This is a genomic window from Amycolatopsis sp. NBC_00345, from assembly GCF_036116635.1.
Classification (GTDB): domain Bacteria; phylum Actinomycetota; class Actinomycetes; order Mycobacteriales; family Pseudonocardiaceae; genus Amycolatopsis.
Window position 1 is genome coordinate 10497347 of the sequence record NZ_CP107995.1, and the last position, 50230, is coordinate 10547576.

Sequence of the window (50230 nt, forward strand, 5' to 3'; positions counted from 1 at the left end):
CCTCGTCGGGCGGACTTCTCCCCCTAAGGGAGTGCTACCCCAGGGGGACGCAACCCTGACCTAAGGGGGGATGCGGACTCAGGGTCACCGCGGTGAGCAGGGCGGATCCGAGGATGAGAGCGTTGCCGCGTCGGCGAAGGGCAGCGCCGGGCGAGAACAGGGGTTGACGCGCACCACGGCCCACGATCACCCGTACGGGTAACCGGCGCCGCATTGCCCGCGAAGGTACCCGAAAGACCGGATCACGGGGAATTCCCCGTCACCACAGCGGATTCGGGATCAAACGGAGGCCGGCTCAGCCGAGTACCGCCTTGCGCACCGAGTCCAGATCGCTCAGATCGGCCAGCACCGTATGGGCGCCGGCGGCCCGCAGTTCCTCCGCGCTGTAACGCCCGGTCGCGACGGCGACCGAGACGGCGCCGTTGTCGAGCGCGGCCCCGACGTCGGCCGGGGTGTCCCCGATGACCACCACGGCGTCCGGGGCGAAGGTGGCGGCGTGCTTGGCAGCCGCGGCGGAAACGGCGTGCGGCACGAGGTCCGGACGGTGCGCCGAGAGCGAGCCGTAACCGCCGATCGCCAGGTCCAGGTGCTCGTCGAGGCCGAACGCCGCGAGCTTGTGCACGGAGATCTCCGGCAGGTTGCCGGTGACGAGCGTCTGCACCACGCCGCCGTGCCCCGCCATGGCCGCCAACGCGGCCGCGGCGCCGTCGAGGGCCCGGCCACGCTCGTGCAGCGTGGCGCTCTCACGCTCGGAGATGGCGATCAGCTCGGCCCACAGCCGCTGGATCGTCTCCTCGTCCGGCTCGATCCCGTGGCTGGTCAGGAGGTCGCCGCTGATCGCGCGCTCGGTGTTGCCGCCGAAGTCCGGGTGCGCGCTCAGCTCGGTGCCCGTGGCCGCGAGGAGCGCCGCCGTGTACCAGCGGAGGCCGACGCCGCTGTAGTCCACGAGGGTGTGGTCGATGTCCCAGAGCACCAGCCGGTGCGGGTGTGTACTCGTCACGGCCGCGAGGCTACCGCGAAGAGTTTTCAACGTCTGGTGACTTCAGCCCGCGAGCAGGCTGAACCGCACCCGCCGGACCGGGTTGTCCACGTTGGTGTCCACCAGGCAGATCGACTGCCAGGTGCCCAGCAGCAGGAGCCCGCCCAGCACCGGGATGGTCGCGTACGGCGGCACCAGCGCGGGCAGCACGTGGTCACGGCCGTGGCCCGCGCTGCCGTGCCGGTGTTGCCAGCGCCCGTCGCGGGGGAGCAGGTCGTCGAGGGCGGCGAGCAGGTCGTCGTCGCTCCCGGCGCCGGTCTCCAGCACCGCGAGCCCGGCGGTGGCGTGCGGCACCCACACGTGCAGCAGGCCGTCGGTGCAGTCGGCGTCGCGCAGGAACTTCTCGGCCTCGTGGGTGAGGTTGTGCACCACGGCGGTGTTGCCGGTGTGCACCTCGATTTCGGTGGAGTACATGCCCGCCAGCGTAGGTCGCGCTCAGGAGCCCAGGTACCGGAGCACGGCGAGGACCCGCCGGTTGTCGCCCTCGGACGGCGGCAGCCCGAGCTTGCCGAAGATGCTCGTCACGTACTTCTCCACCGAGCCCGCCGAGACGAACAGGGCGCCGGCGATCGCGGAGTTCGACCGGCCCTCGGCCATCAGGCCCAGCACCTGCCGCTCACGCGCGGTCAGCTCCGCCAGCGCGCCGGAGCGGCGGGTGACGCTGAAGAGCTGGCTCACCACCTCCGGGTCCAGCACGGTTTCCCCGGCGGCCACCCGGCGCAGCGCGTCGAGGAAGTCCGAGACCTCGGCGACGCGGTCCTTCAGCAGGTAGCCGACGCCGCCGGCGCGGTCGGCCAGCAGCTGCGCCGCGTACTTCGTCTCGACGTACTGCGAGAACAGCAGGATCGCCCGCCCCGGCTGCTCGCTGCGCAGCGCGATCGCCGCGCGCAAGCCTTCGTCGGTGTGCGTCGGCGGCATCCGGATGTCCACAATGGACACGTCGGGCTCGTGTTCGAGGACGGCGGCGCGTAACGCCACGGCGTCCTTCACGGCTGCGGCGACTTCGTGCCCGCGCAGCGTGAGCAGTTCGACGAGCCCGTGGCGCAGGATGGTCGAATCCTCCGCGATGACGATCCGCACGCGTCCCCCTTTTCGCCGCCCGCGCCCGACTCTAGCGAGGCAACGGCACCGCCGCGGTGACGGTGGTGGGCCCGCCGGGCGGGCTGGCGACGGACAGTTCGCCGTCGACCGTCCGCAGCCGGTCCGCGAGCCCGGCGAGGCCGCCGCCCGGTATCACCGCCGCGCCGCCCGTGCCGGTGTCGGCGACGACCAGCCGCAGCACGCCGTCGTTTTCGGTGAGCGCCAGCCGGACCCGGGAACGTGTGTGCTTCGCGGCGTTCGTGAGCAGCTCGGCCGCGCTGAAGTAGACGATCGTCTCGACCGAGGGCGGCGGACGGCGGGGCAGGTCGACCTCGACCCGCGCGTCGATCCCGGACGTCGCGACCAAAGTGGACAGTGCCACGTCCAGGCCCGCGTCGAGCGCGGCCGGGTGGATGCCGCGGGCGAGGTCGCGCAGCTCGGTCAGCGCCTGCTTGGCGTTGGCGTGCGCGGCGGTCACCAGGTCCCGGACCTGGCCGACGTCGACCTCCTCGCCGCCCAGCTCCTCCTTCGCCAGCCCGAGCCGCATGGCGAGCGCGACCAGCTGGGCCTGCGCGCCGTCGTGGAGGTCCCGCTCGATCCGGCGCAGCCGCAGCGCCGCGTCTTCGACGGCGGTCGCGCGGCTCTCTTCCAGGTCGCGCACCCGCTCGCTGAGCCGGCGCTGGCCCAGCACGCCGGCCACGAACACGCGGTCGACCGTGGTCAGCGTGTGGATCGTCCGGGGCAGCACGGCCAGCACGGCGATCCCGGACGCCGCCCAGAGCAGCGTGCCCGCCCAGGCGCCGCTGTGGATGTCGAACATCGGCATGACCGCGCCGTCGAGGGGAAACCACAGCACGAGGTAGCTGATCGAGGCACCGGCGTACAGCGCCATCAGGCCCACCAGGAAGAGGCTGACCAGCGTCCACGGCAGCCGCAGCAGCAGGTACGCCACGGCCCGCCAGGCGATCGGGTCGCCGATCCGTGTTTTCAGCCAGCGCCACAGCCCCGGCTCCAGCGCCACCGGGCGCGGGGCGGGCACCCGCACGCCGAGCAGTGTGCCGGCCAGCCGCCGGTGCGCGGCCCCGACGGCCCGGGCGCCGTCCAGCACCGCCGCGAGCACGGCCGGTCCGACGACCAGCGGGGAGAGCGCGACGCCGGCCACCACACCGGCCAGCACGCCGACCAGCGCGACCAGGGAGAACGCGCCGGCGAACACCAGCCACGCCGTCTCGCGCGCGGTGTGGCGCAGCGGCACCGGCCGCAGCAGCCGGCGCACCGCGTGGGGACTCCTGGTCACCCGGCCGAGTCTGCCGCGCGGGACGCCGCCCGCCCATCCGGTTTTCCCTACACTCCCGAGAAGTCCGTCAAGGCCTCCTTACCCGCGTGCGACGCGGGTAAGGAGGCCTTGACGGCGTTTGCGGCGGCGGCGTCGACGTCACCGCTCGGAGTCCGGCTCCGTGGCCCGCTGGAGACGCTCCTCGTCGGCCTGCGCCTTGCCGGCCGCCTCCCGCATCTCGATCAGGTCGGTCATCCAGTCGCCGGTCTCGCGCGCGATGTCGCGCACGGCGCCGGTGATGATCGTCGCGATGGCCCCGATGTGGGTGGCCGCCGATTCCGTGAGCTCCTGCACCGTGTCCTTGCCGCTTTCGAACTGACCCACCATGAGAGTTCCCTAAGCTGCTCGGAGTCGTTTGTCGTGGTTCAGGCTATCCGCAGGCGGGGTCGGCTGCCCGATCCTGTCCGGCAGCGCCAGTTTCACGATCTTCTTCGCCACCGACCACAGCTGCCGGTGCAGCGGGCCGGTGTGGTACGGCAGGCCGTAGCGCTCGCAGATGTCCCGCACCTCGCCGGCGATCTGCGGGTAGCGCCGCGCCGGGATGTCCGGGAACAGGTGGTGCTCGATCTGGTGCGAGAGGTTGCCGGACAGCAGGTGGAACAGCGGACTGCCGCTGATGTTCGCCGAGCCGAGGATCTGGCGCAGGTACCACTGGCCGCGCGACTCGTTCTCGGTCTCCTCCTCGGTGAAGCTCTCGACGTCGGCGGGGAAGTGGCCGCAGAAGATGATCGAGAACGCCCAGAGGTTGCGGACCAGGTTCGCGCTCGCGTTGCCCAGCAAGGTCAGCGGCGCGAGCGGGCCGGTCAGCGCGGGGAACAGCAGGTAGTCCTTGCCGACCTGCCGGGCCGCCTTGCGCACGATCTTGCGCAGCACCGGCACGTTCTCGGCCCAGCTCCGCTCGCCCTTGACGACCCGCTCGATCTCGAGGTCGTGGAACATCACGCCCCACTGGAAGAACATGGCGAGCAGCGTGGCGTACACCGGGTTGCCCAGGTAGTACGGGTGCCACTTCTGCGCGGTGTCCATCCGCAGCACGCCGTAGCCGACGTCCCGGTCCTTGTCGATGATGTTCGTGAACGTGTGGTGGATGTAGTTGTGGGAGTGCCGCCAGTTCTCGGCGGGCGCCACGGTGTCCCACTCGAAGCGCTGCGAGCTCAGCTCCGGGATGCGCGTCCAGTCGTACTGGCCGTGCATCACGTTGTGGCCGATCTCCATGTTGTCCAGGATCTTGGCCAGCGACAGCGCGGCGACGCCGGCCAGCCACGCGGGCGGCAGGAACCCGGCGAACAGCAGCCCGCGGCCGGTGACCTCGAGCGCGCGCTGGGTCTTGATGATGTTCCGGATGTACTCGACGTCGGTCTCGCCGAGGTCGTCGACGATCCGCTGGCGGAGCGCGTCGAGCTCGCGGCCGAACTCCTCGACCTGTTCCGGGGTCAGGCGGTCCTGAAGACCGGTCATGGGTTCCTCCTGTGGCTTGCGGGAAACCGGGGCGCGTGAGCGACGCCTCGCCCACGCCGTCCGGCTAGGCGTTGATCTCGACGTCCCCGACGGGGACGCTGATGCAGAGCTGGATTTCCTCGTTCTCTTCGCCGGAGACCTCGCCGGTGCGGGCGTTGCGCACGCGTCCGGCGGTCTTGACCTGGGTGCAGGAGAAGCAGATGCCCATCCGGCAGCCGTGCTCCGGCGACAGGCCCGCGTCCTCGGCCTGCTCCAGCAGCGGCTTGCCCGAGTTGTCGCACTCGCGCCCGCTGCGCGCGAAGCGCACCCGGCCCTCGGCGGCCGCCGCGTCGAAGGTCAACGGCGGCGCCGTGAACTCTTCGGTGTGCAGCCGTTCACTCAATCCTTCGGCGCCGAACTGCTCGCGGACCGAGTCCATCAGCGGCTTCGGGCCGCAGAGGTAGGTCTCGGCGTCGCGGTACCAGGGCGCGGCCGTGGCGAGGTGCTTCTTCGTGAAGAAGCCGTGCAGGTTCCCGCCGCGACGGCTGTGGGTGTGCGCGTGCACTACGCGCAGTCCCGGGTGCGCCGCCGCGAGCGCGTCCAGCTCCTCGCGGTAGAGCACGTCGGACGCGGTGTTGGAGTAGTGCAGGAAGACGATTTCGCCCCGGTGTCCCTCGGCGACGAGCGTGCGCACCATCGCGAGCACCGGCGTGACCCCGCTGCCGCCGCTGACCAGGAGGATCTTCTCCGGCCTCGGCGTCGGCAGGGTGAACTCTCCGTCCGGTTGGGACAGTCCGAAGACCGTGCCGACGCGGGTGGTCTCCTGCAGGTGCCGGGAGACCAGGCCCTGCGGGTCGGCCTTCACGGTGAACTCGAGGTCGCCGCCCTGCGGGCCGCACGGCGAGTAGCAACGGGTGCGCCGCACGCCGTCGATCTCCACGGTCAGCCGCACGTACTGGCCGGCGTTGAAGTCCTGCCACGCGCGGCTGGGCCGGACGCTGAACGTGACCGTGTCCGGCGTCTGGCGCCGGACGGCCGTGACCCGCCCGCGGATCTCGCGGCGGACCAGCATCGGGTCGACGAGTTCCAGGTAGCGGTCCACGCCGTGGGGGGTGAGCAGTGCCTCGGCGAGCGAGGCGAGGCTGCGTACCCGGCGGGGGAGCAGTGTGGCCATCACGCCTCCAGAGGTTCGAGTGACCAGAAGTTTGAGTGCACAGTTGTACACTCACTAGTGTGGGGGCACGGACGGGTGTGCTGTCAACGCGAGAGTGAGGTGATGTGACGTGTGCCATGACGAAGCCGTCAGTACGCTGCCGGACGTGGTGGGAGTCGAGGAGCCGGTGACCAGGCAGGAGCGCAAGCAGCGGACCCGTCAGGCGCTGCTCGACGCCGCGCTGGAGCTGCTGGCCGACCGCGGTTTCGCGAGCCTTTCCCTGCGTGAGGTCGCCAAGCGCGCGGGCATCGTGCCCACGGCGTTCTACCGGCATTTCGCGTCGATGGAGGAGCTGGGCGTCGCCCTCGTCGAGGAGGCGACGCGGACGCTGCGCGACATGATCCGCGCCGCCCGGACCGACCGGAACAGCTACCGGCGGATGATCCAGGCCTCGGTGCGCACGCTGTACGAACACGTCCGCGCCCAGGAGGACCACTTCCGGTTCCTCACGCGCGAGCGCTACAGCGGCACCGGCCCGGTGGCGCGGGCCATCGCCGTGGAGCTGAAGCTGTTTTCCAGCGAGCTGGCGATCGACCTCGCCCGGTTCGACCACCTGCGGGAATGGCCGTCCGAAGACCTGTACATCCTGGCCGACCTGATCGTCACGGCGATGCTCGCCACGGTCGTCGACCTCCTGGAAGCCCGCCCCGGCGACGCGGAGGCGGACGCGCGCACGATCGCCGTCGCGGAGAAGCGGCTGCGGCTGATCCTGCTCGGCGTGCCCCGCTGGCAGCCGTCCGCCTAGCGGGCGAACCGCTCACCCGTCTGCTGAGGCGAAATGCGTCTCAAGCGGCTAGGGACTCTCCTTCGCACGTGGTAGAAAACGCGGAGATCGATGATCCTCAAGGTCGAGGAGGTCGCGTGGCGGAGAGCGGAAACCGGCTGACGGTCGGGGTGGTCGCGGAGTCCCGGCCCGGGGAGCGCCGGGTGGCGATGGTGCCGAAGCTGGTCGCCCGGCTGGCGCAGCGTGGCCTCCGGGTGGTGGTCGAACCGCGGGCCGGAGCCGGCGCACAGCTGGCGGACGACGCGTACGTGCAGGCCGGCGCCGAACTCGGCGACGCCTGGGCGGCCGACGTCGTGCTGAAGGTCGCGCCACCGTCCGAAAGCGAGGTCGGCAAGCTGAAACCGGGCACCGTCCTGATCGGATTCCTCGATCCCCGCGGTGACCCCGGCGGCATAACCACGCTGGAGCGGGCCGGCGTGCGCGCGTTCGCGATGGAGGCCGTTCCCCGGATCTCCCGCGCGCAGGCGATGGACGCATTGTCTTCGCAGAGCAGCGTTTCCGGCTATCGCGCGGTGCTGCTCGCCGCGGAGAAGTTCACGCGGTTCTTCCCGATGCTGACCACCGCGGCCGGCACCGTTCCACCGGCGAAGGTGCTGGTGCTCGGCGCCGGCGTCGCGGGCCTGCAGGCGCTCGCCACGGCCAAGCGGCTCGGCGCGCAGACCACCGGGTACGATGTGCGGCCCGAGGTGGGGGAGCAGGTGCGCTCGATCGGCGCGAAGTTCCTCGACCTCGGCATCGAGGCCGTCGGCGAGGGCGGTTACGCGCGAGAGCTGACCGAGGAGGAGCGCGCCGAGCAACAGCGCCGGCTCACCGAGGCGATCACGAAGTTCGACGTGGTCATCACCACCGCGCTGGTGCCCGGGCGAAAGGCACCGACCCTCGTCACCGCCGACGCCGTGAAGGGCATGCCCGCCGGCGGCGTTGTGCTCGACCTGGCCGGCGAGAGCGGCGGCAACTGCGAGCTGAGCCGGCCCGGCGAGGACGTCGTCGAGTACGACGTCACGATCAGCGCCCCGCTCAACCTGCCGGCCGGGATGCCGGCGCACGCGAGCGAGCTGTACGCCCGGAACGTCACGGAGCTGCTCGAACTGCTGGTCACCACCGACGGCGAGCTGAAACTCGACTTCTCCGACGAGGTCGTCGCCGGGGCCAACGTGGCCGGGCGCGAAGGGAGCGCATCGTGACGCTGGTGGAGAACCTGGCCGTGCTGGTGCTCGCGGGCTTCGTGGGCTTCACGGTGATCTCGAAGGTGCCGAACACCCTGCACACCCCGCTGATGTCCGGCACCAACGCCATCCACGGCATCGTCCTGCTGGGCGGGCTGGTCGTGCTCGGGCTGGGCGTCGACGGGGTGCTCAACAAGATCCTGCTGGTGATCGCCATCGCGTTCGGCACGATCAACGTGGTCGGCGGCTTCCTCGTCACCGACCGGATGCTGGCGATGTTCAAGGCGAAGAAGCCGGAATCGGGCGAGGAAGAGGAGAACGGCAAGTGACCCAGCTCGTCGCGGTCCTCTACATCGTCGCGTTCGCCCTGTTCATCTACGGCCTGATGGGCCTCACCGGCCCGCGCACGGCGGTGCGCGGCAACTGGATCGCCGCCACCGGCATGGGCGTCGCGGTGGTCGCGACGCTGCTCACACCCGGAATGGGCAACTGGCTGCTGATCGTCCTCGGCGTCGCGATCGGCGCGCTGGTCGGCGTGCCGTCCGCGCGCAAGGTCAAGATGACCGCGATGCCGCAGATGGTGGCGCTGTTCAACGGCGTCGGCGGCGGCGCGGTGGCCCTGATCGCGTGGGTCGAGTTCCGCAGCACCGACGCGTACGCGCACGAGCCGCTGTACGTCGCGATCGCCTCGCTCTTCGCCGCGCTGATCGGCTCGATCTCCTTCTGGGGCTCGATCATCGCGTTCGGCAAGCTGCAGGAGGTCATCACCGGCCGCCCGGTCACGCTCGGGAAGCTCCAGCAGCCGGTGAACGCGCTGCTCCTGCTGATCGCGCTCGCCTGCGCCGTGATCATCCTGGTCGGGGGCGACGCGGAGCTGCTGGTGATCGGGCTGCTCGTGGCCGCCGCGATCCTGGGTGTCACGTCGGTGCTGCCTATCGGCGGCGCCGATATGCCGGTGGTGATCTCGCTGCTGAACGCGTGCACCGGCCTTTCCGCGGCCGCGATGGGCCTGGCGCTGTCCAACACGGCGCTGATCGTGGCGGGCATGATCGTCGGCGCGTCCGGCTCGATCCTGACGAACCTGATGGCGAAGGCGATGAACCGGTCGATCCCGGCGATCGTGGCCGGCGGGTTCGGCGGCGGCACGGCCGTCGCGTCCAGCGCGGGTTCGGGCGAGGCGCGGCCGGTGCGTTCGACCAGCGCGGCGGACACCGCGATCCAGATGGCCTACGCGAGCAAGGTGGTCGTGGTGCCGGGTTACGGCATGGCCGTGGCGCAGGCGCAGCACACCGTGCGCGAGATGGCGAAACTGCTGGAGTCCAAGGGAATCGAGGTCGCCTACGCGATCCACCCGGTGGCCGGCCGGATGCCGGGCCACATGAACGTGCTGCTCGCCGAGGCCGACGTGCCCTACGAGCAGCTCAAGGAAATGGACGAGATCAACTCCGAGTTCGCGCAGACCGACGTCGCCCTCGTGATCGGCGCGAACGACGTGATCAACCCGGCCGCCGAGACCGACCCCGGTTCGCCGATCTACGGCATGCCGATCCTGAAGGTCAGCGACAGCCGCTCGGTGATCGTCCTCAAGCGCTCGATGAGCTCGGGCTTCGCGGGCATCGACAACGACCTGTTCTACGATGCCAAGACCAGCATGCTCTTCGGGGACGCCAAGTCTTCGGTGGGCGAGATCGTGGAGGAGCTCAAAGCACTGTGAACGCGGGGTCGGACGTACGCGCGGAGTTCGCCGAGCCGACCGAGAACCTGGCGTTCGACGAGGCGTTGCTGCGAGTGGCGCCTTCGGCCCCGGTGCTGTGGCTGTGGCGCAACCCGGTCTGTGTTGTCGTCGGGCGTGGGCAGAAGGTGGCGCGGGAGGTGCGCGTCGCGGAGTGCGCGCGCGACGGCGTCCCGGTCCTGCGGCGAGCCAGCGGCGGCGGCACGGTGTTCCATGACCCGGGGAACCTGAACGTGACTTTGGTGCTGCCGGGCCCGCCGGACCGCCCGCTGGAAATGCTGGGCCTGGTCATGTCGGCGGCGGTGGAGAAGCTGGGCCTGACGCCGCGCCTGGGCGAACGAGGCTTGTTCGTGGGTACGCAGAAGCTTTGCGGCTTCGCGGTCTTCCGCACGAAGGGCGGGCTGCTGGCGCACTCGACGCTGCTGATCGACACGGACGCCTCGCGCGTCGGCGCGTACCTCACCGGCCCGCCGCCGGACCCGAAGCCACTGGACTCGCACCGCAGCCCCGTCGCGTCACTGTCCGGCCACGGCCTGTCGTTCTCCCCGGGCGAGGTGGAGTCCGTGGTACGCGCGGCGGCCGCTTCGCTGCTCGGCCCGCTCGAGCCGCGCCCACCGTCTCCAGCCGAACTGGACCGGCAACGCACACTGCTGCGTACCCGCTACCACTACGACGCCTGGCACACCGACGGACGGCAACGCCAACCCTGACACCGCCCGAAACAGCGAAGCCCCTCGCGGTGTGAAGGGCGGATTCTCGGGGTCCTCGCAACACCTGATGGTCTAGATGGCTGTCAGTAGATCACGCAGACGCTCGGCTGGGGTTTTCCAGCCGAGCGTTTTGCGTGGGCGGCGGTTGAGTTTCTGGGCGACGTGCTCGAGGTCTTCGGATCCGTAGACGCTCAGGTCGGTGCCCTTGGGGAAGTACTGCCGCAGCAGGCCGTTGGTGTTCTCGTTCGATCCGCGTTGCCAGGGCGAGTGCGGGTCGCAGAAGTAGACCGGTACTCCGGTGGCCACGGTGAACTGCTTGTGTGCGGCCATTTCGCAGCCTTGGTCCCAGGTCAGCGAGCCGCGTAGGTGTTCGGGCAGGGACCCGATCAACGGCACGAGCACATCGCGGACTTCCTCGGCGGTGTGTCCGCCGGGCAGGTGCCCGAGCAGGACGTAGCGGGTGGAGCGCTCGACCAGGGTCACGATCGCGCTGTCGCTGCGGGTGCCGACGATCAGGTCACCTTCCCAGTGGCCGGGCACGGCTCGGTCCTCGATCTCGGCGGGACGGTCGGAGATCATCACCATCTCGTCGACGAACCGCTGAGTGCGCTGATCAGGACGCCGGTGGGGCTTGCGCCTGGTGCGCCCAGTGCGCAGCGCCGTAGCGACCTCGCGCCGCAGCCCGCCACAGGCCTGGACATAGATCGCCTGGTAGATCGTCTCCGTACTCACCCGTATGCTCTCGTCGTCCGGGAACTCGGTCACCAGAGCGTGGCAGATCTGCTCAGGCGACCACTCCTCCCGCAGCTTGCTGGTGACGTAGTCCCGCAGCGGTCCGTCGTGAGCCAGCTTGGATGCCTTGTGCCGCACACGGCTCTTCGCCCACGCCCGCTGGGCCCGGTATGGCCGGTAGACGCCTCCCACGGCGTAAGCGTCGATCTCACGCTTGATCGTGGACGCAGGCCGGCCCAGTTCGCGCCCGATCGCCCGCAGCGAAGCGCCCTGACGGTGCAGGTCGGCGATCGTCTCGCGCTCGACCAGGGTCAGGAACCGGGGATGCAGCCCGGCCTCCAAGGACCTCACCGTGGGCGGCTGCGTCGCCGTGACCATCGTGGTCACGCCCGTCCGGTAGTCCACCTTGCGCCCGCCGGGATAGACGCGGGTCGGGCCAATTGATCGCACCCCGTGATCCCAGTCCTGCGCCGTGCGCACGTTGACCCCGACACGCCGGGCGGCCTCCTTACGGCTGACCCCTTCTCCGCGCAGCCGGTCGTACTCCCCACGACCGGGGTGACCACCCTGGCTGGTGCTCCCACGCCCTCGAAGGCCAGCCCGCCGGACCCACCCGAAGGCCGTGTTCAGGTTCACCCCGACCGCCCGCGACGCGACCGAGACGTTGCCGTCCTCCCGCTCCAGCGCCTCGAAGAACCTCTTCCGCAACTCCGGTGACAGCACGATCCCCGCAACTCCCTGAAATCCAGGGTGTTGCGGGGATCGCTAGAATCCGCCAAGTGCTGCGAGGGGCTTCTTGCTGTTTGCTGGTTCTGTTTCCGGTTTCAGGCGCGCTGTCTCCGGGTTTTCAGGCCCGGGTCACTCGCTCGCCGGGTCACTCGCTCGCAGAGAACGTGACCGCCGGAACCTTCGCCACCACGCGACGCGGCTTCGCGGCCGCCTTCACTTCGGGTGCCTTCGGGTCCGCGGTCTTCGGGGCCGCAGTCTTCGCGACGGTCGTCGCCGAAGCCGCCTTCGCGGGCGAAGCCTTTGCCTGAGCCGCCTTTGCCGGAGCCGCCTTCGCCGGAGCCGCCTTCGGCGCTGCGGCCTTCTTGATCGCGGCCCTCGGCGACGCGGCCTTCGGTGATGCCGCCTTGGCGGTGGTCTTCCCGGCCACCTTCGCCGCACCACCCTTCGCGGCTGCCTTCGGTGCCGCGGTTTTCGGTGCTGCAGCCTTTGCGGCTGCCTTCGGTGCGGCAGTCTTCGCAGTTGCCTTCGCCGCACCGCTCTTCGCCGCAGTCTTCGGCGCGGCCGCCGTCGCCGCAGCCGTCTTAGCCGCAGTGGTCCTGGTCGCAGCGCTCTTAGCCGCGGTGCTCTTGGTCGCGGTGCTCCTGGCTGCAGCGCCCTTGCTCGCGGCAGCCCTCGTCCCCGCAACCTTCTTCGCCCGGGTGGTCTTCGCGGGCGTGTCCGCCGTGCGGGACGCGGTCTTCCCCGCAGCCGCCTTACGCGAGGCGGGCTCCGCCTTGGCCGCCCGCTTACCCGCGACCGGCTTCGCCGCCGGCTTGGCCACCGATTTCGCCACCGATTTCGCCGCCGGTGCCTTCGCCACCGATTTCGCCGAAGCACCCGCCTTCGCCGCTCCCCGCGCCGGCTTCTTCGCGCCCGGCACGAAACGCGGCCGTTGCTTCCGCCCGCCGGTGCGACGGGCGGCGTCCGCGTACCGGCTCAGGAGCTTGCGCAGCGCGGCCGCGTTCGTGGAGGTGAGGTCGATGTCGTACTCGACGCCGTCGAGGCCGAAGCCGACGGTCTGGGCCGCCGGGCCGCCGGTCAGGTCGTCCAGAACGCGGACAGCAGTGTTCCTGGCCATGAAGCCTCCCGTGCTCGATCGTGATCATGCGTGCAACCGGCACGGCGACGCCCCGGCTCCCCCCGGTGCCGCCGGTTTCTTGCAGCTGTCTGACGAGAATAGCCGCTGGCTTGCGCGAAGCCGCGTGGTGGTGTGCGCTGAACCCATGTCAGGACAGACTTTCGACGTCGTGGTGATCGGGGCCGGACCGGTCGGCGAGGTGGCCGCCGAACGCGCCGCCAAGGACGGGCTCAAGGTGGCGCTCGTCGAGCACGAGCGGTTCGGCGGGGAGTGCTCCTACTGGGCCTGCATTCCGAGCAAGGCGTTGCTGCGCCCGGGAAACCTGCTCGCCGCGGCCAAGCGGATGCCCGGGGTGGTGGTCGGCGGCGCGCTCGACCCGGCCCAGGTGTTCGCCCGGCGGGACTGGTTCACCGGCAAGGGCGACGACAGCGGGCAGGTGGACTGGGCGCGCGGCGCGGGCATCGAGCCGGTGCGCGGCCACGGGCGGATCACCGGCGAGCGCGAGGTGACGGTGGGCGAGGACCAGGTGATCACCGCCCGTCACGCGGTGATCGTCTGCACCGGCAGCGTCCCCCGGTCGCCGTCGATCCCGGGGCTCGACACGATCCGGCCGTGGGGCTCGCGTGAGGCCACGTCGGCGTCCGCGGTGCCCGCGCGCCTCGGCGTGCTCGGCGGCGGGGTGGTCGGCGTCGAGATGGCGCAGGCGTGGGCCCGGCTCGGCGCCGAGGTGCACCTGGTGATCACGGGCGAGCGCCCGCTGCCGAAGCTGCCGGAGTTCGCGGGTGACCTGCTGCTCGGCGGTCTGCGCGAGGCCGGCGTCTTCGTGCACACCGTGTCCGGTATCCGGGAGGTGTCCCCTGTGGACGGGGGCGCGTCGCTCACGTTGGCCGACGGTGAGCAGCTGGTCGTCGACGAGCTGCTGGTCGCCACCGGCCGCGCCCCGGCGACCGGAGACGTCGGCCTCGACGTGCTCGGCCTGCCCACCGGCGCCCCGCTCGCGGTCGACGAGAGCGGCCGGGTGTCCGCCGTGGACGGTGGCTGGCTGTATGGGGCCGGCGACGTCACCGGCCGCGCGCTGCTGACGCACCAGGGCAAGTACGCCGCGCGCGTCGCCGGCGACAGCGTCGCGGCCCGCGCCCGGGGCGAGCAGATCTCGACGGAGCCGTGGAGCCGTTACAGCGCGACGGCCGACCACCACGCCGTGCCGCAGGTGGTGTTCACCGACCCGGAGGTGACGTCCGTCGGGCTCACCGAGGCGCGTGCGGGCTCGGCCGACCGCGTGGTGGACATCGACATCGCGGTGGCCGGCTCGTCACTGCACGCCGACGGGTACAAGGGCAAGGCGCGCATGGTCGTCGACACCGAGCGCGGGGTGGTGCTCGGGGTGACGTTCGTCGGCCCGGACGTGTCCGAGCTGCTGCACTCGGCGACCATCGCCGTGGTCGGCGAGGTGCCGCTGGAGCGGTTGTGGCACGCCGTGCCCGCGTTCCCGACGATCAGCGAGGTGTGGCTGCGCCTGCTGGAGGCGTACGGGCTCTGACGCTCAGCTCGGCAGCACCAGGTCGAGCGCGCCCTTCGCGGCGCGGGCGAGGCCGGGATCGTCCGGAGTGGACGGTCCCGGCAGCCAGACCGCCTGCACCAGCCGCACGCCGTTGCCCTCGATCTTGCTGGTGTAGGCGGCGCCGTCGAACTGCGGCGCCGGGCCCTGCCACTTGCCGGTCTCGGTGGCGACGTCGATGATGCCGCCGCTGCCCGGGGTATCGGCGACGTCCTTGAAGTGTGAGGCCTGCGCGGCGTCGGGGAACGCGACGACGGCCACGGTCACCGCGGCCGCGCGCCCGTTGACCTCGGCCGCGTAACTCGCGCGCTGGACGCCGACGCAGCTCGTCTGCTGCAGGCTCACCTGCACGTCCCCGAACGCGTGCGACGCGCACCGCTGGTCGCCGCTACTGGCGCGCGCGTTGAACGAAAGGCTCGGCGTCACCGGCGCGCTGGACGCCGGAGCACTGGACGCCGGCGGGTTCGAGGCCGCGGGCCGCGAACTCGAGGCCGGCGCCGCGGTCTGGCCACTGTCCCCGCCACCCCCGGTCGCCGCGATCACGACCGCGGTGACCAGCAGCACCACCAACAGCCCGATCGCGCCGAGCGGCAACCACCGCACCGTCCGCGATTGCTTACCGGAGCCACCGTTCGACGGCGGTGCCGCTCCCGTGCCCGCCGCCGCGCCCGTTGCCGCCGGACGCGGACCACTCTCGGGCGGCTGAGCCACCGGGTTGGGTCCAGGCTTAGGTCCAGGTTTGGCTACGGGCTGGGGCGCAGCCTTGACCGACCGCGGCGGCGGCGCCATGGCCTCGGTGACAGCGTCGCTGTCCACCGCCGTGCCCGCCGATCCTGCAGTGCCCGCCGCTGTGCCTGCCACGCTCGCGGTGCCTGCTGCGCTTGCCGCTGAGCCCGCGACGCCCGCCGTGCCTCCCGCGCGCGCTGCCGTGCCAGCGGTGCCAGCCGTTCTGCCGGTCGCACCGCCCGATGTGGACGGACCCGGCCGTCCCGGCGAGGCGACGGACTCGGTCGGCTCATCGGCGAGCCCTGCCGCGGTCCCGGCGGCCTGGGCGACCGTCGGAGCGCTCGCCGCGGGGGAAGACGCGGCTGAACGGCTGGGTTGACCCACCTCCGGTGCGGGCGAGGATGTCGGACTCGCGCCGGGGAAGACCGGACCAGCGGCGGCGGTACCTGGGGAAGCAGGACCAGCCGCAGCGGTGCCGGGGAAAGCCGAGCCCGGGGAAGTCGAGCCTGGGAAAGCGGCACCTGGGGAAGTCGAGCCGGGGAAAGCGGTACTTGGGGAAGCCGAGCCGGGGGAAGGCGGAACGGCGGGCGGGGCAATGTGCGGAACCGGCGCGATCGTCGGGAACACTGGCGGCGGAGGTGGCACCGAGGTGATCTTCGGGCGGGCTGCGGGCTTCGGCGGGCCGGATCTGTCCGGATGGGACATCGGGACAGTCGGCGGAGCCGCGGCCACGGCAGGCATCCCGGACGGCGCCCCCGCAGTCGCCGAGGCCGCCGCACCAGCGGACGCCCCCGAAGCCGCTGCAGCAGCCCCCGCCGAGGACGCCCTGGCAGCAGCCGCCGCGGACGCCTCGGCAGGATTCCCTGCCGAGGACTGTGCTGCCGAGGACTGTGCTGCCGAGGGCCGTGCCGCTGTCGAGGACTGTGCCGCCGAAGCCGCCGAAGCCGCCGCGCCCGAGCGCCCCGCAGCCGAAGCCACCGCAGAGGATGCCACCGGAGGCACACCAGCACCCGCAGCAGCAGGACCCGCCGCTCGACCACCAGTGGCCACAGAGGACACCCGGCTCTCCGGCGGCATCGGGGAATCGTCGGTGAAGCGGACGAAACCCTCGCCCAGCAGGACGTCGTCCGGGAGGGGCGGGGCGTCCGGGGCGAAGGCGGTGATCAGGGCGCGCGCCTGGTCCAGCGAGCGCGGACGGCGGGCCGTGGCGAGGGAGACCGTCGCCGCGAGCATGGTGGTGGGGGTCGGGTGCAGGACGCGGACCGGGCCGGCCAGGTCGGCCGGCGGCTGGTCGACGGTCTCGACGTACGGGCCCACCGCGATGATCGTGCCGACCGGGCCGGTGCCCGGCGCCAGCTCCGCCATCCGCCGTTCGCACTCCTGCGACAGGTCGAGCGCCTCCGTGGCCGGGTTGACGGCGTCGTCACCGTGGACCAGGGGCCAGCCGTCGGCCTTCCACGGGCCGCCGAGCGGGGCCTCGAGGCGCAGCGCCGGGTCGGGCAGGTCCACGCCGATCACGATGAGCACGCCCTTCGGCAGTACTACCACCGCTTCCACGGCCCGGTCACCGCCGACCGGGTGCGCGCCGACCAGGGCGACCCCGCCGATCACGGTGCTGCCGCGGCCGAGCGAAGCCAGCGCCGCCCGCACGTCTTCGGCGACGCGCGACGGCTGCTGCCCGAGGCGGACCAGTCGCACCGAAACCCTCCTCACCTCGACCGTTTCCGGGGCACCACGCTAGCGCGCCCGGCCCCGTACACGGCGCGACACGGGGAAGCGTCGGCGTGGCTCCCTCCTAAAGGGGGTTCCCGTGCGACTTGTGGTGTTCGTGTGGCCAAACGGCACGGTTGGGGTGCAGAATGTGCTACACAGTCCTGCAAGTCGGGAAGAGACACGGAAGCGCACAGAGCCCGTCGCTGGTCGAGAGGTCGTAGGGGAAGACGTCCCTCGTCGAGCAAGCGGAGGTCAGCAGTGAGCACCCGTGGCAACACCCGAGGCGTGGTGTACGTCCACTCGTCGCCGTCTGCGGTTTGCCCGCACGTCGAGTGGGCTATTTCGGGCACCCTGGGTGCCCGAGTCGAGCTGAAGTGGACGGCGCAGCCCGCCAGTCCCGGACAGCTCCGCGCCGAATGCGGCTGGCGCGCGCCCGCCGGCAGCGGCGGCAAGCTGGCCGCCGCGCTCAAGGCGTGGCCGATGCTGCGCTTCGAGGTCACCGAGGAACCCAGCGCCGGCGTCGACGGCGAACGGTTCTGTTTCGCGCCCGGCCTCGGCCTGTGGCACGGGCGGACCAGCGCCAACGGCGACATCGTGGTGGGCGAGGACCAGCTGCGCGCGCTCGTGAGCATGACGCGTGGCGGTGAATCCTTGGCACACAAGCTGGACGAGCTGCTGGCGGCGGGCTGGGACGAGGCGCTGGAGCCCTACCGGCACGCCGGCGACGGCGCCCCGGTCACGTGGCTGCACCAGGTCGGCTGACCCCGGACGGCGGGTGGGTACCCTCTCAGGGGTGACCGCCCAACCGCCCGCACACTCCCGCCAGCGGTGGCTGGTGCCCGTCCTGGTCGTGGTGCTGTCCCTCACCGTCGGTGGCGGCCTGCTCGCACGTGAGCTGTACCAGCGGCCGGAGCCGAAGCCCGCCGACGCCGCCGTGGTGGCCCCGTCCACGTCGGTGGAACCCGACGACCAGCCGGGGCCCGGCAAGGTCCAAGTCACCGACGACGTGGCGCACCATCCGCAGGACGAGGCGGTGCGCCCGGTCATCCAGGGGTACTTCGACTCGATCAACAACCGCAATTACGACGCCTGGAAGACGACGGTCAGCGTCCAGCGGGTGCAGCAGAAGCCGTCGGCCGAGGCCTGGGCGAAGGACTTCCGGTCCACGAAGGACGGCAGCATCCTCATCGAGCGGATCGAGCCCGCCCCGCACGGGTCGCTGCGCGTGCTGCTGGCGTTCAACAGCACGCAGTCGGTCGAAGACGCGCCGGCGAACTTCAAGAACGGGTGCATCCACTGGCGGCTCGTGCTGCCCATGGTCTTCCAGAACGGCGGCTTCAAGATCGACACCGTCGACAGCACCAGCCGCACGCCGGAGAGCGAAGCCTGCTGAGCCGCGGTTCCGGTAACCGGCGGCTTCACGTCCCAGGAAACAGAAAAGGGCCCTCCCCGCGTGGGGAAGGGCCCTTTTTCCGTAGTTCCGCCGGATCAGACGGCGGGGGTGAACAGCAGCGCGGTGTTGTGGCCGCCGAAGCCGAACGAGTTGCTGATCGCCGCGGTGATCTCCACCTTGCGGTTCTCGCCCGACACCACGTCGAGCTGGACCTTCGGGTCGAGCTCGCTGAGGTTCAGCGTCGCCGGCACCACACCCTCGTACATCGAGAGGATCGTGGCGATGCCCTCCACCGCGCCGGCGCCGCCGACGAGGTGGCCGAGGGCGCCCTTCGGCGCGGTGACCACCGGGTGGTCGCCGATGGCGGTCCGGATCGCGGCCGCTTCGCCGAGGTCACCGACCACAGTGGACGTGGCGTGGGCGTTCACGTGCCCGATGTCGGCCGGGGTCAGCCCGGCCAAGGCCATCGCCGCCCGCATGGCCGCGATCTGCCCGATGCCGTCCGGGTGGTTGCCGGTGATGTGGTAGCCGTCGGAAGTGATCCCGTAGCCGGCCAGCTTGGCGTAGACGCGCGCGCCGCGGGCCTTGGCGCGGTCGGCCCGCTCCAGCACCACGACGCCCGAGCCTTCACCGAGGACGAAGCCGTCACGGCTGACGTCGAACGGCCGTGAGGCGGCCGCCGGGTCGTCGTTGCGGGTCGACACCGTGCGCGCCTGGGCGAAGCCGGCCAGCGTGATCGGGTGGATGCACGCCTCGGCGCCGCCGGCGACCACGACGTCGGCCCGGCCGGACCGGATCATCTCGTAGCCGGTGGCGATGCCCTCGGCGCCGGAGGCGCACGCCGAGGCCGGGGAGTGCACGCCCGCGCGGGCCTTCAGGTCGATGCTCACGTGCGCGGCAGGCCCGTTGGGCATCAGCATCGGCACGGTGAGCGGGGAGACCTTGCGAATACCCTGCTGGTGCAACAGGTCGTTCTGGGTGAGCAGCGTCACCGGCCCGCCGACGCCGGTGCCGATCGAAACGCCGAGGCGCTCCGGTTCGACGTCGGTGTGCTCGTCGGTCTGCTCGGTGAAGCCGGCGTCGGCCCAGGCCTGCCGCGCGGCGATGATCGCCACCTGCTCGCACCGGTCCAGCCGCCGGGCCTGGACCCGCGGCAGCACCTCGGAGGGCTCGACGGCCAGCGTCGCCCCGATCTTCACGGGCAGGCCGAGTTCCTCGACCCAGTCCGCGGTCAGCGGGCGGATGCCGCTGCGACCGGCCAGCAGGCCGTCCCAAGTGGACGCGACGTCTCCGCCGAGCGGGGTGGTGGCCCCCATACCGGTGATCACGACGTCGATGTTGCTCATGCGCTTACCTCACTGGCGCTCGGTGTGGCCTGAGCCGGATGCGCAGTGCTCAATGGTTCACTCGCAAGCTCGCTCACAGGAGTCTCCCCAAGGTCCGGCTCCGGGCCGGGAAGCTTCCCGGTCCGGGTACGAAGAGGACTTAGTTCTGGTTGGCGGACACGTAGTTCACCGCGTCGCCAACGGTCTTCAGGTTGGCCAGCTCGTCGTCCGGGATCTTGACGCCGAACTTGTCCTCGGCCTGCACGGCGATCTCGACCATCGACAGCGAGTCGATGTCCAGGTCGTCCACGAACGACTTCTCGGCGGTGACGTCGTCCTGAGCCACACCGGCCACCTCTTCGACGATCTCGGCGAGGCCGGCGAGGATCTCAGCGTTGTCAGCCATGGGGGTTGTTCCCTTCTCGGTTCTTCTTTTGGTAGTCCACCCCGCGGGCACGGCGCCCGCGGGGAAAGTATCCACTCACGGGCAGAGGAAAGCCTGCCCGGCATACGAAAGCCCGGCGCCGAACCCGACCGCCAGCACGACGTCGCCGGACTTCGCGGTGCCCGCCTTGCGCATGTGGTCCAGCGCCAGCGGAATCGACGCCGACGAGGTGTTGCCGGAGTACTTGATGTCGTCGGCGACGACCATGTCCTCCCGGGCGCCCGCGGCCCGCAGCTTCTTGGCGATCGACTCGACGATGCGCAGGTTCGCCTGGTGCGGGATCAGCACGTCCACATCGGACGGCTGCAGGCCCGCGGCCTCCAGCGCGCGCAGGGCGATCGGCGCGATCTGCGTGGTCGCCCACCGGAAGACCGACTGGCCCTCCTGGTAGATGTACTTGCCGTCGCGCATGTAGATCAGGTCGACCAGGTCGCCCGCGCTGCCCCACACCACCGGGCCGATGCCCGGCTCGTCGGCACCGCCGACCACCGCGGCGCCCGCGCCGTCGGCGAAGATGATCGCGTTCGCGCGGTCGAGCGGGTCGACCGCGTCGGTGAGCTTCTCCGCGCCGATCACGAGGACCTTCTTCGCGGAGCCGGCCCGGATCAGGTCCGACGCCACGCCGAGGCCGTAGCAGAAGCCGGCGCACGCGGCGTTGAGGTCGAAGGCGCCGGGGCTCTGGATGCCGATCCGCGCGGCGACCTGGGCGGCCGCGTTCGGGATCTGCGTCGGCATCGTGCAGTTCGGCAGGATGACCGTGTCCACTTCGGACGGGTCGACGCCCGCGTCGGCCAGCGCGGCGGTGCCCGCGGCGACGGCGAAGTCGACCAGCAGCTCGTTCTTCTCCCCGAAGCGGCGCTCGATGATGCCGACGCGGTCGCGGATCCACTGGTCGTTGGTGTCCATGACCAGGGACAGGTCGTCGTTGGTGACGACCTTCTCCGGCTGGTGGCTCCCGGTGCCGAGGATCCGGGTGCTGCTCGGGCCGGCGGTCTGGCGCAGGCTGGGGCGGTCGGTCACTGGGCGTCCTCCTCGCGCAGCTTCGCCAGCTCGGCCGGCGTCTTCAGCGCGGTGGTAGTGGTGACGACACCCTTGAGCTGCCGCTTGACCAGGCCGGTCAGCGTGCCCGCGGGCGCGAGTTCGACTGTGCTGGTGACGCCGAGCGACACGAGGCCGTCCATGGTCAGGTCCCAGCGCACGGGGCGGGTGACCTGTGCGACGAGGCGGTCCAGGTACTCCGCGCCGCTGGTGATCACCTGACCGTCGGCATTGGACAGCAGCGGGCGGGCCGGGTCGGCCGGGGTGAGGCCGGCGGCGTGCTCGCGCAACGCTTCTTCCGCGGGCGCCATGTAAGACGTGTGGAAGGCGCCGGCCACCTTGAGCGCACGGATCTTCGTGCCCTTGAGCGGCTCCGCGACGATCCGTTCGATCGCCTCGGCCGAGCCGGACGCGACGATCTGGCCCGCGCCGTTCCGGTTGGCCGCGGCCAGGCCCTGCTCATCGAGCCACGCCACGACCTCCTCGGGGTCGCCGAGCATCACGGCGGCCATCGACGTGGGCTCCAGCGCGCAGGCCTTCGCCATCTCGGCGCCGCGCACGGCGGCCAGCGCCACGGCGTCGGCCGAGGTGAGCACCCCGGCGATCGCGGCCGCGGCCAGCTCGCCGACGGAGTGCCCGGCCACCGGCGCGTCGGCCGCCACCGGTGCGGCCTGCTGCAGGTGCTCGAACGAGAGCAGCGACAGCGCCACGATCAGCGGCTGCGCGACGGCGGTGTCCTGGATCTCCTCGGCCTCGGCCTCCGTGCCGAGGCGGAGCAGGTCGAGCCCGGCGCGGGCCGACCACTCGTCGACGCGCGCGCGGGCGCCGTCGAGCTCGAGCCACGGAGTGAGCATGCCGGGGGCCTGGGAGCCTTGACCCGGAGAGAGGACTGCGACTGTCACGTACCTATGACACCATGGGGACCCTCCCGGGCCGGATGCGGGCGGTCACCAAGTACGACCGGTGTAATTGGAGGAAACCTCCAAAGGCCCGCCGTGAATCTCCGCCCTTAACCCAGATGCCTTGTGGGATTCAACCATTGCTTGCCGTGAAGTCGGTCACGGGCGGTTCGGTCGCTGCCGCGGTGCGAACGGTCCCCTCGCGACACCGGGCCGCGGTATTTCCGGCCGGGTCACCAGAGACCGCGGGCCCGCGCCAGCCGGCCGACGGTCAGCGCGATCCGCAGGACCAGGGCGTCGCGGGGCTCGGTGGCGTTGCGGCCGGTCAGCTCGGCCGCCTTGCGCAGCCGGTAGCGCACCGTGTTGGGGTGGACGAACAGGGCCTGCGCACAGCGTTCCAGCACGCCGCCGGTCTCGAGGTAGGTCTCCACGGTGCGCTGCAACGCCGGGCCCGCCTCTTCGAGCGGGCGGGCGACGAGGTCCACCAGCAGCCGCTCGGCTTCCGGGTCGCCGGAGAGGGCGCGCTCGGGCAGCAGGTCCCCGGACCGGACCGGACGCGGGGCGCCCGGCCAGCCGACCACCGCGCGCAGCCCGGACAGCGCCTCGGCCGCGCTGTGGTGGGCCTCGGCCAGCGACGGGACGGTCGGGCCGGCCACCACCGGCCCCTCGGCGAACACCGCGGACATCCGGGAGAGCGTTTCGCGCTCCTTCGTCCCGCCGTCGGTGGGGCCGCCGATCACGATCACCAGCCGCGAGCCCTGCACCGAGAGCAGCACCGGCCGGCCGACGCGCGCGGCGCGGCTGCGGACCTCGAACACGACCGTCGGCGGGTCCTCCGAGGGCGGGTTGCCCACGAGCACTGTCGCGGCCGAGGCCGGGTCCCAGCCAAGCGCGGCGGCGCGGGAGAGCACGGCCTCCTCGGCGTCGCCGCGGACGATGCCGTCGACGACCAGCGCCTCCAGCCGCGCGTCCCACGCGCCGCGCGCTTCCGCTGCGGCGGCGTAGGAATTGGCCGCGGCGAAGGCGATTTCCCTGCCGTAGCGCAGGATTCCCTCGATCAGGGCCGCACGTTCGGCCTCGTTCGCGGCGAACTCCGGCAGCTGCTCCTCGAACACCTCGATCGCCAGCCGCACCATGCCGACGGCCTGGCGCAGGCTGACCCAGCGCGAAAGCTCGGCGGGCGCGTCGCGGAACGCCTCCGTGGTGAGCTTCAGCGCCTCCTTCGAGTCGCGCAGCCAGTCGACGAAGCCCGCCGCGCCGGCCTGCGTGATGAGCAGGACGCTCGCGCGCTGGTCCGCGGGCAGCCGCGCGAACCACACCAGCCGTTGCTCCATCACCGCGACGCTCGCGCTCGCGAGGCGCCCGGACGCGTGCTCCAACCCGCGCAGGGTCTTTGCGGACAGCCCGTGGTGCTTGGGCACCTGGCGCCCGGAACTCGTTTCAGCCATTTCGGGACCGATCCTACGGGGACGCCGCACCAGCAACTTTCGGCGGCGGACACGCAACCACGGGTGCTAGGAACAATCGACCGCCCTTCTCTACCATCACGGAAGGTGACAATCGTCACCGAAGACGAGGGCAAGGGGGGTCGGGGCCATGCCAGAGCCCGGACTGGAGATCGACTCGGTCTCCAAGCGCTACGGCACCGTGGTGGCGTTGGAAAAGATGACTTTCGAAGTACGACCTGGGGAACTCTTCGGTTTCGTCGGCAGCAACGGCGCCGGCAAGACCACCACCATGCGCATCGCCCTCGGCGTGCTTGCCGCCGACGCCGGCGAGGTGCGCTACGCCGGTGAGCCGGTGAACTACGAGACCCGCCGCCACATCGGGTACATGCCCGAAGAGCGAGGTCTGTACCCGAAGATGAAGGTCGGCGAGCAGCTGACGTATCTGGCCCGGCTGCACGGGATGTCGTTGTCCGACGCGAAGGCCTCCACCGAACGGTGGACCGAGCGGCTCGGCGTCGCCACGCGCCGTGACAGCGAGGTGCAGGCGCTGAGCCTCGGCAACCAGCAGCGGGTGCAGCTCGCCGCCGCGCTGGTGCACGAGCCGCGGATCCTCGTGCTGGACGAGCCGTTCTCCGGCCTCGACCCGGTCGCGGTGGACGTGATGAGCGCGGTGCTGCGGGAGAAGGCGGCCACGGGCGTGCCTGTCGTGTTCTCCAGCCACCAGCTCGATCTGGTGGAGCGCCTGTGCGACCGGATCGGGATCGTCCGAAGTGGACGGATGGTGGAGTCGGGATCCGTGGCGGAGCTGCGGTCCGGCGGCGCGGTCCGGCTGCTCGTCGACGCGCCGGAGGCCGCCGACGGCTGGGCCGCCGGGCTGCCCGGCGTGACCGTGCTCGGCCGCGAGGGCTCCGTGACCGAGGTGGAGCTGGGCGCCGGCGCGGACGACCAGGCCGTGCTGCGCGCGGCTCTGGCGACCGGGCCGGTGCGCGAGTTTTCGCGGAAGCTGCCCTCCCTGGCCGATCTCTTCCGCTCCGTCGTGAGCGAGCACAACACTCAGGAGGCGGCGGCATGAGCGAGCCCGATGTCCGGATGAGCACGCTTTCGGCGGTCGGCCTGGTGGCCTCGCGCGAGATCGGCACGCGGGTGAAGTCGAAGGCCTACCGGATCAGCACCTTGATCATGCTGATCCTCGTCGTCGCCGTGACGGTGGTGTTCAAGATCATCGGCAGCGGCAGCGGTACCGACGCCACCGTCGGCTTCGTGCCCGCGGCCGCCCCGCTCGCGGCACCGGTGACGGCCACGGCGAAGTCGATCGGCAAGAACGTCGCCACCCAGCAGGTGCCCGACCAGCAGGCCGGCGTCGCGAAGCTGAACGACGGCTCGATCGACGCGCTGCTGGTGCAGGACGCGCAGCGGGTGCACGTCCAGGTGAAGAAGGATCTCGACCCGACGCTGAAAAACGTGCTGAACGTGGTGGCCGGGCAGATCGCCCTCAGCGAGCAGATCCGCGGCCTCGGCGGCGATCCGGCGAAGATCGGGGCCGCCGTCGACAGCGCTTCGATCGACGAGCTGCCGCCGCTGCAGCAGCCGTACAACTACGACAGCCAGCAGCTCATTCTCGGCATCATCGCCGGGATCCTCATCTACATGTCGCTGATGTTGAACGGCCAGAGCGTGGCGCAGGGCGTGGTCGAGGAGAAGACGTCCCGCGTGGTCGAGCTGCTGCTGTCCACGATCAAGCCGTGGCAGCTGATGGCGGGCAAGGTGCTCGGCATCGGCACGGTGGGGCTGATCCAGATGCTGGCGATCGGCGTGGTCGGGCTGGCCGCGGGGCTGGGCCTGGGGGTGCTGACCATCTCGTTGTCGGCGGCCATCGGCACCGTGGTGTGGCTGATCGTCTGGTACCTGCTCGGCTTCTTCATGTACTCGATCGTCTTCGCCGCGCTCGGCGCGCTCGTCTCCCGTCAGGAGGACGTCGGCGGCGCGACGATGCCGGCGCTGATGCTGGTGATCGCCGGCTACGTGGTCGGCATCTCGGTGCTGCCCTCGGACCCGTCGAACTCGTTCGCCGAGGTCCTGTCGGTGATCCCGGTCTTCGCACCGACGCTGATGCCGATGCGGCTGGCGATGGGCGGGGTGCCGGTGTGGGAGGCCGTGTTGTCGGTGGGGCTCGTGGTGCTGCTGATCCCGGCGCTGATCTGGCTGGCCGCGCGGATCTACCGCAACGCCGTGATGCGCACCGGCGCGAAGGTGAAGCTGCGGGACGCGTTGAGCGCTGCCTGAGTGGTTTCGGTGGGGCACGGGTGGCCACGAGCGTCCGGGGGCGTGAGTGGCCACTCGTGTGTCCGGGTGGTTCGCGGGCGTGGGTGGCTGCGCGTGTGTCCCGGTGGTGCTGGTTCGGGCGATGGGGTGGCTACCTGCGTGCTCACCTGGTGACGGTGGGTGCGAGTGGCCACTAACCACTCGCACCTCACCTTCGCCGCCCGGGCTGCTCACCCCGCGTCAGCACGCCCCTTAAACCACTCCGGCCCACAGCGTCACCACGCGCACCGCCCACTCGCGCGAGCGCGCGGGTAACCCGTGCCGGCGCGGGTGAGCGGTCCGCGTGGCGTTGATGGGGCGCGGGGCGCTCGCGGCGGGCGAATGGTCGTGAGCGTGTTCGCGTGGTGACGGTTCGGCGCGAGTGGTCGGCAGCGCGCTTTGTGTGGTGCCTGTTAAATCGCGAGCGGCCGTGTGCGTGTCCACGCCGGGATGCGTGGTGATGATTGGGCCGAATGGCCGCGCGCTGGTCCGTCGGGCGGGAGCGGCCGCAACTATGCCGTTAACTGTGCCGCCTGGTCAGGGCCGCGAGCGCGAGTGACCACAAACGCGCCTGCCTGCTGATGGCGTAACCGTGGTGAACAAGCGCCGTCGGCCGGGGAAACCCGAAGCGTATTCGCAGCGCGACGGCGCGCGTACGCGCTGAATACCTCCGGGAAATGCTCGAGGCCGCCCGGCGCTTGCGGTTTTCGCTGCGCCGGACGGCCTCGTCTCCCCGGTCCCCACCGGTAGTACAAGTATGGCCGTCATTGATCTTCCCGCGCCAGTCTTCTCACTCGATCGTGGTGCACAGCACTCTCCTTCGCTGGGTACCTGGTCAACGAACCGGTGCAGAGCGGACGCAGCCGGATTCGAAGCCGACCACGGCGAAGGGAGCCCGCGTGGGTGAGCAATTGAAGGACGGACTCGGACAGGCCTGGAATCTGGTGGCCACGTTCGTCCCGAAACTCGTCGGATTTCTGATCATCCTGTTCATCGGCTGGCTGATCGCGAAAGCCGTGTCCAAAGCACTCGCACTGGTGCTCGGAAAGCTCGGATTCTCGCGGCTGATCGAGAAGACCGGGCTCACCGGAATGATGAAGCAGGCGAATGTGGACGCCACCGGCATCCTGGTCAAACTCGTCTACTACTTCATTCTGCTGATCGCCCTCCAGCTGGCGTTCGGCGTGTTCGGCCAGTCGAACCCGGTCAGCCAGCTGCTGAACGAGATCATCGCGTTCCTGCCGCGGATCCTGGTGGCGCTGGTGCTGATCGTGGTGGCCGCGGCCATCGCCAAGGTGGTGCGTGACGTGGTCACGTCCGCGATGTCGGCCCGTCCCGCGGGCCGTCTGCTCGGGACCGTCGCCTACTGGCTGATCATGGCGTTCGGCATCATCGCGGCGCTGGGCCAGGTGAACATCGCGACGGCGGTGACGGGCCCGGTGCTGATCGCCGTGCTCGCGACCATCGGCGGGGTTGTCGTGGTCGGCTTCGGCGGCGGCCTGATCAAGCCGGCCCAGGACCGCTGGGGTGGCTGGCTCGCCAACCTCCAGGGCCAGCTCGGCAACAGCGACGGCAACGGCACCCAGCCGCGCCAGGTCGGCGGCCAGGCCCAGACACAGCAGGCCCAGGCTCAGCAGGCCCAGACGCAGCAGGCCCAAGGCCAGCAGGCTCAGACGCGACAGACCCAAGGCCAGCAAACCCAGGCTCAGCCGACGCAAGCGCAGCCGACGCGAGCCCAGGCCCAGCCGACGCAGGCCCAGGCCGCCCACGCGGGCAACGGCCACCAGCCCGGCTCCGACACACCGACCCCGCCCGCCGGGTTCGGCCGCGTCGAGCGCTGAGCTTCCCCTCGGCGAGGGTCCGGTGCATCGGGTGGGCACCGGACCTTCGCCGTTCCCGGGCCAGGCACTCCTGCACGCCGAGCGTGCCCCCGGGCCCCGGCCATGCCTGCTCAACTGCTCTGCCCGGCGGCCTTGTCGTGCCGCCGCGCCCGGCTGCCCGGCTCTGCCGCCGCGCTCTGCCGCCGCGCACCGCCGCCCGGCTCAGCCGCCGCGCATGGCCGCGGGCCAAGCCGCTCGGTCCCACAGCCCGGCCCAGCGTCCCGCTCAGCCGCTTCGCGAAGCCGTGCCCACCCAGTCGCCTCACGCAGGGCGTCCCACGAGACGGGATGTCGCTCGCCTCACAACGGTGGGGGAATTGCCCCGCGGTGCTGCATGTTGGGAGCGGTAGACCGGAAGGGGTGGGGACGTGGACTTCCTGCTGCATCACGGCGTGACCGTGCTGGGCCAGTGGATCTCGATCGCGGAGCTGGCGGGCCAGGTGTTCGCGCTCGCTGTGGTGTTCCTCGCCGAGCGGCGGACGCTGTGGACGTGGCCGGTGCAGGTCGGCGCCACTGTGCTGCTGTTCTCCGTTTACCTCTCCGCGCACCTCGGCGGCCTGGCCAGCCGCCAGATCGCCATCCTCGTCATTTCGCTCTACGGCTGGTGGGCGTGGAACCGCCGCAGCGACCCGGTGTACGGCGTGGTCGTGCGTAAGGGCCGCTGGATCGAGCGGTCCGCGATGCTCGCCGGCTTCGTCGCCGGCACCGTGGTCATGGCGCTCGCACTGCAGGCGCTGAACGCCTCGTGGGCGCCGTGGCCGGACGCCGCGATCTTCGTCGGCACGCTGGTGGCCTTCGCCGCCCAGGGCGCCGGGCTGGTGGAGTTCTGGCTGGTCTGGCTGGTGGTCGACGCGATCGGCGTGCCGCTGCAGATCTCGTCCGGGCTGTACTTCTCCGCGGCCATCTACATCGTCTTCGCCGCGCTGGTCGTGCACGGCTGGTGGAGCTGGAACCGCACGGCCAAGAGCGTCCACCGGCAGCCGGTCACGGCAGCATCCAGCTGAGCACCGGGGTGCTCTGGCCGAACACGATCAGGCACATCACCAGCAGCAGGCCCACGCTCCACGGCAGCACCTTCCGCAGCAGCTTGCCCTCCTCGCCGGGCAGGTTCGCCGCCACGCAGGCGATGGTGAGGTTCTGCGGCGAGATCATCTTGCCCAGCACGCCGCCGGAGCTGTTCGCCGCCGCCAGCAGGTCGGCGGGCAGCCCGGTCTGGTGCGCGGCCGTCACCTGAAGGGCGCCGAACAGCGCGTTGGCCGACGTGTCCGAGCCGGAGACGGCGACCCCGAACCAGCCGAGCACCGGCGAAAGGAACGCCAGCCCGGCGCCCGCCGCCGCGATGAACGTGCCGATGGTGGTGGTCTGCCCGGACAGGTTCATCACGTACGCCAGCGCGAGCACCCCCGTCACCGTGAGGATCGCGAAGCGCAGCTCCTTCACTGTCGCCAGCCACTCCGCGCCGGCGCCGCTCGCCGTGACCTTCAGTGCGATCACCGTGATGACCCCGGCCAGCAGCACGAGCGTGCCGCCGGTGTTGAGGAACGGCAGCGAGAAACTGTTGCCGGACACGGCCTTCCCGTCGGGGCTGTGCACGTCGAGGCCGGCCCAGTGGAACTTCCAGGTGGCCCGGTCGAGCAGGCTCTTCACCGGCGGCACCTGCGCGAGCGAGAAGACCACGATGATCAGCGCGTACGGCAGGTAGGCGCGGACGACCTCGCCGCGCTCGTCCGGCCGGTCGAGCGTCTCGGTCCGGGTGCCGGTGAGCACCTGCGCTCGGACCTCTTCGGGCACCGCGCGCCGGGTCATCGGCAGCGCGACCAGCGCCGCGGCCCCGGCGAGCGCGGCGCCGATGTCGGCCAGCTGCGGCGAAACGAAGTTGGACGCGAGGAACTGCACCAGCCCGAACGCGATCCCGCAGACCAGCGCCGGCACCCACGTCTCACGCAGGCCGCGGCGGCCGTCGACGATGATCACCAGCAGCAGCGGCACGAACAGCGCGAGCAACGGCGTCTGCCGCCCGACGATCGACGACACCTGCTCCAGCGGCAGCCCGGTGACCTGCGCGAGCGTCACCACCGGGGTGCCCATCGCGCCGAACGCCACCGGCGCGGTGTTCGCCACCAGCGCGACCACCGCCGCCTTGGCCGGGCCGAAGCCCACGGCCACGAGCATCACCGCGCTGATCGCCACCGGCGCGCCGAACCCGGCCAGCGCCTCCATCAGCGCCCCGAAGCAGAACGCGATGATCAGCGCCTGGATCCGCGGATCGTCGGAGACTCGGCCGAACGAGCGGCGCAGCACGTCGAAGTGGCCCGTGCGCACGGTGACCCGGTAGACCCACAGCGCGTTGACCACGATCCACAGAATGGGGAACAGTCCGAAGGCGGCGCCCTGCAGCGCGCCGGAGATCGCCTGGCCCACGGGCATGCCGAACACCACGGTGGCCACGACCAGCGCGACCACCAGGCCGATCAGCGCGGCGTGGTGCGCCTTGGCCCGGACCACGCCGAGCAGCACCAGCACCACGGCCAGCGGGATGATCGCGACCAGCGCGGAGACGGCGAGGGAACCGGCCAGCGGGGTGGGCTCCTGCACGAACAAGCCGACCTCCGGGGGACCGATGCTTCCGCATCGCGGCCCACACATCTCAAAGAAGGGCATTTCACGAGGTGGCTGAGATACTGGTCACAACCCCACACTCCGGTCAACCCGTGTCGCACGACCGGCCCAGTCCGCCCGGAACGCCCCAATGTGGCGTTCGGTGCGTCCAACGCACCCAATGTGGCGTTCGGTGCGTTGAACGCAACCAACGCCACATTGGGGCGCTTCGAACAGGGGTCAGCGCAGGGTCGCGTGCGAGGGCCGGAGGTCTTCGATCCGCCGGACGCCCAGCAGCTGCATGGTCCGGACCATCTCGGTGCGCAGGATGTCGACGCACCGCTGCACCCCGCGCTCGCCGCCGGCCATCAGGCCGTACAGGAACGCGCGGCCGATCAGCACGGCGTCCGCGCCGCGGGCGAGCGCGGCCACGATGTCGCCGCCGGAGAGGATGCCGGTGTCGATCCACACCTCGGCGCTGCCCTGCAGCTCGTCGAGCACGGCGGGCAGCAGCTCGATCGGCGTCGGCGCGCGGTCGAGCTGGCGGCCGCCGTGGTTGGACAGCACCACGCCGTCGGCCCCGTGTTTCACCATGTCACGGGCGTCGTCGACGTTCTGGACGCCCTTGATCACCAGCTTGCCCGGCCAGGTGCGGCGCACCCAGTCGAGGTCGTCGAAGTCGAGCGTCGGGTCGAACAGCTTGTCCAGCAGCTCGGCCACGGTGCCGCCGAAATGGTTGAGAGAGGCGAAGGTCAGCGGTTCGGTGGTGAGCAGGTTGATCCACCACGCGGGGTGCATCGCGCCGTTGGCGAACGTCTTGAGTGTGAGCGCGGGCGGGATGGTCAGCCCGTTGCGGACGTCGCGCAGGCGGGCGCCGGCGACCGGGGTGTCGACGGTCAGCAGCAGGGTGTCGTAGCCGTTCTCCCACGCCCGATTCATCAGATCTTCGCCGGCGCCGTGGTCGTTCCAGACGTAGAGCTGGAACCACCGGCGCGCGCCCGGCGCGGCCTCGGCGAGGTCCTCGATCGAGGTGGTGCCCATCGTGGACAGGCCGATCGGGAGGCCGTTGCGCTCGGCCACCCGCCCCACCGCGCGCTCGCCCTCGTGCTGCATCATCCGGGTGAACCCGGTGGGCGCGAACGCGAACGGCAGCTCCGAGCGCCGGCCGAGGATCTCCTTGCTGGTGTCCACATCGGACACGCCCCGCAGCACGTTGGGGTGGAACTCCACGCGCCGGTAGGCCTGACGGGCGCGGCGGAGGCTGTCCTCCAGCTCCGCGGCGCCGTCGGTGTAGTCGAACGCGGCGCGCGGGGTGCGCTTGCGCGCGATCATCCGCAGGTCGGCGATCGTGTGCGCGCCGGCCAGCCGCCGGTCGGTCGGGTTGAGCACGACCGGCTTCGGCCGCAGGATCTGCTTCAGTTCGCTCGGCCGCGGCAGGCGACGCTGGGTCACGCTCGATCACCCTTCCTCAGACATCCGGAATACATCCGACCTCTACCCTAGACGGCCGGGTGGGAAGTCGGCACGCCCCTGCAGACGAAGAGACCCTCCGGGACATTGTGCGTCCGGGAGGGTCCCTTGCGACCAGGCGATGACTACGCGGTTACGCGCTGCCCGAGTCCGAGGTCTGCGGCCCCGCGGCGGACACGTCGTCGATGCGGTACTTGCGCGCCGCCTCGATCACCTTGTCCTGCGCGACCTCGCCGCGCTTGGCCAGCGCGGTCAGCGCGCCGACCACGATCGACTCGGCGTCGACCAGGAACTTGCGCCGCGCCGCCGGGCGGGTGTCGGAGAAGCCGAACCCGTCCGTGCCGAGCGTGAGCATGTCCGTGGGCACCCACGGGCGGATCAGGTCCGGCACCGCGCGCATCCAGTCCGACACCGCCACGATCGGGCCGCTCACACCCGAGAGCACCTCGGTCACGTACGGCACGCGCGGGGTGTCGCCCGGGTACAGCAGGTTGTCGTGGTCGATCGCCACGGCCTCGCGGCGCAGCTCGGTCCACGACGTCGCCGACCACACGGCCGCCCGCACGCCCCACTCGTCGGCCAGCATCTTCTGGGCCTTGAGCGCGTCCGGCATCGTGACGCCGGAGACCAGGATCTGCGCCTCCGGGCCGTCGCCGGCCGGGGCCTCGGAGTACTTGTAGAGGCCCCTGAGCAGGCCGTCCACGTCGAGGTTCTCCGGCTCGGCGGGCTGCTGGTACGGCTCGTTGTAGATCGTCATGTAGTAGAAGACGTTCTCGCCGTTGCCGTCCGGGCCCGTCTCGCCGTACATCCGGCGCAGGCCGTCCTTGACGATGTGCGCGATCTCGTACGAGTAAGCCGCGTCGTAGGCCACCACCGCCGGGTTGGTCGCCGCCAGCAGCAGCGAGTGCCCGTCGGCGTGCTGCAGGCCCTCACCGGTCAGCGTGGTGCGGCCCGCGGTGGCGCCGAGCACGAAGCCGCGGGCCATCTGGTCCGCCGCCGCGTACAGGCCGTCGCCGGTGCGCTGGAACCCGAACATCGAATAGAAGATGTAGATCGGGATCATCGGTTCGCCGTGCGTGGCGTACGAGGTGCCGACGGCAGTGAACGACGCGGTCGAGCCCGCCTCGTTGATGCCCTCGTGCAGGATGACGCCCTTCTCGGACTCCTTGTACGCCAGCATCAGGCTCGCGTCGACCGAGGTGTAGGTCTGGCCGTGCGGGTTGTAGATCTTGGCCGTCGGGAACATCGAGTCGAGGCCGAACGTGCGGGCCTCGTCCGGGATGATCGGCACGATCCGCTTGCCGATCTCGGAGTCCTTCGCCAGCTCGCGCACCAGCCGGACGAACGCCATCGTGGTGGCGACCTCCTGCTTGCCCGAGCCCTTGCGGACGCCTTCGTAGACCTTGTCGCCGGGCAGCACGAGCGCCTTCGCCGACTTCGGCCGGCGCTCCGGCAGGAACCCGCCGAGCGTCTTGCGGCGCCCGACCATGTACTCGATCTCCGGCGAGTTCGCGCCCGGGTGGTAGTACGGCGGCAGCTTCGGGTCGCGCTCCAGCTCCTCGTCGCTGATCGGGATCCGCTGGGAGTCGCGGAACAGCTTGAGGTCGTCGAGCGTGAGCTTCTTCATCTGGTGCGTGGCGTTGCGGCCCTCGAACGACGGGCCGAGGCCGTAGCCCTTGATGGTGTGGGCGAGGATCACCGTCGGCTGGCCGTTGTGCTCCATGGCCGCCTTGTACGCCGCGTACACCTTGCGGTAGTCGTGGCCGCCGCGCTTGAGATTCCAGACGTCGGCGTCGGACAGGTCGCTGACCAGCTCCTTCGTCCGCGGGTCGCGGCCGAAGAAGTGCTCGCGGACGAACGCGCCGTCGTTGGCCTTGTACGTCTGGAAGTCGCCGTCCGGCGTGGTGTTCATCAGGTTGACCAGCGCGCCGTCACGGTCGGCGTGCAGCAGCGAGTCCCACTCGCGGCCCCAGATGACCTTGATCACGTTCCAGCCCGCGCCGCGGAAGTACGACTCCAGCTCCTGGATGATCTTGCCGTTGCCGCGCACCGGGCCGTCGAGCCGCTGCAGGTTGCAGTTGATCACGAAGGTCAGGTTGTCCAGGCCCTCGCCCGCGGCCACGTGGATCAGTCCGCGCGACTCCGGCTCGTCCATCTCGCCGTCGCCGAGGAACGCCCAGACGTGCTGGTCGCTGGTGTCCTTGATGCCGCGGTCGCGCAGGTAGCGGTTGAACCGGGCCTGGTAGATGGCGTTCATCGGGCCGAGGCCCATGGACACCGTCGGGTTCTCCCAGAACTCCGGCATCAGCCGCGGGTGCGGGTACGACGGCAGGCCGCCGCCCTCACCGGCGTGCGAGTACTCCTGGCGGAAGCCGTCGAGCTGCTGCTCGGACAGGCGGCCCTCCAGGAACGCGCGGGCGTAGACACCCGGCGACGCGTGGCCCTGGATGTAGATCTGGTCGCCGCCGCCGGAGTGGTCCTTGCCGCGGAAGAAGTGGTTGAAGCCCACCTCGTACAGCGCCGCGGACGACGCGTAGGTGGAGATGTGCCCACCGACGCCGACCCCCGGCCGCTGCGCGCGGTGCACCATGATGGCCGCGTTCCACCGGATGTACGCACGGTAACGACGTTCGATCTCCTCGTCGCCGGGGAACCAGGGTTCGTTCTCCGTGGGGATCGTGTTGACGTAGTCCGTGGAGGTCAGGGCGGGCACGCCGACGTTGCGCTCCCGCGCGCGCTCCAGGAGGCGCAGCATCAGGTACCGGGCACGCTGCTGACCACCCCTGGCCAGCGCCTCGTCGAAGGAGTCCAGCCACTCGGCCGTCTCCTCCGTGTCGATGTCGGGCAGGTGCGCCGCCAGTCCGTCACGGATGACGCGTACGCGTGCCGGGGTCTCCTTGCCGGAGGCGCCGTCGTTCTGCGGGGCCAAGGGGTCTCCTTGTAGCTGGTTGTGCTCTTGGGCGGGAGTGTTCGCCTCTACCCATCGTCGCCCCCGGCTCGCCTCCCGTCACCACTACTGGGCGGTAACAAAGGTCGACCCGGACGCGCCACTCCCCGCGTGCGGTGTAACGCGCGCGCGTTTTTCTCCTCCAGCCTAGGGGAGAGGTTTCCGGGACCCACCGGAGCGGTCGTGGGACACTAGTCGCGGACACCCGTCCTGGAGTCGCGTTGCGGCCCCGGGGGCCCCTACGCTGCGACACGAGTTGTCAAAGATCCGGTGTGGACGGTTGCGCGCAGCGCCGCGCCAGTGTTCGCTATGACAACCGTGTACCCCGAGTGTGGCGGTCCGTCCCGGTCCGAAGGGCCGAAGGAACGCCACGCTCCGTCGTAGTTGGAGGAGTGGAAGCAGTGGTCGCCGCGGGAGACGCCGGCAGTGCCAGCGTCGCCGAGAGGCTTGGCATCAAGCCGGACATGGTGGTCCAGGAGATCGGCTGGGACGAGGACGTCGATGAAGACGTTCGCGCGGCGATCGAAGAGGAGATCGGTGGTGAGCTCCTGGACGAGGACGCCGACGACGTCGTCGAGGTCGTGCTGCTCTGGTGGCGCGAAGACGACGGCGACCTGGGCGACACCCTCATCGAGGTCAGGACCCCGCTGGACGAGAACGGCGTGATCTGGGTGCTGACCCCGAAGACGGGTCAGCCAGGGCACGTCGAACCGAGCGAGATCGCCGAAGCCGTGCCGCAGGTCGGCCTGGCGCAGACCGCCAACATCAGCGTGAGCGCCGACTGGGTCGGCACGAGGCTGGTGTCGCCGAAGTCCTCGAAGGCCAAACAGCGCTGAGCCCGGGCCTGCGCCGCTGACACGATAGGGTTGTCGGCGCAGGCACGTGTTCGCTCCGGAGAGGAATCGCCGCATGGCCGTCGAGGTCGGCTCACCAGCCCCTGACTTCACGCTCAATGACTACAACAAGCAGCCCGTCACCTTGTCGTCCTTCAAGGGCGAAAAGCCGGTGCTGCTGGTGTTCTTCCCGTTCGCTTTCAGCGGGGTCTGCACCGGGGAGCTCTGCCAGCTTCGTGACGAGTTCTCGGACTACGACACCAAGGGCGTGCAGGTCCTCGGCGTCTCGTGTGACGCGGTCTTCTCGCTGAAGGTCTGGGCCGAGCAGGAGAACTACCAGTTCCCGCTGCTCTCGGACTTCTGGCCGCACGGCGAGGTGGCGCAGTCCTACGGCGTCTTCAACGACAAGGCCGGCCTCGCGCTGCGTGGCACCTTCCTGATCGACACCGACGGTGTGGTGCGCTTCGCGGAGGTCAACCAGCCCGGCGAGGCCCGTGACCAGCAGGCCTGGAAGAAGGCCGTGGCCGAACTGGCCTGACGATCTTCCCGGCGACGCCCGCGGCCTGGTTCGTTACGGGCCGCGGGCGTCGTCACAGGGGCGCATAGCTCAGCGGAAGAGCACTCGGTTTACACCCGAGCGGTCGCAGGTTCGAACCCTGCTGCGCCCACCGAAAGACGAGATCCCACCGGAACGAGATGAAGGCCTCCAGCCCGACCGTCGTCGGGGTGGAGGCCTTCGTGCTGCTGACGCTTAGCTGTCCGGCGCCGGGTCTGCCCCCTCGACAGGCCCGGCCACCGCGCAGCGCGCCGCGGGTAGCACTGTTGAGGAGACCGGCCGAGGGCCGCGAGATACATCTTTAGCTTGGTCCGAACGGGTGATCTTCGGAGTGGAAAATTATTCGCCGCCGGAGCCCGTCCAGGCGTGCTCGGCCAGGCTCGGGTGCAGCGGGGCGGCCACGAGGCGGTTCGCGAACGTCGACATCGTGTAAGTGCCGATGCCGAGCACCACTTCCAGCGCCTGCTGCGGTGTGTAACCCGCCGCGAGGAACGCGTCCAGGTCCGCCGGCGGCACGTCGCCCGTCGTCTCGAGCACTCTCAGGACGAAGGCGCGGAGGGCTTCCAAGCCGGGCGACGGCAGTACGGACGACGAGCGCAACGCCGTCACGACGTCGGCCGGCGCGCCCAGTTTCACCAGCTTCGCGGTGTGCATCGCCACGCAGAAGTGACACTCGTTGCGGGTCGCGATGGTGAGGATCAGCGTCTCGCGCTCCAGCGGCGCCAGCGTGGTCGTCTCGAAGAGCGCGCTGAGCTTCAGGAATCCGTTCAGCAGCTCCGGCGACGTCGCCAGGCGGGCGACGGCGGCGGGCACGTCGCCGAATTGGGCGGCGGTCGCCGCGAGGGCGCGGCGCGCGGACGGCGGGGCGGTGTCGACGGTGTGGCCGGGGAAGTGCACGGGGGAGCTCCTTGCTCGTAAGATAGACAACGTGGTTGACCAAAACGTAAACCAGGTTGTCGAATCTGGCAAGCGGGATACTCCCGGCTTCGAGCTGCCCTTGCTGCTGTTCGGCGGATTTCGCACGATCGTCGACCGCCTGCACGCCGAGCTCGCGCGCCAGGGCCACCCCGGCGTCCGCCCCGCGCACGGCTTCGCCATGCAGGCGATCGGGCTGGACGGGGCCACGGCGTCGGAACTCGGACGGCGACTCGGCGTCTCCAAGCAGGCCGCGGGCAAGACCGTCGACCGCCTGGCCCAGCTCGGGTACGCCGAACGCGCCGACGATCCCGCCGACGCGCGGCGCAAGATCGTCCGCCTGACGCCACGGGGCCTCGACTCGCTTCGCCGCTCCGCCGCGATCTTCGACGAGCTGCGCGCGGAGTGGGTCCGCGCGCTCGGCGCCGAGCGCGTCCGCGCGATCGAAGCCGACCTGCGCGCCGTGGTGCCCGCCGACGGGTTCCGCGTCGACGTCGCGGGCTGGTTCGGCTGAGCTAGCGTGAGGCTTCAGGACGACGTGGAGGTGCGGGTGGACGCCGAGGACTTCGGACAGGTATTGGCCGCCGTGCGCGAGTTCGTGCGCAAGGAGGTCGTGCCCCGGGAGACCGAGATCGACGAGCGGGACGAGATCCCCGCCGAGATCCGGGAGAAGGCCGCCGGGCTCGGCCTGTTCGGCTGGGCGCTGCCGGAGGAGTACGGCGGGCTCGGGCTGGGCATGGCCGAGGACGTCCGGCTCGCGGTCGAGCTGGGCTACACGACCCCGGCGTTCCGCTCGTTGTTCGGCACCAACAACGGCATCGCGGGCCAGGCGATCGTCGCCTACGGCACGCCGGACCAGCGCACCCGCTGGCTGCCGCGGCTCGCCGCCGGGCAGACGATCGCGTCGTTCGCGCTGACCGAGGCCGAGGCGGGCTCGGACCCGAGCGGGCTGACCAGCCGCGCCGTGCGTGACGGCGAGGTCTTCCGGCTCAACGGCGCCAAGCGCTTCATCACCAACGCGCCGCTCGCTGAGCTGTTCGTGGTGTTCGCCCGCACCGAACCGGGCAGCACCGGCCGGCACGGGATCTCCGCACTGCTCGTGCCCGCCGGCTCGAAGGGCGTCACCGTCGGGCCGCACGACAAGAAGATGGGCCAGGCCGGCGCGTGGACCGCCGAGGTGTTCTTCGACGACGTCGAGGTGCCGGTGTCCGCGCTCGTCGGCGAGGAGGGCCAGGGCTACCGGATCGCGATGGCGTCACTGGCCCGCGGCCGGCTGCACATCGCCGCGCTGTGCGTCGGCATGGCGGAGCGGGCGCTGGGCGAGGCGGTCGACTACGCCCGCACCGCGCGTCAGGGCGGTCGGCCGATCGGCGAGTACCAGCTGGTGCAGGCCCTGCTGGCCGAGTCGCACGCCGAGCTCGCCGCCGGGCGCGCGATGGTGCACGAGGCCGCCGCGGCGTACGACTCGGGCGAGGACCGGAAGCTCGGCCCGTCCTCGGCGAAGCTGTTCTGCACGGAGATGCTCGGCCGCGTCGCCGACCGCGCCGTGCAGGTGCACGGCGGGGCCGGCTACCTGCGCGGCGTCACGGTCGAGCGGATCTACCGCGACGCGCGGCTGTTCCGGATCTACGAAGGCACGAGCGAGATCCAGAAGCTCGTCATCGCCCGTCAGCTGCTCCGGGAGTCCTGAGCCAGCCCGGTCACTTCGCGTACGAGCCGGTCGATCTCGTCCTCGTTGTTGTAGTAGTGCACCGACGCGCGGACCAGGTCGGGCAGGCCACGGGCGGTGAAGTCGTACTGCGCGGACGTCGCGTGGGTGACGCTGGTGTTGATCTTCGCCGCCGTCAGCCGGGCCTTGACCTGCTCGGCCGGCATCCCGGCGAGGCTGAACGTGACCAGCCCGCACCGGCGCGTCCCCACGTCGTGCACCCGCACTCCGGGGATCTCGCCGAAACGTGACCGCATCGTGGCGGCCAGTGCGGCGACGCGCTCTTCGATCGCCGGCAGGCCCCACTCCAGCGCGTAGTCGACGGCGGCGCCGAGGCCGAGCACGGCGGCGAAGTCGCGCTCCCAGACCTCGAACCGCTTCGCCGTCGGGTCCACCACGTACTCCGTCGGCGACTCCCAGCTGGCGGAGTGCAGGTCGAGCATCGCCGGCTCCAGCCGGTCGCGCAGCCGCGGGTGCACGTAGAGGAAGCCGGTGCCACGGGGCCCGCGCAGGTACTTGCGGCCGGTGGCGCTCAGCGCGTCGCACCGGATGCGGGTGACGTCGAGGTCGATCTGCCCGGCCGACTGGCACGCGTCGAGCAGGAACGGGACGCCCGCGGCCGACGTCACCGCGCCGATCTCCTCGGCCGGGTTCACCAGCCCGCCCTGCGTCGGCACGTGGCTGACGGCGACGAGCTTCACGTCGTCGTCGATCCGGGCGCGCAGGTCGTCGACGTCGAGCTGGCCGCCGGCGTCGTCGGCCACCACCTCCACGCGGGCGCCGGTGCGACGCGCGATCTGCAGGAAAGCGATCGCGTTGCTCGCGTACTCGGCGCGCGAGGTCAGGATCCGGTCGCCGGGCTTGAACGGCAGCGCGTAGAACACCGCCTGCCACGAACGGGTCGCGTTGTCCGTCAGCGCGATGTCGTCGACGTCCGCGTTGAGCAGCCGCGCGACCGACGCGTACACCGCGTCCGTGCGCTCGGCCGCCGCGGCGGCGGCCTCGTAACCGCCGACCAGCGCCTCGTGACGCAGGTAATCGACCATCGTGTCGGTGACTCGCGCTGGCGGGAGCGCGGAGCCGGCGTTGTTGAAGTGGGCGACGCCGGTGCAGCCGGGCGTCTCCGCTCGGGCGCGGGCGATGTCGTCGGGCTGGAAACTGACCATGTCCAACTGAATACAGTAACTTCTTTCTGTATGCAATACTGAGTGACATGACCAAGCGACTCCTGCGTGGTGACCTCATCGAGGAGATCACCACACAAGTGCTCGACGGCCGCCTGCTCGCCGACGCCCGGATCAACGAGGTGCACCTGGCGCGCGAACTCGGGGTCAGCCGGACCCCGTTGCGCGAGGCGCTGATCGGGCTGGCCGACCGCGGGCTGCTGGTCGCCGCGCCGGGCCGCGGGTTCCTCGTCGCGCCGTTCGACCCGGAGGAGGCCCGGCAGCTTTACCCGCTCGTGGCCGAGCTGGAGTCGCTCGCCCTGCGCTGGACCTCGCCGCTCGACCTGTCGTCGCTGCCGGACCGGCTCGACCTGCTGGCCGACGAGATGGCGGCACTGCCCGCCGGGTCCGATCTGTCCGCTGTGGACGATCGCTGGCACGCGCTGTTGTTGTCCCGCTGTGGAAACCCGCACCTGATGCGGCTGATCGACCAGACCAAACCACTGCTCAAACGGTACGAGTCCGTGTACTTCGGCGGCGCGGAACGTGCGGCCGAGAGCATCGTCGAGCACCGGCGGATCGCGGCCGCACTTCGCGACGGCGACCTGCCCGGCGCGTCGGCCCTGCTCATCCGTAACTGGGTCAAAGCATTGGCCTACATAGAAAGGGGCTGATCCACATCAAGGTCTTCGCGCACCTGTCCGACATCCACCTCGACGGCGGCGAGCGTGCCGACGCCCGCGCGGCAGCGGTGCTGGACTACCTGGGGAACCTCGCCCGGCCGGTGGAGGCTGTGCTCGTCACCGGCGACATCGCCGACCACGGCTTGCCCGAGGAGTACCGCCGGGCCGCCGAACTGCTCAAGAACCCCGCGCCGGTGCTCGTCTGCCCCGGCAACCACGACGTCCGCGCGCCGTTCCGCGAGATCCTGCTGGAGCTGCCGCCGGGCGACGCGCCGGTGAACGTGGCGGCGGACATCGGGGGCGTCCTGGTCGCGATGTGCGACTCGTCCATCCCGGGCCGGGGCGCCGGCTACCTCGCCGACGAGACGCTGGCCTGGCTCGACGAGGTGCTCACCGGTCACGACGGGCCGTCGCTCGTCGCGTTCCACCACCCGCCGGTCGAGGTCGGCGTCCCGCTCGTGGACGCCATCCGCCAGACCGGCGAGGAGCGGCTGGCCGAGGTCGTCCGCCGGCACCCGGGCATCGCCGGGCTGCTCTGCGGCCACGTCCACACCGGGGCGGGCACGACGTTCGCGGGAGTGCCCGTGCGCGTCGCGCCCGGTGTCGTGTCCGGCTCGCTGCTGCCGGTCGAGCCCGGCGCCGACCGCGGCTGGGACGAGGGCGGCCCGCTCGACTTCGAGCGGCCGCCGTCGCTGCTGCTGCACGTGCTGCACGACGACGGCCGGCTCACCAGTCACCAGCGGGTGGTGCCGTTCACGGGGTGAAGACGGGCAGCGTGATCCGCGACGGGTGCGCCGCGTCGTGGAACACCTCGAACCGGTTCGGCTTGCCGTCGACGGCGGCGGCCACCGGTTCGCCGGTGCCGTGGTTGCGGGCGAAGCGCGGGAACGCGCCGCCCGCGACCTGCACGCGCAGCCGGTGCCCGCGGCGGAAGCGGTAGGCCGTCGGGTCCAGCGGGACCTCCGCCGTCGCCACGCCGTCGGCGTCGGCATCCGGGTGGCCGGGGCGCAGCCGCAGGATGCCTTCGGTGACGTTGCGGGAGAGGCCGCCCGCGTCGACGTCGCAGACGCGCACGTACACGTCCGCGTGGCCGAGTTCGGTGCGCACGAACACGGTGGCGCTCACGTCGCCGATCACGTCGAGGTCGTTCACCAGCGGCTCGCCGGTGAACACCAGCACGTCGTCGCGCGCCTCGATGTCCTTGTTGTCCTGCTGCTTGTTGTCGCCGGAGAGCAGCGGGCCGCCGACGGCGGGCGTCGGGTCCGCCGGGTCGTAGGTGAACGGCGTCGGCCGGGATTCGGAGTCGAAGGCCTCGCCCAGGCCGCCGACCGGGCGCAGGTGCGAGGGCGTGGCCGTCGACGCGGGCGGCCACTGCTCGAAGTCGAGCCAGGTCGAGGCCTGCTGCAGGAAGATCCGCACGGGGGAGCGCTGCAGCTGCGTGCGGTCGCCGGCCAGGTGCGCGCGCAGGAAGCCCAGCTGGTCCTGGATCATCACGCGCAGGCTGGCCGGCTCGCCGTGCGACCACGGGCCGATGGTGATCCGCGGCGCGCGCCCGGCCTCCTGCAGCGTGACGAAGTCCCGCAGCTGGCCGCGGATGAACAGGTCGTACCAGCCGGTCACCATGCTCACCGGCACGGTCAGGCCCGCCACCTCGGCGCTGTGGTCGGACATGGCCCAGTAGTCGTCGCCGGGCTCCGCGTGCTCGGTGACGTCCTTGAGGAACCGCACCGGCTTGCCGACGGCGGCGACGTCGGCCCCGCTCACCGGCAGGTGCGCCATGGCCGTGCGGGTCTTGCGGGTCTGGAACGGGTTCGGCAGCGCGGCCAGCCGCTCCTCCTGCCGTCCGATCAACGCCGACCACGACACCATGTCGTCCGCCGCGAGCACCCCGCCCGGGTAGAACGCGCTGATGAACTCCGACGACGTGATGCCGAGGCACATCGCCTCCAGCGGCGGGTCGAGGTACGGCCCGACCGCCCACTGCGTGTGCCCGAGGTAGCTTGCGCCCGCCATGGCCAGGTGCCCGTCGCACCACGGCTGCGCGCGCAGCCACTCGGCGGTCGCGACGCCGTCCTCGCGTTCGAGGTGGAACGGCCGGAAGTCACCCTCCGAGCCGAAGCTGCCGCGGGTGCTCTGGATGACCGTCTGCAGCCCGTGGCGTGCGAACGTGTCGCCGAACAGCTTCGACAGCAGACCGGTGCGGCCGTACGGCGTGCGGATCAGCACCACCGGCGCGGAGTGCGCGCCGACCGGCGCGTAGCGGTCGGCCAGCAGGTGGATGCCGTCGGGCATCGGGACCCGCAGGTTCCTGGTGACCACCGGCGCCGGGCCCTCGGCCTTCGGCAGGCCCAGCAGCCGGTCGACGAGACGGTTCAGCACAGAGGTCCCCTTTCACACGGCGTGGCTGTGTCGTTCGTTGCCGATCCGACGGCCATCCTCGGCGGAAACGGGTCCCTACCGGCAGGTCGGCTGCAGCCCGTGTCCGCCTGCTTTCGGTCGGATCGGCAACTCTCCCCGAAGCTACCCGGTTCCGCGCGATCCGGAGCGGCCGTTCACTTCCGGGGGAATCAGGCCGTGCGCAGGTGCTCGGCCAGCGGGCCGGTCACCCGCAGGACGTCGCTGGTGAACGGTTTCAGCAGCTCCGCGTCCACCCCGCACAGCGCGAGCGCGGCGGCGAGCACGGGCGGCCGGGCGCGGTCGCCGCCGTCGGCGATCTTCAGCGCCACGGCCGTGCCGTCCGGCAGCGCGGCCAGCTGCACCGCCTCGAACCCGTCCTTCGCGATCAGCCCCGGCACGGCGCGCATCAGCGCCGTGACGTCGCGACGGGAACCGCCCACGAGTTCGGGGTGCTGCCGGATTCCTTGGGCGACAAGGGATTCCGGCGTTCCCGGGGTGGTGGTCGCGATCCGCGAAGCAGCCTTCGCGAGACCGCGCAGCGAGAGGGCGAACAGCGGGGCTCCGCAGCCGTCGACGGCCACGCGCGTCACCGGCTGCCCGGTCAGCTCCTCGACCGTCGCGCGGATCGCCTGCTGCAGCGGGTGGCCCGGGTCGAGGTAGCCGTCGGCGGGCCAGCCGTTCTCCCGGCAGGTGGCCAGCATCGCGGCGTGCTTGCCGGAGCAGTTGTGCGCCAGCCGGCTCGGCTTGCGGCCGTCGGCGACCCAGGCGTCGCGCTCGACCGGGTCGAACGGGTAGTCCTCGGGGTTGCGCAGGTCGTCCGGCGAGATGCCGTGCCCGGCCAGTACGGCGGCCGCGGCCTGCAGGTGCCGGGCCTCACCGGAGTGGCTGGCCGAGGCGATCGCGAAGCCGGCCGCGTCCAGCCTCAGCCCGAGCCGCGCCATCGCGACGGCCTGCAGCGGCTTCGCCGTGGAGCGCGGGTACATCGGGGCATCCGGGTCGCCCGCCTCGAACAGCGTCGAGCCGTCCGGCGCGAGGGCCACCACGGAGCCGTGGTGGACGCCCTCGACCATGCCGTCGCGCAGCAGGTGGACGAGCGGCACGTGCGCGGGCGTCACGACTCGGCCTTTTCGAACGCGCTCATGTCGATCCGCTTGCGCACGCAGAACCAGCCGACGACCAGCGCCACGGCGATCACCGGCAGCGCCAGCAGCGTGATCCGCCCGGTGCTGTCGAAGCCCATCAGCACCACCACGACCACCAGGAACAGCAGCGTCGCGATCTCGGTGTACGGCGAGAACGGCAGCCGGTACGACGGCCGCGTCACCTCGCCGCGCTTCGACTTCCGCACGAACAGCAGGTGGCTGAGCACGATGATGGCCCAGGTGCCGAGGATGCCGATCGCGGCGAAGTTCAGCACGATCTCGAACGCGTCCTTCGGCACCAGGTAGTTCAGCGCCACGCCGAGCACGCAGACCGACGCGGTGAGCAGGATGCCGCCGTAGGGCACCTGGTTGCGGTTCATCACGCCGGTGAACTTCGGCGCCGAGCCGGCCATCGACATCGAGCGCAGGATGCGGCCGGTCGAGTAGAGCCCGGAGTTCAGGCTCGACATCGCCGCGGTCAGCACCACCAGGTTCATCACGCTGTCCGCCACCGGCACGCCGAGGTGCGAGAGCACCGTGACGAACGGGGCTCTGGTCGGCGGAGTAGGAGCTCCACGGCATCAGCATCGCCAGCAGCACCACCGAGCCGACGTAGAACACCAGGATCCGCCACATGATCGAGTTGATCGCCTTCGGCATGACCTTCTTCGGGTTCTCCGTCTCACCCGCCGCGACGCCGACCAGCTCGACCGCGGCGTACGCGAACACCACGCCCTGCACGATCAGGACCATCGGCAGCACGCCGGCCGGGAAGATCCCGCCGTGGGCGGCGATCAGCTGGGGGCCGGGCGCGAGGCCGTCCACCGGGTGCTGGGTCACCAGCAGCACGATGCCGATGATCATGAAGAGCACCAGCGCGGCGACCTTGATGATGGCGAACCAGAACTCCATCTCGCCGAACAGCTTGACCGACACCAGGTTCAGCGTCAGCACCACGGCGAGCGCGATCAACGCCAGCACCCATTGCGGCACCGGAGTGAAGAACGACCAGAAGTGTGCGTAGAGCGCGATCGCGGTGATGTCCGCGATGCCCGTGGTCGACCAGTTCAGGAAGTGCATCCAGCCGGCGACGTACGCGCCCTTCTCGCCCATGAACTCCCGCGCGTACGAGACGAACGCGCCCGAAGAGGGCCGGTGCAGGATCAGCTCGCCGAGCGCACGCACCACGAAGAACGCGAACAGCCCGCACACGGCGTAGACGATGGCCAGCGCCGGGCCCGCCTGCGCGAGCCGTCCGCCCGCGCCGAGGAACAGCCCGGTCCCGATCGCGCCGCCGATGGCGATCATGTTGATGTGCCGGGACTTCAGGGACTTGCGGTAACCCGCGTCGCCGGCGTCCGCGTGCCCTCCGCTTCCGCCGGGGTCTTCGGTGGGCCGCAGGGTCTGTTCGCTCACGGTGTCAGTCGTTCCCGTTCTGCTCCGGCGCGCGGACCGGCCGCACGATGGTGGTCAGTGTCTTTTCGACGTGCTCGAGGTGCGTGGTCATCGCGGCCACGGCCGCCGCTTCGGAGCCCTCGGTGATCGCCGCGACGATCCGCCGGTGCTCCACGTTGGACTCGGCCCGCCGGTCGCCGAGCTGGTTCAGGAACGCGGACTGGCGGGCCAGCGCGTCGCGGATCTCCTCGATCACCTTGGCGAAAACGGGGTTGTCCGAGGCCTGCGCGATGCTGATGTGGAACAGCGAGTCGAGCGCGACCCAGGCCGTGTTGTCGGTCTCGGCGTCCATGCGCTCGACCAGGTGACCGAGCAGGTCGAGGTGGTCGGGGGTGCGTCGCAGGGCGGCGTACCCGGCGACGGGGATCTCGACGTGGCGGCGCACCTCGAACAGGTCGCGCGCGGAGTAGCTGCCGAAGATCGGGTTCTCGGCCGGCCCGCTGGCGGTGACGAACGTGCCCTTGCCGGTGCGGGAGACGGTCAGCCCGAGCGCCTGCAGCCCGCGCAGCGCCTCGCGGATCACCGAGCGGCTGACCTCGAACTCCCGGCTGAGCGCGGCCTCGGACGGCAGCTTGTCGCCGACCGCGTAGTCCCCGCGCTCGATCGCGCGGCGCAGGTAGGCCAGCACGGCCTCCATGGCACTGACGCGACGAGGGCCTTGTCCGGCTGTCTGGTTGTCGGACAGGTTCATGGAACGAGATCGTGAAGATCGGCTGAACTGATGTCAAGTGATGGGGGATGCCCACCGGGGTGGCGGCTCGCGGACCCCAGGTGAACTGGGGAAATCACCGGCCGTTGTGGCCGGTTTCACGCTCCGGAGCTGCCACCCGCGTTGGGCACTGCGAAGATCGCCGCCGAGCCTCACTGAGCCGGGCGGGCTAGGCTGAAGAACCAGGGCCGCGCCGCCGCCGGAACCGGGAAGCCGTCTGCTTCAGGGGAGGTTTTTCGCTGGTGTCAAACGATTCCATCGCCAATCCGCCCGTCCGCACTGAGCGCGCGGCCCTCGTCGCCGAGCCCCACGGCCTCCCCGGAATCACTGCCGGCGCCTGATGCCCGACTACGAGCCCGATCCGAAACGCTGGCGCGCCCTCGCTGTCACGCTGACGGCCGGGTTCATGAGCCTGCTCGACGTCAGCATCGTCAACACGGCGCTGCCGTCGATCGAGCGCGACCTGCACACCGGCAGCGGCGTGGTCCAGTGGGTGGTCTCGGGTTACGCGCTGTCGTTCGGCCTGGTGCTGGTGGCCGGCGGGCGGCTCGGCGACGCGCTGGGCCGCCGGCGGATGTTCCTCATCGCGCTGGCCGCGTTCGTCGCCACCAGCGCGCTGGCCGGCGCGGCCACTGACCCGACCACGCTGGTGATCGCGCGGCTCGCGCAGGGCGTCGCGGCCGGCATGCTGACGCCGCAGAACAGCGGGCTGATCCAGGACCTGTTCCGCGGCGCCGAGCGCGGCCGCGCGTTCGGTATGTTCGGCGCGGTGGTCGGCATTTCGACGGCGGTGGGCCCGGTGCTGGGCGGCATCATCCTGGCCGTGTTCGGCGACCCGAACGGCTGGCGGTGGGTGTTCTACGTGAACGTGCCCATCGGCGTCGTCGCGTTTGTGCTCGCCCTGCGGCTGGTGCCGAAGTCGGAACGCCGGAAGGTGCGGCTGCGCACGGAGATCGACTTCGTCGGCATGGTGCTGCTCGCGGTCGCCGTGCTCGGGGTGCTGCTTCCCCTCGTCGAGTCGGAGCAGGGCGGGCTCGAGAAGCTGTGGTGGCTGTTCCCGATCGCGGTCGTGTTCGGCCTGCTGTTCGTCCGCTGGGAGCACCGTCGGGCGCGCAACGGCCGGTCGCCGCTGCTCGACACCCGCCTGTTCACCACGACCCCCGGCTACGCGAGCGGCGCCGCCGTCGGGGCGCTGTACTTCTGCGGGTTCGCCGGGATCTGGCTGGTCTTCGCGCTGTTCTTCCAGCAGGGGCTGGGATACACGCCGCTGCAGTCCGGGCTTTCGGTCACGCCGTTCGCGCTCGGCTCGGCGGTGGCCGCGGCGGTCGCGGGCCGGCTCGTGCCGCGCTGGGGCCGGCGGCTCACCGTCACCGGGCTCAGCCTGGTCGCGTTCGGGCTGTTGACGGTCGCGCTGGTGGTGGAGCTGGTGCCACCGTCCGCGGCCGGCTTCGCCGTGGCGCTGCCGCTGCTGGTCGGCGGGGTGGGCGGGGGCATGGTGATCTCGCCGAACACCACGCTGACCTTGGAATGCGTGCCCACGACGATGGCCGGCGTCGCCGGGGGAGCGCTGCAGACGGGCCAGCGGATCGGGACCGCGATCGGCACGGCGGTGCTCGCGTCGGTGTTCCAGTCGGTGGTGGTGGCGTCGGGCGGGCACTACCCGGTGGCGCTGTCCGTCGCGATGTGCTGCGCGGCGGCGCTCACCTGCGTCGCGCTGGTGGTCGCGATCCTCGAACTGCGCGCCCGGCGGGTCCGCTCCGGGCTCACCGAGGCGCAACGCGCGGCCCAGGCAGCGGCCGACGTGCAACGTAGCTGATCCAACGCCCGGCGGTTGCCGTGCTTCGCGAGTGACCCGGCGCTCGGCGGTTGACGTGCTTCGTAAGTGATCCAGCCCCCTGTCGCTGACATGCTTCGCGACTGACCCGGCTCCGGTGGTTGCCGTGCTTCGCGGGTGATCCGGTTCGCGGTGGCTGACGTGCTTCGTGGCTGACCGAGCGCCCGGTGGTTGCCGTGCTTCGTGGGTGGTCCAGCCACCGCTCGTTGACCTGCTTCCCGAGCGCCCCGGTGCTGGTCACACCCGTCGTACGCCGCCGGTGAACCGGTCACGCTCACGCACCACGACCGGTGAACTACCGTCCGCAGGTCCTTGCTGCTCCATCCGAGTGACTCGCCACTTCCGACCCTGGTGCTACTCAGAGCAACCGGGTAGACCTTATGGAGCCTTCAGCTCGCCACTTTGGCTACCTACAGTGGCATTTCGTTCGGTCGACCGGGGATGGGTCGACCGGCCGGGCGGCCGGGAGTTCCGCCGTTCCTGCGGAACGGACACTCCTGGTCACCTCCCAGGCAAGGATCGTCGGCGTCCGCGGGGGACCGTACGGCGACCGCCGGGAGCACTGCCCTGGGTGGTCACGAGTGCGATGAAGGCGTCTGGGCGGGCCCGGGTGAGGGGGAACCGGGCCCGCCCGTCTCCGCTTTTCGGTGAGTGGGTTTTCGGTGAATCTCACCCGGTTGGGGGCGTCGCGCTCGCCTGTCTCCTCTGATCATGCTGGGATGACGGCGTTGCGTGCAGGTGAGTGCGGGGAGCGTTGATGACCCAGGAATCGTTGCCGGGCAACCGGATCCGGGTGTGGCACCGGCCGATGCGGCCGCGGGACAGCGCGGAGCACCACCGCGTGGCGACCCCGCTCGAACTGCTCTTCGACCTGTGTTTCGTGGTCGCCGTCGGCCAGGCCGCGTCGAATCTGCACCATCAGCTGGCCGAAGGGCACGTCGGCCACGGCGTGGCCGGCTTCGCGCTGGTCTTCTTCGCGGTCTGGTGGGGCTGGCTGAACTTCAGCTGGTTCGCCTCGGCCTTCGACACCGACGACGTGCCGTACCGCCTCGCCACCCTGGTGCAGATCGCCGGCGGCCTGACCGTCGCCGCGGGCGTGGGCAAGGCGTTCGACGGGGACTTTCGCGTCATGGTGATCGGCTACGTGCTGATGCGCATGGCGATGGTCACGCAGTGGCTGCGCGCCGCGCGGTCCGTGCCCGAATGCCGGTCGACGGCGCTGCGGTACGCGGCGGGCATCACGCTCTGCCAGGTCCTGTGGATCGCGTGGCTCGCGCTGTCCGGGCCGGCGGAGTACGTGGTCTTCGGGGTGCTGGCGGTCTGCGAGCTGGCCGTCCCGCTCGTGGCCGAGCGCCGGGTCGGGACCCCGTGGCACCCGCACCACATCGCCGAGCGGTACGGCCTGTTCACCCTGATCGTCCTCGGCGAGACAGTGCTGAGCGCGACGACCGCGGTGCAGGAGGGCGTGACCGAGGGCGAGCACACCGGCGAGCTGGTGGGCCTCGCCGCGGCCGGGCTGGTGCTGGTGTTCGCCATGTGGTGGCTGTACTTCGACCAGCCGGGCCACGCGCGGCTGGTGCGCCGCCCGTCCCTGCTCACCACGATGAGCTGGGGCTACGGGCACTACCTGATCTTCGCCTCGGCCGCGGCGGTCGGCGCCGGCCTCGAGCTGGCGGTCGACTTCGACACGCACCACACGGAGCTGAGCGGGACGGTCACGGCCCTGTTCGTGACGGTCCCCGTCGCGCTGTTCCTGCTGAGCGTCTGGCTGCTGCACATCGGGCCGACCAACGAGTGCCGCCCGATCGCCATCGGCTTCCCGGTCGCGGCGGTGCTCGTGCTCGCCGCGTCGTTCGGCCCCGCGCCCATCCACGTGACGGCGGTGCTCGCCGCGGCGCTCGTGGCCGTCACGGTGATCGCGACGCACGGCGAGCCCCGCCCGGCTTGAGCCGAGCTATCGACGCAGGTCAGCGGCTTGACGCGATCAAAGGGGACCCCCCTGTTCAGGGCCTGATCGGGG

43 protein-coding genes, 1 tRNA gene and 1 pseudogene are annotated in these 50230 nt (G+C 71.1%); 21 read left to right on the forward strand and 24 right to left on the reverse strand.

Annotated features, from left to right (window positions below; translation table 11 throughout):
* Positions 1 to 295: 295 nt before the first annotated feature.
* The 7 genes from OG943_RS48040 to OG943_RS48070 form a co-directional block, all read right to left on the reverse strand.
* Positions 296 to 1000 (reverse strand): HAD family hydrolase, encoded by a 705-nt coding sequence (locus OG943_RS48040; protein ID WP_328607533.1) that lies wholly within the window; start codon positions 998 to 1000, stop codon positions 296 to 298.
* A 42-nt stretch (positions 1001 to 1042) separates the two neighbouring features.
* Entirely contained in the window at positions 1043 to 1453 is a 411-nt protein-coding gene (locus OG943_RS48045; protein ID WP_328607534.1) for a secondary thiamine-phosphate synthase enzyme YjbQ, read from the reverse strand.
* 21 nt (positions 1454 to 1474) lie between these two features.
* The gene (locus tag OG943_RS48050) at positions 1475 to 2119 is read right to left on the reverse strand and encodes a response regulator transcription factor (protein ID WP_328607535.1); all 645 of its coding nucleotides are present in this window, start codon (positions 2117 to 2119) and stop codon (positions 1475 to 1477) included.
* Between the two features lie 31 nt (positions 2120 to 2150).
* A complete protein-coding gene (locus tag OG943_RS48055) occupies positions 2151 to 3416 on the reverse strand; it encodes a sensor histidine kinase (RefSeq protein WP_328607536.1) in 1266 nt (421 codons plus the stop codon).
* 138 nt (positions 3417 to 3554) lie between these two features.
* Positions 3555 to 3782: a hypothetical protein gene (locus OG943_RS48060; RefSeq protein WP_328607537.1), complete on the reverse strand. Its 228-nt coding sequence runs from the start codon at positions 3780 to 3782 to the stop codon at positions 3555 to 3557.
* 9 nt (positions 3783 to 3791) lie between these two features.
* A complete protein-coding gene (locus OG943_RS48065) occupies positions 3792 to 4913 on the reverse strand; it encodes a fatty acid desaturase family protein (protein WP_328607538.1) in 1122 nt (373 codons plus the stop codon).
* Positions 4914 to 4977: 64 nt separating this feature from the next.
* The gene (locus tag OG943_RS48070; protein ID WP_328607539.1) at positions 4978 to 6066 is read right to left on the reverse strand and encodes a ferredoxin reductase; all 1089 of its coding nucleotides are present in this window, start codon (positions 6064 to 6066) and stop codon (positions 4978 to 4980) included.
* Between the two features lie 145 nt (positions 6067 to 6211).
* On the opposite strand from OG943_RS48070, the gene OG943_RS48075 reads away from it, so the two are divergent.
* The 5 genes from OG943_RS48075 to OG943_RS48095 all read left to right on the forward strand — a co-directional run bounded on the left by OG943_RS48075 (position 6212) and on the right by OG943_RS48095 (position 10497).
* Positions 6212 to 6850, forward strand: coding sequence for a TetR family transcriptional regulator (locus tag OG943_RS48075; protein ID WP_328607540.1), 639 nt, complete (start codon positions 6212 to 6214; stop codon positions 6848 to 6850).
* Positions 6851 to 6966: 116 nt separating this feature from the next.
* Positions 6967 to 8073, forward strand: coding sequence for a Re/Si-specific NAD(P)(+) transhydrogenase subunit alpha (locus OG943_RS48080; RefSeq protein WP_328607541.1), 1107 nt, complete (start codon positions 6967 to 6969; stop codon positions 8071 to 8073).
* Between the two features lie 2 nt (positions 8074 to 8075).
* A complete protein-coding gene (locus OG943_RS48085) occupies positions 8076 to 8384 on the forward strand; it encodes an NAD(P) transhydrogenase subunit alpha (protein ID WP_328612366.1) in 309 nt (102 codons plus the stop codon).
* A complete protein-coding gene (locus OG943_RS48090) occupies positions 8381 to 9769 on the forward strand; it encodes an NAD(P)(+) transhydrogenase (Re/Si-specific) subunit beta (RefSeq protein WP_328607542.1) in 1389 nt (462 codons plus the stop codon). The genes OG943_RS48085 and OG943_RS48090 overlap by 4 nt, the downstream gene beginning before the upstream one ends.
* Positions 9766 to 10497, forward strand: a complete 732-nt coding sequence (locus OG943_RS48095) for a lipoate--protein ligase family protein (RefSeq protein ID WP_328607543.1) — start codon at positions 9766 to 9768, stop codon at positions 10495 to 10497. The genes OG943_RS48090 and OG943_RS48095 overlap by 4 nt, the downstream gene beginning before the upstream one ends.
* A gap of 72 nt (positions 10498 to 10569) precedes the next feature.
* On the opposite strand, the gene OG943_RS48100 is transcribed toward OG943_RS48095, so the two are convergent.
* Together OG943_RS48100 and OG943_RS48105 are read right to left on the reverse strand one after the other, a co-directional pair.
* Entirely contained in the window at positions 10570 to 11763 is a 1194-nt protein-coding gene (locus OG943_RS48100) for an IS30 family transposase (RefSeq protein WP_442874769.1), read from the reverse strand.
* 340 nt (positions 11764 to 12103) lie between these two features.
* On the reverse strand, positions 12104 to 13075 hold the full coding sequence (locus OG943_RS48105; protein WP_328607544.1) for an Lsr2 dimerization domain-containing protein: 972 nt from the start codon (positions 13073 to 13075) through the stop codon (positions 12104 to 12106).
* A gap of 145 nt (positions 13076 to 13220) precedes the next feature.
* On the opposite strand from OG943_RS48105, the gene OG943_RS48110 reads away from it, so the two are divergent.
* On the forward strand, positions 13221 to 14615 hold the full coding sequence (locus tag OG943_RS48110; RefSeq protein WP_328607545.1) for a dihydrolipoyl dehydrogenase family protein: 1395 nt from the start codon (positions 13221 to 13223) through the stop codon (positions 14613 to 14615).
* Between the two features lie 3 nt (positions 14616 to 14618).
* On the opposite strand, the gene OG943_RS48115 is transcribed toward OG943_RS48110, so the two are convergent.
* A complete protein-coding gene (locus OG943_RS48115) occupies positions 14619 to 17057 on the reverse strand; it encodes a hypothetical protein (RefSeq protein WP_328607546.1) in 2439 nt (812 codons plus the stop codon).
* Between the two features lie 273 nt (positions 17058 to 17330).
* On the opposite strand from OG943_RS48115, the gene OG943_RS48120 reads away from it, so the two are divergent.
* The gene (locus tag OG943_RS48120) at positions 17331 to 17834 is read left to right on the forward strand and encodes a DUF3145 domain-containing protein (RefSeq protein WP_328607547.1); all 504 of its coding nucleotides are present in this window, start codon (positions 17331 to 17333) and stop codon (positions 17832 to 17834) included.
* Between the two features lie 31 nt (positions 17835 to 17865).
* Complete coding sequence (locus OG943_RS48125) at positions 17866 to 18465, forward strand: hypothetical protein (RefSeq protein WP_328607548.1); 600 nt, start codon at positions 17866 to 17868, stop codon at positions 18463 to 18465.
* A 95-nt stretch (positions 18466 to 18560) separates the two neighbouring features.
* On the opposite strand, the gene OG943_RS48130 is transcribed toward OG943_RS48125, so the two are convergent.
* The 5 genes from OG943_RS48130 to OG943_RS48150 form a co-directional block, all read right to left on the reverse strand.
* Complete coding sequence (locus tag OG943_RS48130; RefSeq protein WP_328607549.1) at positions 18561 to 19811, reverse strand: beta-ketoacyl-[acyl-carrier-protein] synthase family protein; 1251 nt, start codon at positions 19809 to 19811, stop codon at positions 18561 to 18563.
* 139 nt (positions 19812 to 19950) lie between these two features.
* The gene (locus OG943_RS48135; protein WP_091628111.1) at positions 19951 to 20196 is read right to left on the reverse strand and encodes an acyl carrier protein; all 246 of its coding nucleotides are present in this window, start codon (positions 20194 to 20196) and stop codon (positions 19951 to 19953) included.
* A 75-nt stretch (positions 20197 to 20271) separates the two neighbouring features.
* Positions 20272 to 21255: a beta-ketoacyl-ACP synthase 3 gene (locus OG943_RS48140; RefSeq protein ID WP_328607550.1), complete on the reverse strand. Its 984-nt coding sequence runs from the start codon at positions 21253 to 21255 to the stop codon at positions 20272 to 20274.
* The gene (locus OG943_RS48145; protein WP_328607551.1) at positions 21252 to 22175 is read right to left on the reverse strand and encodes an ACP S-malonyltransferase; all 924 of its coding nucleotides are present in this window, start codon (positions 22173 to 22175) and stop codon (positions 21252 to 21254) included. The genes OG943_RS48140 and OG943_RS48145 overlap by 4 nt, the downstream gene beginning before the upstream one ends.
* Before the next feature lie 230 nt (positions 22176 to 22405).
* Positions 22406 to 23620 carry a PucR family transcriptional regulator gene (locus OG943_RS48150; protein ID WP_328607552.1) on the reverse strand — a complete coding sequence of 405 codons (1215 nt, stop codon included), beginning with the start codon at positions 23618 to 23620 and terminating at the stop codon, positions 22406 to 22408.
* A gap of 148 nt (positions 23621 to 23768) precedes the next feature.
* On the opposite strand from OG943_RS48150, the gene OG943_RS48155 reads away from it, so the two are divergent.
* The 4 genes from OG943_RS48155 (at position 23769) to OG943_RS48170 (ending at position 28804) form a co-directional block, all read left to right on the forward strand.
* Entirely contained in the window at positions 23769 to 24692 is a 924-nt protein-coding gene (locus OG943_RS48155) for an ABC transporter ATP-binding protein (RefSeq protein ID WP_328607553.1), read from the forward strand.
* On the forward strand, positions 24689 to 25903 hold the full coding sequence (locus tag OG943_RS48160) for an ABC transporter permease (RefSeq protein WP_328607554.1): 1215 nt from the start codon (positions 24689 to 24691) through the stop codon (positions 25901 to 25903). Before OG943_RS48155 ends, OG943_RS48160 begins: the two co-directional genes overlap by 4 nt.
* A 917-nt stretch (positions 25904 to 26820) precedes the next feature.
* Positions 26821 to 27762 carry a mechanosensitive ion channel family protein gene (locus tag OG943_RS48165; protein ID WP_328607555.1) on the forward strand — a complete coding sequence of 314 codons (942 nt, stop codon included), beginning with the start codon at positions 26821 to 26823 and terminating at the stop codon, positions 27760 to 27762.
* A 406-nt stretch (positions 27763 to 28168) separates the two neighbouring features.
* On the forward strand, positions 28169 to 28804 hold the full coding sequence (locus tag OG943_RS48170; protein WP_328607556.1) for a nicotinamide mononucleotide transporter family protein: 636 nt from the start codon (positions 28169 to 28171) through the stop codon (positions 28802 to 28804).
* Here the strand turns inward: OG943_RS48170 and OG943_RS48175 are convergent.
* From OG943_RS48175 to aceE, 3 genes are all read right to left on the reverse strand, one after another.
* A complete protein-coding gene (locus OG943_RS48175; protein WP_328607557.1) occupies positions 28785 to 30401 on the reverse strand; it encodes an L-lactate permease in 1617 nt (538 codons plus the stop codon). The genes OG943_RS48170 and OG943_RS48175 overlap by 20 nt on opposite strands.
* Before the next feature lie 237 nt (positions 30402 to 30638).
* Positions 30639 to 31850 carry an alpha-hydroxy acid oxidase gene (locus OG943_RS48180; protein WP_328607558.1) on the reverse strand — a complete coding sequence of 404 codons (1212 nt, stop codon included), beginning with the start codon at positions 31848 to 31850 and terminating at the stop codon, positions 30639 to 30641.
* A gap of 151 nt (positions 31851 to 32001) precedes the next feature.
* Positions 32002 to 34797 carry a pyruvate dehydrogenase (acetyl-transferring), homodimeric type gene (gene aceE / locus OG943_RS48185; protein WP_328607559.1) on the reverse strand — a complete coding sequence of 932 codons (2796 nt, stop codon included), beginning with the start codon at positions 34795 to 34797 and terminating at the stop codon, positions 32002 to 32004.
* 419 nt (positions 34798 to 35216) lie between these two features.
* Between aceE and OG943_RS48190 the strand changes: the two genes are divergently transcribed.
* The 3 genes from OG943_RS48190 to OG943_RS48200 all read left to right on the forward strand — a co-directional run bounded on the left by OG943_RS48190 (position 35217) and on the right by OG943_RS48200 (position 36316).
* On the forward strand, positions 35217 to 35651 hold the full coding sequence (locus OG943_RS48190; RefSeq protein ID WP_091628099.1) for a DUF3052 domain-containing protein: 435 nt from the start codon (positions 35217 to 35219) through the stop codon (positions 35649 to 35651).
* 73 nt (positions 35652 to 35724) lie between these two features.
* Entirely contained in the window at positions 35725 to 36186 is a 462-nt protein-coding gene (locus tag OG943_RS48195; RefSeq protein WP_328607560.1) for a peroxiredoxin, read from the forward strand.
* 58 nt (positions 36187 to 36244) lie between these two features.
* Positions 36245 to 36316, forward strand: a tRNA-Val gene (locus OG943_RS48200).
* 227 nt (positions 36317 to 36543) lie between these two features.
* On the opposite strand, the gene OG943_RS48205 is transcribed toward OG943_RS48200, so the two are convergent.
* Entirely contained in the window at positions 36544 to 37101 is a 558-nt protein-coding gene (locus tag OG943_RS48205) for a carboxymuconolactone decarboxylase family protein (RefSeq protein WP_328607561.1), read from the reverse strand.
* A gap of 22 nt (positions 37102 to 37123) precedes the next feature.
* Between OG943_RS48205 and OG943_RS48210 the strand changes: the two genes are divergently transcribed.
* Positions 37124 to 37633 (forward strand): MarR family winged helix-turn-helix transcriptional regulator, encoded by a 510-nt coding sequence (locus OG943_RS48210; RefSeq protein WP_328612367.1) that lies wholly within the window; start codon positions 37124 to 37126, stop codon positions 37631 to 37633.
* 36 nt (positions 37634 to 37669) lie between these two features.
* Positions 37670 to 38809: an acyl-CoA dehydrogenase family protein gene (locus OG943_RS48215; protein WP_328612368.1), complete on the forward strand. Its 1140-nt coding sequence runs from the start codon at positions 37670 to 37672 to the stop codon at positions 38807 to 38809.
* Here OG943_RS48215 and OG943_RS48220 read toward each other — a convergent pair.
* A complete protein-coding gene (locus OG943_RS48220; protein WP_328607562.1) occupies positions 38788 to 39993 on the reverse strand; it encodes an aminotransferase class V-fold PLP-dependent enzyme in 1206 nt (401 codons plus the stop codon). The genes OG943_RS48215 and OG943_RS48220 overlap by 22 nt on opposite strands.
* A 47-nt stretch (positions 39994 to 40040) precedes the next feature.
* Between OG943_RS48220 and OG943_RS48225 the strand changes: the two genes are divergently transcribed.
* Positions 40041 to 40664: a GntR family transcriptional regulator gene (locus OG943_RS48225; protein ID WP_328607563.1), complete on the forward strand. Its 624-nt coding sequence runs from the start codon at positions 40041 to 40043 to the stop codon at positions 40662 to 40664.
* A gap of 5 nt (positions 40665 to 40669) precedes the next feature.
* A complete protein-coding gene (locus OG943_RS48230; RefSeq protein WP_328612369.1) occupies positions 40670 to 41437 on the forward strand; it encodes a metallophosphoesterase in 768 nt (255 codons plus the stop codon).
* Here OG943_RS48230 and OG943_RS48235 read toward each other — a convergent pair.
* The 4 genes and pseudogenes from OG943_RS48235 to OG943_RS48250 all read right to left on the reverse strand — a co-directional run bounded on the left by OG943_RS48235 (position 41427) and on the right by OG943_RS48250 (position 46304).
* Entirely contained in the window at positions 41427 to 43052 is a 1626-nt protein-coding gene (locus OG943_RS48235; RefSeq protein WP_328607564.1) for a CocE/NonD family hydrolase, read from the reverse strand. The genes OG943_RS48230 and OG943_RS48235 overlap by 11 nt on opposite strands.
* A 188-nt stretch (positions 43053 to 43240) precedes the next feature.
* Positions 43241 to 44185 carry an asparaginase gene (locus OG943_RS48240; RefSeq protein WP_328607565.1) on the reverse strand — a complete coding sequence of 315 codons (945 nt, stop codon included), beginning with the start codon at positions 44183 to 44185 and terminating at the stop codon, positions 43241 to 43243.
* Positions 44182 to 45628, reverse strand: a pseudogene (locus tag OG943_RS48245) (amino acid permease). The gene OG943_RS48240 and the pseudogene OG943_RS48245 overlap by 4 nt, the downstream one beginning before the upstream one ends.
* Positions 45629 to 45632: 4 nt before the next feature.
* A complete protein-coding gene (locus tag OG943_RS48250; protein WP_328607566.1) occupies positions 45633 to 46304 on the reverse strand; it encodes a FadR/GntR family transcriptional regulator in 672 nt (223 codons plus the stop codon).
* Between the two features lie 412 nt (positions 46305 to 46716).
* Between OG943_RS48250 and OG943_RS48255 the strand changes: the two genes are divergently transcribed.
* Together OG943_RS48255 and OG943_RS48260 are read left to right on the forward strand one after the other, a co-directional pair.
* Positions 46717 to 48192, forward strand: coding sequence for an MFS transporter (locus OG943_RS48255; protein ID WP_328607567.1), 1476 nt, complete (start codon positions 46717 to 46719; stop codon positions 48190 to 48192).
* 775 nt (positions 48193 to 48967) lie between these two features.
* Positions 48968 to 50158, forward strand: a complete 1191-nt coding sequence (locus OG943_RS48260) for a low temperature requirement protein A (RefSeq protein ID WP_328607568.1) — start codon at positions 48968 to 48970, stop codon at positions 50156 to 50158.
* Positions 50159 to 50230 lie beyond the last annotated feature (72 nt).

Coding starts and splice junctions, on each gene's coding strand:
- OG943_RS48150 (WP_328607552.1), bottom strand. CDS start 23,620: ATGGCTGAAACGAGTTCCGGGCGCCAGGTGCCCAAGCACCACGGGCTG.
- OG943_RS48195 (WP_328607560.1), top strand. CDS start 35,725: ATGGCCGTCGAGGTCGGCTCACCAGCCCCTGACTTCACGCTCAATGAC.
- OG943_RS48160 (WP_328607554.1), top strand. CDS start 24,689: ATGAGCGAGCCCGATGTCCGGATGAGCACGCTTTCGGCGGTCGGCCTG.
- OG943_RS48155 (WP_328607553.1), top strand. CDS start 23,769: ATGCCAGAGCCCGGACTGGAGATCGACTCGGTCTCCAAGCGCTACGGC.
- OG943_RS48250 (WP_328607566.1), bottom strand. CDS start 46,304: ATGGAGGCCGTGCTGGCCTACCTGCGCCGCGCGATCGAGCGCGGGGAC.
- OG943_RS48110 (WP_328607545.1), top strand. CDS start 13,221: ATGTCAGGACAGACTTTCGACGTCGTGGTGATCGGGGCCGGACCGGTC.
- OG943_RS48065 (WP_328607538.1), bottom strand. CDS start 4,913: ATGACCGGTCTTCAGGACCGCCTGACCCCGGAACAGGTCGAGGAGTTC.
- OG943_RS48135 (WP_091628111.1), bottom strand. CDS start 20,196: ATGGCTGACAACGCTGAGATCCTCGCCGGCCTCGCCGAGATCGTCGAA.
- OG943_RS48130 (WP_328607549.1), bottom strand. CDS start 19,811: ATGAGCAACATCGACGTCGTGATCACCGGTATGGGGGCCACCACCCCG.
- OG943_RS48060 (WP_328607537.1), bottom strand. CDS start 3,782: ATGGTGGGTCAGTTCGAAAGCGGCAAGGACACGGTGCAGGAGCTCACG.
- OG943_RS48255 (WP_328607567.1), top strand. CDS start 46,717: ATGCCCGACTACGAGCCCGATCCGAAACGCTGGCGCGCCCTCGCTGTC.
- OG943_RS48260 (WP_328607568.1), top strand. CDS start 48,968: ATGACCCAGGAATCGTTGCCGGGCAACCGGATCCGGGTGTGGCACCGG.
- OG943_RS48105 (WP_328607544.1), bottom strand. CDS start 13,075: ATGGCCAGGAACACTGCTGTCCGCGTTCTGGACGACCTGACCGGCGGC.
- OG943_RS48045 (WP_328607534.1), bottom strand. CDS start 1,453: ATGTACTCCACCGAAATCGAGGTGCACACCGGCAACACCGCCGTGGTG.
- OG943_RS48225 (WP_328607563.1), top strand. CDS start 40,041: ATGACCAAGCGACTCCTGCGTGGTGACCTCATCGAGGAGATCACCACA.
- OG943_RS48070 (WP_328607539.1), bottom strand. CDS start 6,066: ATGGCCACACTGCTCCCCCGCCGGGTACGCAGCCTCGCCTCGCTCGCC.
- OG943_RS48220 (WP_328607562.1), bottom strand. CDS start 39,993: ATGGTCAGTTTCCAGCCCGACGACATCGCCCGCGCCCGAGCGGAGACG.